This is a genomic window from Paraburkholderia polaris (assembly GCF_012927345.1).
Classification (GTDB): domain Bacteria; phylum Pseudomonadota; class Gammaproteobacteria; order Burkholderiales; family Burkholderiaceae; genus Paraburkholderia; species Paraburkholderia polaris.
In genome coordinates this window covers 1-49,214 of record NZ_JABBGJ010000060.1, presented here as the reverse complement: position 1 = coordinate 49,214, position 49,214 = coordinate 1, and the positions used below count along the sequence as shown (strand labels likewise).

The 49,214-nt window shown below is 61.5% G+C and carries 36 protein-coding genes and 1 pseudogene; 6 read left to right on the top strand and 31 right to left on the bottom strand.

The window, feature by feature from the left end; genetic code table 11:
- The 4 genes from HHL24_RS38650 to HHL24_RS38635 form a co-directional block, all read right to left on the bottom strand.
- A partial coding sequence (locus HHL24_RS38650) for a DUF6444 domain-containing protein (protein ID WP_230417753.1) occupies positions 1–181 on the bottom strand: 181 nt, incomplete at its 3' end.
- Positions 182–307: 126 nt separating this feature from the next.
- On the bottom strand, positions 308–1,051 hold the full coding sequence (locus HHL24_RS38645) for a response regulator transcription factor (protein ID WP_329606808.1): 744 nt from the start codon (positions 1,049–1,051) through the stop codon (positions 308–310).
- 187 nt (positions 1,052–1,238) lie between these two features.
- Entirely contained in the window at positions 1,239–2,636 is a 1,398-nt protein-coding gene (locus HHL24_RS38640) for a sensor histidine kinase (RefSeq protein ID WP_169490566.1), read from the bottom strand.
- 13 nt (positions 2,637–2,649) lie between these two features.
- Positions 2,650–3,327, bottom strand: a complete 678-nt coding sequence (locus HHL24_RS38635) for a response regulator transcription factor (RefSeq protein ID WP_169490565.1) — start codon at positions 3,325–3,327, stop codon at positions 2,650–2,652.
- Between the two features lie 361 nt (positions 3,328–3,688).
- Between HHL24_RS38635 and HHL24_RS38630 the strand changes: the two genes are divergently transcribed.
- Complete coding sequence (locus HHL24_RS38630; protein WP_169490564.1) at positions 3,689–4,039, top strand: DUF4148 domain-containing protein; 351 nt, start codon at positions 3,689–3,691, stop codon at positions 4,037–4,039.
- Between the two features lie 57 nt (positions 4,040–4,096).
- Here the strand turns inward: HHL24_RS38630 and HHL24_RS38625 are convergent, their stop codons facing one another.
- The 21 genes from HHL24_RS38625 to HHL24_RS38525 all read right to left on the bottom strand — a co-directional run bounded on the left by HHL24_RS38625 (position 4,097) and on the right by HHL24_RS38525 (position 38,511).
- Positions 4,097–7,297 (bottom strand): multidrug efflux RND transporter permease subunit, encoded by a 3,201-nt coding sequence (locus HHL24_RS38625; RefSeq protein WP_169490563.1) that lies wholly within the window; start codon positions 7,295–7,297, stop codon positions 4,097–4,099.
- Positions 7,298–7,310: 13 nt separating this feature from the next.
- Entirely contained in the window at positions 7,311–7,859 is a 549-nt protein-coding gene (locus HHL24_RS38620) for a GNAT family N-acetyltransferase (protein ID WP_169490562.1), read from the bottom strand.
- A gap of 4 nt (positions 7,860–7,863) precedes the next feature.
- On the bottom strand, positions 7,864–8,445 hold the full coding sequence (locus HHL24_RS38615) for a GNAT family N-acetyltransferase (RefSeq protein ID WP_169490561.1): 582 nt from the start codon (positions 8,443–8,445) through the stop codon (positions 7,864–7,866).
- A 4-nt stretch (positions 8,446–8,449) separates the two neighbouring features.
- On the bottom strand, positions 8,450–9,811 hold the full coding sequence (locus HHL24_RS38610; protein ID WP_169490560.1) for a TldD/PmbA family protein: 1,362 nt from the start codon (positions 9,809–9,811) through the stop codon (positions 8,450–8,452).
- Complete coding sequence (locus HHL24_RS38605; RefSeq protein WP_169490559.1) at positions 9,811–11,247, bottom strand: TldD/PmbA family protein; 1,437 nt, start codon at positions 11,245–11,247, stop codon at positions 9,811–9,813. Before HHL24_RS38605 ends, HHL24_RS38610 begins: the two co-directional genes overlap by 1 nt.
- Positions 11,240–12,901: an ABC transporter ATP-binding protein gene (locus tag HHL24_RS38600; protein ID WP_169490558.1), complete on the bottom strand. Its 1,662-nt coding sequence runs from the start codon at positions 12,899–12,901 to the stop codon at positions 11,240–11,242. Before HHL24_RS38600 ends, HHL24_RS38605 begins: the two co-directional genes overlap by 8 nt.
- Positions 12,898–14,013: an ABC transporter permease gene (locus tag HHL24_RS38595; protein ID WP_169490557.1), complete on the bottom strand. Its 1,116-nt coding sequence runs from the start codon at positions 14,011–14,013 to the stop codon at positions 12,898–12,900. The genes HHL24_RS38600 and HHL24_RS38595 overlap by 4 nt, the downstream gene beginning before the upstream one ends.
- On the bottom strand, positions 13,967–15,019 hold the full coding sequence (locus tag HHL24_RS38590) for a microcin C ABC transporter permease YejB (protein WP_169490556.1): 1,053 nt from the start codon (positions 15,017–15,019) through the stop codon (positions 13,967–13,969). Before HHL24_RS38590 ends, HHL24_RS38595 begins: the two co-directional genes overlap by 47 nt.
- 8 nt (positions 15,020–15,027) lie before the next feature.
- On the bottom strand, positions 15,028–16,983 hold the full coding sequence (locus HHL24_RS38585; protein ID WP_407947551.1) for an extracellular solute-binding protein: 1,956 nt from the start codon (positions 16,981–16,983) through the stop codon (positions 15,028–15,030).
- A gap of 225 nt (positions 16,984–17,208) precedes the next feature.
- The gene (locus HHL24_RS38580) at positions 17,209–19,950 is read right to left on the bottom strand and encodes a TonB-dependent receptor (protein ID WP_169490555.1); all 2,742 of its coding nucleotides are present in this window, start codon (positions 19,948–19,950) and stop codon (positions 17,209–17,211) included.
- Positions 19,951–20,333: 383 nt separating this feature from the next.
- A complete protein-coding gene (locus HHL24_RS38575; RefSeq protein WP_169490554.1) occupies positions 20,334–20,909 on the bottom strand; it encodes a helix-turn-helix domain-containing protein in 576 nt (191 codons plus the stop codon).
- A 303-nt stretch (positions 20,910–21,212) separates the two neighbouring features.
- The gene (locus HHL24_RS38570) at positions 21,213–22,418 is read right to left on the bottom strand and encodes a tetratricopeptide repeat protein (RefSeq protein WP_169490553.1); all 1,206 of its coding nucleotides are present in this window, start codon (positions 22,416–22,418) and stop codon (positions 21,213–21,215) included.
- A 9-nt stretch (positions 22,419–22,427) separates the two neighbouring features.
- On the bottom strand, positions 22,428–22,859 hold the full coding sequence (locus tag HHL24_RS38565; protein ID WP_169490552.1) for an ExbD/TolR family protein: 432 nt from the start codon (positions 22,857–22,859) through the stop codon (positions 22,428–22,430).
- Positions 22,860–23,015: 156 nt separating this feature from the next.
- Entirely contained in the window at positions 23,016–23,438 is a 423-nt protein-coding gene (locus tag HHL24_RS38560; RefSeq protein WP_169490551.1) for an ExbD/TolR family protein, read from the bottom strand.
- Positions 23,439–23,450: 12 nt separating this feature from the next.
- A complete protein-coding gene (locus HHL24_RS38555; RefSeq protein ID WP_169490550.1) occupies positions 23,451–24,356 on the bottom strand; it encodes a MotA/TolQ/ExbB proton channel family protein in 906 nt (301 codons plus the stop codon).
- Positions 24,357–24,433: 77 nt separating this feature from the next.
- Positions 24,434–25,096, bottom strand: a complete 663-nt coding sequence (locus HHL24_RS38550; RefSeq protein ID WP_169490568.1) for an energy transducer TonB — start codon at positions 25,094–25,096, stop codon at positions 24,434–24,436.
- A 1,013-nt stretch (positions 25,097–26,109) separates the two neighbouring features.
- Entirely contained in the window at positions 26,110–32,007 is a 5,898-nt protein-coding gene (gene uvrA, locus HHL24_RS38545) for an excinuclease ABC subunit UvrA (protein WP_169490549.1), read from the bottom strand.
- 372 nt (positions 32,008–32,379) lie between these two features.
- Entirely contained in the window at positions 32,380–33,891 is a 1,512-nt protein-coding gene (gene cuyB, locus HHL24_RS38540) for a cysteate racemase (RefSeq protein ID WP_169490548.1), read from the bottom strand.
- Between the two features lie 219 nt (positions 33,892–34,110).
- Positions 34,111–35,424, bottom strand: coding sequence for an MFS transporter (locus tag HHL24_RS38535; RefSeq protein ID WP_169490547.1), 1,314 nt, complete (start codon positions 35,422–35,424; stop codon positions 34,111–34,113).
- Between the two features lie 76 nt (positions 35,425–35,500).
- A complete protein-coding gene (locus tag HHL24_RS38530) occupies positions 35,501–36,748 on the bottom strand; it encodes a CaiB/BaiF CoA transferase family protein (RefSeq protein ID WP_206003202.1) in 1,248 nt (415 codons plus the stop codon).
- On the bottom strand, positions 36,745–38,511 hold the full coding sequence (locus HHL24_RS38525) for an acyl-CoA dehydrogenase family protein (protein WP_169490546.1): 1,767 nt from the start codon (positions 38,509–38,511) through the stop codon (positions 36,745–36,747). The genes HHL24_RS38530 and HHL24_RS38525 overlap by 4 nt, the downstream gene beginning before the upstream one ends.
- A gap of 109 nt (positions 38,512–38,620) precedes the next feature.
- Here HHL24_RS38525 and HHL24_RS38520 point away from each other — a divergent pair, with 109 nt between their 5' ends.
- A complete protein-coding gene (locus tag HHL24_RS38520) occupies positions 38,621–39,511 on the top strand; it encodes a LysR family transcriptional regulator (protein WP_169490545.1) in 891 nt (296 codons plus the stop codon).
- A 12-nt stretch (positions 39,512–39,523) separates the two neighbouring features.
- On the opposite strand, the gene HHL24_RS38515 is transcribed toward HHL24_RS38520, so the two are convergent.
- Both HHL24_RS38515 and HHL24_RS38510 read right to left on the bottom strand, forming a co-directional pair.
- Positions 39,524–39,841, bottom strand: coding sequence for a single-stranded DNA-binding protein (locus HHL24_RS38515; RefSeq protein WP_169490544.1), 318 nt, complete (start codon positions 39,839–39,841; stop codon positions 39,524–39,526).
- A gap of 242 nt (positions 39,842–40,083) precedes the next feature.
- Positions 40,084–40,992, bottom strand: coding sequence for a LysR family transcriptional regulator (locus HHL24_RS38510; RefSeq protein ID WP_169490543.1), 909 nt, complete (start codon positions 40,990–40,992; stop codon positions 40,084–40,086).
- 154 nt (positions 40,993–41,146) lie between these two features.
- Between HHL24_RS38510 and HHL24_RS38505 the strand changes: the two genes are divergently transcribed.
- From HHL24_RS38505 to HHL24_RS38495, 3 genes are all read left to right on the top strand, one after another.
- Entirely contained in the window at positions 41,147–41,890 is a 744-nt protein-coding gene (locus HHL24_RS38505) for an SDR family oxidoreductase (RefSeq protein ID WP_169490542.1), read from the top strand.
- Between the two features lie 79 nt (positions 41,891–41,969).
- Positions 41,970–42,866, top strand: coding sequence for an SDR family oxidoreductase (locus tag HHL24_RS38500; protein WP_169490541.1), 897 nt, complete (start codon positions 41,970–41,972; stop codon positions 42,864–42,866).
- An 85-nt stretch (positions 42,867–42,951) separates the two neighbouring features.
- The gene (locus HHL24_RS38495) at positions 42,952–43,506 is read left to right on the top strand and encodes a cyclic nucleotide-binding domain-containing protein (protein ID WP_169490540.1); all 555 of its coding nucleotides are present in this window, start codon (positions 42,952–42,954) and stop codon (positions 43,504–43,506) included.
- Between the two features lie 51 nt (positions 43,507–43,557).
- Here the strand turns inward: HHL24_RS38495 and HHL24_RS38490 are convergent, their stop codons facing one another.
- The 3 genes from HHL24_RS38490 to HHL24_RS38480 form a co-directional block, all read right to left on the bottom strand.
- Positions 43,558–44,583, bottom strand: coding sequence for an aldo/keto reductase (locus tag HHL24_RS38490; RefSeq protein ID WP_169490539.1), 1,026 nt, complete (start codon positions 44,581–44,583; stop codon positions 43,558–43,560).
- 185 nt (positions 44,584–44,768) lie between these two features.
- Positions 44,769–46,496 (bottom strand): tetratricopeptide repeat protein, encoded by a 1,728-nt coding sequence (locus tag HHL24_RS38485; RefSeq protein ID WP_169490538.1) that lies wholly within the window; start codon positions 46,494–46,496, stop codon positions 44,769–44,771.
- A 308-nt stretch (positions 46,497–46,804) separates the two neighbouring features.
- Complete coding sequence (locus tag HHL24_RS38480; protein WP_169490537.1) at positions 46,805–47,347, bottom strand: DUF4142 domain-containing protein; 543 nt, start codon at positions 47,345–47,347, stop codon at positions 46,805–46,807.
- Positions 47,348–47,749: 402 nt separating this feature from the next.
- Between HHL24_RS38480 and HHL24_RS38475 the strand changes: the two genes are divergently transcribed.
- A complete protein-coding gene (locus HHL24_RS38475) occupies positions 47,750–48,733 on the top strand; it encodes a chemotaxis protein (RefSeq protein ID WP_169490536.1) in 984 nt (327 codons plus the stop codon).
- Between the two features lie 288 nt (positions 48,734–49,021).
- Here the strand turns inward: HHL24_RS38475 and HHL24_RS38470 are convergent.
- Positions 49,022–49,214, bottom strand: a pseudogene (locus HHL24_RS38470) (IS701 family transposase); the annotation flags it as partial.

Here is a 49,214-nt window from a genome sequence, read left to right as displayed (position 1 = left end):
GCTTTGCCCCGCTCGTGCCGCGCAACGACTTCGGCTTGCGCCCGGGCCCATCGCTTGAGGGCGGCTTGCTGGAGTTACGACTGTTCTTCTCGAGTTTCGCTTCGAGCGCGTTCAGACGCTTCACGAGATCAACGATGAGCGCGTCCTTCTGTTCGTGTGTGAGGTCTTTGAAATCAGGCATCTTCGTCATGTCCTTCACTATGCACAGCCTGGCTGCAGTTTACAAGCGCTGAATAGTTACGCGGCAGGCAAAGAAAAGTAGGTGCCTGCCCCGCACAGGGGCGAACGCTAATAGACCACTAACAATTCAAGGAAAGGCCAAAGCCACAGGCAAACAGACAAAGCGCCGCGCAGGCAAACAAATCAAGGAAAGCCCAAAGCCACAAGCAAACAGACAACCAAATCGCCGAGCAGGCAAACAAATCAAGGAAAGCCCAAAGCCACAAGCAAACAGACAACCAAATCGCCGAGCAGGCAAAAAAAAACAATCACAAACCGACACCTGATACCCAAACCGGCTAACCGTCTCAATCCGAACCTCTGGCACATCCTCGGAAAGCTTACGCCGCAACCGGGACACCACAAGATTGACACTAGAAGGATCGACATCCTCCTTCTCCGGCCAGGCATAGCGGATCAGCTGATCCCTCGCCACCGGCGCACTAACCTGCCTCAGCAGGCATTCAAGCAAAAGAAACTCCCGCCGTGTAACGGCAACACGCCGAGCACCACAAACAAGTTCCCGGGTAGCGGCATCCAAAGCAGGCCCACCCGCTACAGGTAAAACCGAAGCAGAGACAGAAGCGGAAGCAGAACCACCCAAAGCCCCCCGAGCCCCCCCGACCCGCTGCAAAGCGGCCATCCTCTCATGCATTTCAATAAACGAATAAGGCTGGCAAAAACACGCGTCCGCGCCGGCGCGCAAAATCCTCGTGCGATCCTGAGCGGTAGCAGCACCGAGCACAACAACGATCGACGCACCACTCCCACCAGAAGCAAACTCCCCAATGAACCCCTGCAGGGAAGAATAAAACCCAACCTCAAGCACCATCAAAACAATCGCATCGAACGGTTCCTGCGAAGCGAGAAAAAAAGCCCATCCCGCAGATCATCGGCCCGTTGCAGACTGTGGGCGCTCTCCTGCAACGCCTTGAACAGCCATGCAGCTTCCGGATGAGAAGGCCCAACGAAGAGGACACGCATTCACCACCCTGCCAGATAAAAGAGAGAGCACAAGTTCATGCGAGCGTCCTCGACCAGCATTCGATGGAAATCCTGGTGCCAGGCTGCGCATTGCCGATCTTCATCGTGAAGTCATGCACCCGCATCACCGCCGAAACGATGCTCAACCCCAGCCCCGATCCCGCCAGGTGCCGGGTTCTCTCCCCACGATAAAAGCGCTGCAGGACCGCGTCGCGTTCATCCGCAGCAATGCCCGGCCCGTTATCGACAATATCCACCTGAGGCCCTGCCGAAGTCTGCCGAAGTTCCATACGCACCACCCCGCCTTCAGGCGTGAACTTGATCGCGTTGTCCACCAGATTGCTCAATGCTTCGAACAGCAACGCACGGTCGCCGTGAATCGCATCGACCGGCTGCGCATGCACCATCAGCTGAATCGAGCGGCTCTCGGCAAGTGGTTCATATAGTTCACCGACTTCCTGCACCAGCGTCTGCAGCTGCATTTCGCCAAATCCACCGCGCCGCTGCAGCGTGCCAATCTCGGAGATACGCAACATCGCGCGAAACCGGTCGAGCAATGCATCGGTCTCGATGCGCGCGCGCTCCACCAGTTGCGACAGCGCGGCGTCGTCGAGCGTATCGGTGCGCTCCGCCGCATACGCGAGCAAGGTTCGCACATGTGCGAGCGGCGTACGCAGATCGTGCGCGATACCATCGCACGCACCCTTCACTTCATTCATGAGGCGTTCGACTTCCGCGAGCATATGGTTCACCAGATGCGCGAGCATATCCACTTCATCACGTCCGCCGATCGGCAAGCGCTGCGCGAGATCGCCCTGCGCAATACGCTGCGTGACCCGCCGGATCGCTTTCAGTCGACGCATCTGCCGCACGCTCAGCGCCAGCCCGCCCGCCACGCCCGCAAGCAGGCACACGATGCCGCCACCCACCAGCGCGTTGATGATGGTCTCGCGAATCCGCAGGATGTGCGTCAGATCACGCGCGATGATGAGCGTCGAGCCGTCCTTGCGCCGCTCGGCCATGGCGCGGACCACCGGCGCCTGGTCGTTGCGCGCCATGGAGAGCACGAGATCGAGCGTCTTGCCGGTGCGATTGGTGGGCAGTTGCGACGGATACGCCAGCACGTCACCGGCCAGCAAACGGCCGTCGGCAGCGAACAGGCCGTAGTAATTGGTATGCATGCGCTCGTGTTCGATACGCCGATGAATCGCGTCGGCAAGGCCGGCGTCAGGCACCGAATCGAAGTAGACCAGTTGCCAGTCCATCACCACGTCAGTCTCGCGCTCCATATCGCCGGTCACGGCCCAGCCGATGTAGCCCAGCAACAGCATCACCGAAAGCGAAAAGATAACCGCGTAGACCGATAGCAGGCGAAAGGTGGTGGAATGCCAGCGCTGCCCGAGCGCAGATTGAGCCGGGAAGGTTGTGTCCATCAAAATGGTCTGCTCATGCGAGGATATAACCCGAGCCCCGCACAGTCTGAATCATTGGCGTGACGCCGGGCGGGTCGACTTTTTTGCGCAGCCGGCCCATGTGCACATCGATCAGATTGGTGCCTGGGTCGAAGTGATAGCCCCACACTGCTTCGAACAACATGGTGCGGGTGATGGTTTGCCCCGCATGCCGCATCATGAATTCGAGCACGCGATATTCAGTGGGCAGCAAAACGATCTCTTCTCCGTCGCGCTGAACCTTGCGGGAAATCAGATCGAGTTCGAGCGCGCCGACTCGCAGATGCGTTTCGAGCGGCGTGGCCGGTGTTTGACTGCGGCGCAACAGCACTTCGAGACGCGCGGTCATTTCTTCGGGGTCGAATGGCTTGGTCAGATAATCGTCGCCACCGGCGCGCAGGCCGCGCACCCTTTCATCCACATCGCCCAGCGCGCTCAACATCAGCACCGGCGTTTGAATGCCGATGCTACGCATGGTAGTGAGGATCGTGAGGCCGTCCACGCCCGGCAGCATGCGGTCGAGCGTGATCACGTCGTAGTCTTCGCTGATCGCGCGCGCCATGCCGTCGCGGCCGTTCGCCACCCAATCCACAGTGAAACCGCGGCTTTTCAGCTCCCCGACAATTTCATTCGCGGTAATTTCATCATCTTCGATCGTCAGTACTCGCGACATGATCATTGCATGCGCCGCCGCCAGCTCTACCGATGCAAGCGGCGGGCGCGACCGGTTATCAGTAGAAGGACATGATGCCATATTCGGCTTGCGCGTTCAGAGCACGGGCGTGCGATTCGACGGGTGTCGCCGCTTTGCCTCAGTGCCTGCCTGCAGGCTACGCGCGGTCGTATAGCGGATGAATGTCCGCTTCATGAAGAAAAATTTAAGTTCGCCGCAGGGCCGCTGAAAACAAACGACGGAACGATAAAACAAATTTCATTTTCCCGACGCCGCTCCGGTAGGCCCCCTCAACTAGCCTACTGCCATCCCGCTGCTTTCCTTGCGGTCCGACTCGAACCCTATCGTGGATGGTATGAAAATGAAGCACGCAACCAAGACTCTCCTCACCACCCTTATGCTAATCGGCAGCGCATCGGCGATGGCCTCGCCAAGCCTCACGCAGCAGCAATGCAACGACTATCCGTTCAAGCAGCAGAAGAGCGAGGTGACACACAAGCAGTTGATGAACGAGCTCGGCGAACTGGAAGCGGTCGGCTACAGCCCCAGCAACGACGACGACGAATACCCGAACGATCTGCAGCAGGCGGAGCAAAAACTGCAAGCCGAATATCGCGCGGACTGTATGCCAATCACGCATGCGTCGGCCACCGCTACGCAGTCGCCGGCCGGAGCAACGTCCACTCAAGCGGCAAATCAGCCGGCTGGCTGAACGCCGCGTTCGCCGCTGACGGCGCAAGCGCCCAGGCGCCACGTGGCCGCCGTCACGTCATCGGCCATTCGTCAACTGGCCGCTTTCGCTCGCTTCCCGCCGCGCGCGCCGCTCGTCACGCTTGCGGCGCAGTTCCGCGAGCCGCCGCCTGCTATATGTTAGCGAGGCGACCGCATGAAACGCGACCGGCGCGAACACGAGGCCGAACAGCGTAGCCGCCAGCACTCCGCCGAACACACCCGTGCCGATCGAGCGGCGACTCTCGGCACCCGCACCGCTCGATACCACCAACGGCACGACGCCGAGCAGGAACGCGGCCGACGTCATCACGATCGGCCGGAAGCGCGCGGCGGCGGCCTCGGTCACGGCGCGCGTCAACGGCAGACCGCGGCGATACAGATCGCGTGCGAACTGCACGATCAGAATCGCGTTTTTCGCCGCGAGGCCGATGACGGTAATCATGCCGACCTTGAAGTACACGTCGTTTGGCATACCGCGCAGCAGCACCGCGGCGACCGCGCCGATCACGCCGAGCGGCACGACCATCAGCACGGCGAGCGGGATCGTCCAGCTTTCGTACAAGGCAGCCAGCGCCATGAACACGGCCAGCAGCGACAAGCCGATTAGCAACGGCGTGAGCTGCGCCGCCGCGGTTTCCTCGCGCGCCGCGTCGACCCAGTCGTACGAGACACCCACCGGCAACGAAGCGGCGAGCCGCTCCATCTCCGCCATCGCCGCGCCCGAACTGTAGCCGGGCGCAGCGTGGCCGCTCACGTCGAGCGACGGATAGCCGTTGTAGCGGCTCAGCATCACCGGACCGATGGACCAATGGCGCGACGCGATCGCCGATAGCGGCACCATGCCCCCCGTCGAGTTCGGCACGGCAAGCGCCATCAGATCGTCGTCGGTCATCCGCGTGGCGGCGTCGGCGGAAATCATCACCCGGCGCATCCGGCCGCCGGCAGGAAAGTCGTCGATATACGTCGAGCCGAAGGTGCTGCCCAGCACATCGGAGATACGGTCGAACGGCACGCCGAGTGCATACGCTTTCGCGCGGTCGATGATGAGTTCGACGCGCGGCGCATCCGGCAGATCCTCCGAATGCACCGAAGCCAGCACCGGGCTCGCCTTGGCCTGCGCGAACAGTTGCTCGCGCGCGGCCTTCAGCGCGTCCAGCCCGACTCCGCCGCGATCTTCGAGCCGGAACACGAAGCCGTCCGAATGCCCGAGCCCCGGCACGGAAGGCGGCAATTGCGCCTCCACGTCACCGTCGAGAATCTTGTCGAACTTCTCGTTGAGCCGGTCGCGCAACGCCATCGCATCGGTGTCGCGCTTGCCCCAGTCTTTCAGTTCGACAAAGCCCATCGCCACGTTCTGCCCGCTGCCGGTAAAACTCCAGCCGATCACACTGGTGACGTGCGCAATCGCGGGTTCAGCGTCCAGGATCTTTTCCATCCGCTGGACCACCGCGAGCGTGCGCGCCTGCGTCGCGCCGGCCGGCAATTGCACCATGACCTGCAACTGGCCTTCGTCTTCGCTCGGCAAAAATCCACCGGGCATTTGCCAGTAGAGCGCGGCGCACACGCCGACCAACGCGGCATAGATTGCCAGCATCGGTCCGATACGGCGCAGCGTTCGCGCGGTAAGCCCACGATAGCCGCTCGCAGCTCGATCGAAACCGGACGTGAACCGGCTCGCGGCTCGCGCCGCGAAGCCGAGTGGGCCGCGGCGGGCATCGCGCTGGCTTACCGGGTGCTTGTGCGCTTTCAGCAGATTGGCGCACAGCGCGGGCGTCAACGACAAAGCCAGGAACGACGACACCAGCATCGACGCGATCATCGCCACCGCGAATTGCCGGTAAATACCACCGACACCGCCCGGAAAGAACGCCATCGGCACGAACACGGCCGTCAGCACCGCGGTCACGCCCACGATCGCGCCGCCGATTTGCGACATCGCTTTACGAGTGGCCTCACGCGGCGGCAGGCCCTCTTCTTCCATCACGCGATGCACGCTTTCCACCACGACGATCGCGTCGTCGACGAGGATACCGATTGCGAGCACCAGGCCGAACATCGTGAACACGTTGATCGACAAGCCGCATGCGTACATCGCGAGAAACGCGCCCATCAGCGTGACCGGAATCACCACCGTCGGCACCAGCGTATAGCGCAGATCGCGCAGGAACAGCCACATCACGAAGAACACCAGCACCACCGCTTCTGCCAGCGTGGTGAGCACTTCACGAATCGCAATCTGCACGAAATGCGCGTTGTCGAAGGGGATTTCGATGGAGACGCCGGATGGCAAGCTCTTCGCTAACTCGGCGAGTCGCGCGCGAATCGCATTCGACGTTTCGAGCGCATTGCCGCGCGGGCCGAGTTGAATGCCGACGGTCGCCGCAGCCTTGCCGTTCAGACGCGAATAGAACGAATAATTGTCGCGTCCGAGTTCGACCCGCGCGACGTCCCGCAAACGCACCGCCGAGCCGTCGGGCTGCGCCTTCAGCACGATCTGTCCGAATTCGGCGGGCGAGATCAGTTGCCCCTTTACGCTCACAGAGGCCGTCAATTGCTGCCCCGGAACGAACGGCGCGTCGCCCAGCGTACCGGCTGTTACCGTGGCGTTCTGCGCGGCGATCGCGGCATTCACTTGCGCGGCGCCGAGGCCGTACTCGCGCAGCTTCATCGGATCGAGCCAGATTCGCAGCGCTTCGTCGGCGTCCCACAATTCCGCCGCGCCCACGCCCGGCGCGCGTTTCAGTTCGCGCAATACGTAGCGGCTCAGGTAGTCGCTCAATTGCACGGAATCGCGCGAACCATCCGTCGATGTCAGCGCGACCAGCATCAGAAACGTGTTGGCCGCCTTGAATACGCTAATGCCCTGTTGCACGACCTGTTGCGGCAACCGCGGCTCGACCTGCTTGAGACGGTTCTGGATGTCGACCAGCGCGAGATCCGGATTGGTCCCCGGCGCAAAGGTCGCGTCGATCTCGAGATCGCCGAGGTTGTCGCTGGTCGTTTCGTAGTACAGCATATTGTCGGCGCCATCGAGACTCTCCTCGATGATGCTGCCGACATTGGCATCGACCACTTCAGTCGCGGCCCCCGGATAAGTGGCGCTGATCACAATGCGCGGCGGTGCAAGACGCGGATACTGCGCCACCGGCAGTTGCGGAATGGCGAGCGCGCCCGCCACGACAATGGCGAGCGCAACAATCCATGCGAAGACCGGGCGGTCGATGAAAAAGAATGGCACGCAAAAAATCCGTTCAGATTGTCTGGAGGCGCGGCGCGTCGACGAGGTGTGCCATATGCAGCACGTCGGCCAGTACGCCGTCGCGCAATGCAAAACCGCGCGAGCGGCCTTCTTCGACAAAACCGAACTTGCGATACAGCGCGATCGCCGGCGCGTTGTCGGAGAACACTGTGAGGTCGATGCGGCGCAAACCGAGCGACGCATCCGCACAGTCGATCAGCCCTTGTAGAAGCGCCGAGCCGACACCGCGCCCATGATACGCGTCATGTACGGCCAATCCTAAATGCGCGCAATGCGCGCGGCCGGGCCGGTGAACGTCTAACCCGGCGTGGCCGACCACGCGCCCGCCGATGGTCGCGCACACGTTCACGCCACCTTTGAGACGCCGCTCATACCATGCCTTGAGCTGTTCAGGGCTGCGATAGCCGACCGACAGCGTGCCGCGCCGCACGCCGGGCAGGCTCATGATATCGGCGAACGCGTCCATGTCGGACGATTCGAGCGCCCGAACCGTAATACGATTGTCGAGTGCGGCCTCGCTTGGCAAGGTTTCTTCTTTCATGGGCTTATTCCGCTGCGAGATTGGCGGCTGTTGGCGTCGACATCCACGGCGCCGCCTCACGCAGCCGCGCCATGAAATAGCAGTCAATTAGCACGCCACGGCGCAACACCGCGCCACGCTGATGCGCTTCGATCTCGAAGCCAAACTTGCGATATAGCGCGAGTGCCGCATGGTTATCGGCGAAGACGTGCAACTCGAGGCGGCGCAGACCGAGCCAGTTGTCGGCCAGATCGAGCAGTTCGGTCATCAGCGCATTGCCGATGCCGCGCCGGTGCCATGCGTCGTGTACGCCAATGCCGAGCGACGCGGCATGCGCGCGGCGCCCTTTAAAAGGCGTGAGTTCCGCTTCACCGACCAGCGTTTCACCGACCATTGCCGCAATCAGAATCTCGGGGGCCTCGCGTTTTTCAAGGTATTCGCGCGTGCTGGCAATCGTCTGAAACGGTACGTGCGGATTGCCGTTCGCCACGACCGGCAACTGCTGCATTGCATGGAATTGTTCCGTGTCGGCCACGCGCAACGCGCGCAGCGTCAGGCCCTCGGGCAAGCTCCCAGATGTGGATTTTATTCTTATGTCTTGATTCATAGGCTCATAACGTCAATTCGAATGACCTCGCCAAAATGCCGGGCAATTGCATGCCGCCCGTGGCGCGCTCGCCCCATGTCGAGTCGCTCAATAGCAATTCCGCTTGCGAGCCGAGTTGTTCGAGTTCGCTGCCGAGCAGACGGTACAAACTGTCGTCGAAACGCATGGCTTCGAGCGGCGCGACGATCTGCCCGTTCTCGACCCAGAAGGTCGCGAAGCGCGTCATGCCGGTCAGGCGGCAATTCATCCGGTCCGAGAAATTCACGTACCAGAGATTGCCGATGTAGAGACCGGTATCGAGTTTCGCCAGCACGTCCTCTTCCAGCAGATCGCCCGCTTGCATCGAGAGCGCCGCCGGCGATTCGTTCGCCAGCGCGCCGTTAGGCGTCAACCCGTACTCGCGCGCGCTGCGTGCATTGGTCAGGCGTTCGGCACTGCGGCCGGCCTGGATCAACGGAACGCTTTCGCGCAAATAGCCGTCGTCGTTGAAGCCGGGTGTAATGCCGAGATTCAGATCTTCGCTGATCGTGACGCGCGGGTCGACTACGATTTCTCCCACATGCAGCTTGTACAACTCGCTGCGCGAGGTCGCCTGGGCGCGTGCGGAGAAACCGCTCCATGCCGCCACGCCGAGCAATTCCGCAAGCGCTTCGGGCGCCAGATACGAGCGATAACGCCCCGGCGCCAAGGTGCGCGGCGTGCGCGCGAGCACGGGCAGGCGCGCTGCGGCCTGCTCGACCTTGCGTGCGAAAACTGCATCGCTCCAGTCGTCGCCGGCGTAAGTGGTTTTGATCGCACGGCCGCTCGGGTCGTATAGCGACCAGCTGAAATTAAAGTTGTCGACTTCGTACCAGCCGCGGCTTCCGCTCGTGGACGCGAAACCGCGCACGATGGTGCCGCCCGCGTAAAAACCCACGAAATCCAGCCCTTGCGCGCATTCGGCAACGGTGCGCAACAAGCTGTCCGGCTCCGGCAGCTTGCCCGAACGTTGCGTGGCGCGTTCCCATTGCGACGTGTCGAATAACAGATGCGGATCGTCCGCGGCACCGCGCAGGCTTTCACGCAAAGTGGCGAGCGCCGCACTCACGTCGTCCAGATCCTGTTGCAGATCGCCGCAGACGGTCAGCGTCGAATAGGCCTGGCGCGCGCCGTTGATCAAACGCAAGGTCAGCTTGCCTTGCGACACGCTGCCGATCTGCCGCACCTTGCCCAAATTGAACCGGATAAAGTCGGACTGCTCGCCGGCAAATGAACTCAGCGTGGTTTCAGCGCCTTGCTGCAAGTCTTCAATGGCATCGGCCAGCGACGTGAAATGCTGCTGCCAGTCGATCGATGTGGCGGAGCGCGAGGACATGAATTGGCTCATCAAGCGCCTCCGAACACGTCGATGTTGCTGAACACGCAAGCCGGCGAGGCATGGCCGACGCGAATGATCTGTGCCGGTTCGCCCTTGCCGCACATGGACGTGCCGTACACCTCGCGCGTCTCCGCGTTCCCCACCGCACTCAGGCTGCGCCAGAAATTCGCCGAGATGCCGCGGTAATTCGGCTGTTTGACGACCTGGGTGAGCTTGCCGTTTTCGATCAGTTGACCAAACTCGCAGCCGAACTGGAATTTGTTGCGATGGTCGTCGATCGACCAGGACGTATTGGTGCGCATCAGAATGCCGTGCTCGATGTTGCCGATCATCTGCTCCAGCGAACTCACGCCGGGCTCGATGTTCAGATTCGCCATCCGGTCGATCGGCGGCCGGTTCCAGTTCGACGCGCGCGAATTCGCCACGCCCGCCATATTCGCGCGTTGCTGCGAAAGTGCGCCGCCGAGCGGACGTTCGAGCACGCCGTCGCGGATCAGATATTGCTTTTTCGCCTCGGTGCCGTCGTCGTCGAATGCGTACGCGGCGGCTTCCTCGCGCAGTTCCGGGTCGAAGGTCACGTTCAGCAATTCCGAACCGTAGCGATACGAGCCGAACATTTCTTTCTTGACGAAACTCCAGCCGGCAAAGTTGCGCTCGTCGCCGAGAATGCGATCGAGTTCGAGCGGATGGCCGATCGATTCGTGAATCTGCAGCATCATCTGATCGGGCATCAGCAGTAAATCGCGCTTGCCGGACGGGCAATTCGGCGCGACCAGCAATTGCAGTGCTTCATTGGCGACGCGTGCCCCCGAGCCGTCGAAGCCGAAGCGCGCCAGCACTTCCATGCCGCCCTGCCCCAGGGTGCCGTAGTTGCCGCCGAGGGTACGCACTTGCGTATCGCCGTCCGCGTGTGCGGCCACGCTCAATTGCGGCATCACGAACTGGAACCGCTGATCGATCCGCGCACCGTCGCTGGTGATGTAGAGCTGATCGGTATGCGTGATCTGTACAGCCGCGACGCGTTCGACAATGCGGGCATCGAGATTCGCGCCCGCGCATTCCGCGCTCAGGCGGTCCAGCCATTCAGCGCGGCTCGGCAATGCAAGCTGCGCGTTCGGCGACACATAGTGGCCGCTCATCGCAGGACGCGCCACCTCGCGATGGTCGATCAACGACAAGGCGGCGCTCGCTTCAGCGCGAGCCGTAGCGAGATCAAGTGCTTCCTGCAGGCCCGCGGCACTCAGATTCGCGGTGGCCGCATAGCCTGCTCCCGCGCCCACCCACGCGATCAGCATCGCGCCACGATCGCGCACGGTACGCATGGGTTGCGCGATGTCGTTGCGGATCTCGTGATCGTCGATCTGTTCGTCGACAATGCGCAGCGACCAGAACGCCGCGCGGCTCGTAAGCGATCGGGCGGCTTGCGCCCAACGTTCGTCAATCATTAGCGGTTCCCGTAGGAGTCTGTGCTGCCCCTGCCGGCGACACGATCAGCGACGACGCCAGCAGCGATTGGGTATAAGGATGCGACGGCGCGAGCAACACATCGAGTGTGTCGCCGGCTTCAACGATGCGCCCTGACTTCATCACGATCACGCGATGCGCCATGGCTCGCATCACCGCCAGATCGTGCGTAATGAACAAATAGCTTAGCTTGTACTTTTTCTGCAGATTTGTCAGCAGATTCAGCACCTGTTTCTGGATGGATACATCGAGTGCACTGGTCGGTTCGTCGAGCACCAGCAATTCCGGCTCGACCGCCAAGGCGCGCGCAATCGCAATACGCTGGCGCTGGCCGCCGGAAAACTCGTGTGGATAGCGCAGCATGGCGTCCGCGGGCATACCCACTTCTTCCAGCAAACCGCCCACGCGTGCGCGCCGCGCCTTTGCGTCCATGTCGGGCTGATGCATGGTCAGGCCTTCACCGATAATCTGCTCCACCGTCATGCGTGGCGACAACGAGCCGAACGGGTCCTGAAACACGACTTGCATGCGCGAATACAACGCCCGGCGGGAACGCGCGGTTTTCAGCGTGGAAAGCGGCAAACCGTCGATATGGATATGACCGGCAGCCGGTCGCTGCAGGCCGAGCACGGTTGCCGCCAGCGTCGACTTGCCCGACCCCGATTCGCCGACGATGCCGAGCGTTTCGCCGCGCCGCACGCTCAGGTCGACATCATGCACTGCGCGGAACGTCGAGCGCCCGAACATGGAACGCCAGCCTTTCGCGGACGTGCTGTAGTCGACGGCGAGTCCCTGCACTTCGAGCAAACGCCGCGCACCCGGCTCGACTGGCTCCACCGCACGCTGCGGTTCGCTGTCCAGCAGGCGTTTCGTGTAGGGGTGCTGCGGGTTGGAGAACAACGCTTCGGTCGTATTGGTTTCGACCAGCACGCCCTTCTCCATCACTGCGACGCGCTGCGCGAAACGCTTCACCAGGTTCAGGTCATGCGTGATCAGCAGCACGGCCATGCCACGCTCGGCCGCTTCCTGCTCCTGCAACGCGATCAATAGATCGACGATCTGCTGGCGCACGGTGACGTCGAGCGCGGTGGTCGGTTCGTCGGCAAGCAAGAGGCGTGGCCGGCACGCCAGCGCCATCGCGATCATCGCGCGCTGCCGCTGGCCGCCGGACAGTTGATGCGGAAAACTGTCGATGCGCCGTTCCGGCTCAGGAATGCCGGTGCGCCTGAGCAACTCGATGCCGCGCTGGCGCGCCGCGTTCGGCCGCAAGCCTTCGTGCAGGCGCAAACTTTCGGCGATCTGCTTGCCGATCGTGAAGAGCGGATTGAGCGCCGTCATCGGCTCCTGGAATACCATCGCCACGTCCGCACCGCGCAGGCCACGCATCTGCTGCTCGGTTTTCTGCAGCAAATCTTCGCCGTCGAGCAGCATACGGCCGCTCAGATCGGCATGCTCAACGAGGCGCAGGATCGACAACGCGGTGACGCTCTTGCCGGAGCCCGATTCGCCGACGAGCGCAACGCGCTCGCCGCGCGCGATCGAGAGGCTGAGTTCATGCACGGCGATCTTGTCGCCGAAACGCACGGAGAAGCGATCGATCTCGAGCAACGGCCGGTTCGGTTTGGTTTCGTTCATCGCGGACCCCCGCCGAATGCCGAGCCGCGCTTGCGCGTGTCGAGCGCATTGCGCAACGCGTCGCCCATAAAGGTCAACAGCAGCAACGTAATCACCAGAGCGGCGAAAGCCGAAATCGAAATCCACCATGCATCGAGGTTGTTCTTGCCTTCCTGAAGCAGTTCGCCGAGGCTGGGCGTGGGCGGCGGTACACCCAGCCCAAGGAAGTCGAGACTGGTAAGCGACAGAATCGCCGCGCTCATGCGGAATGGCAGAAACGTGATGACCGGTGTCAGGCTATTCGGCAGCACATGGCGCCACATGATCTGCCAGTTCGAGAGGCCCATGGTGCGTGCCGCCCTTACGTAATCCAGCGAGCGGTTACGCAGAAATTCGGCGCGCACGTAGTCGGAGAGCACGAGCCAGCCGAACATCGACAGAAGGATAAAGAGCAACCATAGCGCGGGTTCGAAAATCGACGCGAAGATGATCAGCAGGTACAGGTCCGGCATCGAGCTCCATATCTCGATCAGACGCTGCCCAATCAGGTCCGTGCGTCCGCCGTAGAAGCCCTGCACTGCGCCCGTCAATACGCCGATCAGGACGCCGGATACCGTGAGCGCGAGCGCCATTAGCACCGAGAGCCGGAAACCGTACAGCAGCCGTGCAAGCACGTCGCGGCCGTACTGATCCGTGCCGAGCCAGTTGCTTCTGGTGGGCGGTGCCGGGTACGGATGGGCGGCGAAGTAGTCGATCGTGTCGTAATGGAAATGATTCGGCGGATAGATCGCGAAGTTGCCGTTCGATTCGAGCCGCGAACGGATATACGGATCGAGGTAATTCGCTCGCGCCGGAAAATCGCCGCCGAAGATCTTCTCTGAATAGTCCTTTGCGATCGGAAAGTAATAGTGCCCGTCGTAACGGACGATCAACGGACGATCGTTGGACAGCACCTCGCCGAGCAGACTGATAGCAAACAGCGATACGAAGATCACGAGGCTCCAGTAACCGAGCCTCTGCCGCTTGAAGCGCAGCCATGTGCGCCGCCATGGAGATGGCGACGCCGCGTGCGCCGCGCCGGACGCGTCAGCGGTCCAGCCGGTTGAATTGGATGCGGGGGTCGACGAGGACATAGCAGACGTCAGCAATGAGTTTGGTTACGAGGGCGATCAGCGTGAACAGAAACAGCGAGCCGAGCACGACCGGATAGTCACGGCGAATCACCGAGTCATACGAAAGTTGACCCATGCCGTCGAGCGAGAACAGGGTTTCGATCAGCAGATTGCCGTTTAGAAAGGCGCCGACGAAGGCCGCCGGCAAACCGGTCAACAACGGAATCGCGGCATTGCGAAGCACGTGTTTCCACAGCACGTCGCGCTCCGGCGCGCCCTTGGCGCGTGCGGTCAATACGTATTGACGTCCAATCTCCTCGAGGAAGGTGTTCTTGGTCAGGATCGTGACGATCGCGAAGTTGCCCACTACCGAAGCGGTGACCGGCAGCACGATGTGCCACAAATAGTCGAGCAGCTTGCCGAACATGCTGAGATCGTTGAAGTTGTCCGAGGTCAGGCCGCGCATCGGAAACACCTGCCAGAACGTGCCGCCGCCGAACAGCATCAGCAACAACACGCCCAGCACGAAACCAGGAATCGCATAGCCGGCGAGCACCAGCACACTGGTGACGGTATCGAAGCGCGAGCCGTTGCGCACCGCTTTCGCGATGCCCAACGGCACCGATATCAGATACGTGAGCATCACCGTCCATAAGCCAAGCGTGATTGACACCGGCAGCTTCGATTTGATGACGTCCCACACGCTGTCGTGCTGATAGTAGGACTGGCCGAGATCGAAGGTCGCATAACGCTTGAGCATCAGAACGTAGCGTTCGAGCGGTGGTTTGTCGAAGCCGAACTGTTTCTTGATCTGCTCCAGTTGCTGCGGATCGACACCCTGGCTGCCGTGATAGCCTCCGCCCCCCGACCCCGCCTCTCCGCCACGGCCAGCGCCGTGGCGGAGTTGCGTCATCACCTGTTCGACCGGCCCACCCGGCACGAACTGCGTGACGACAAAGGTCAGTGTGACCACGCCGAGCAGCGTCGGCACCATCAACAGCAATCGTCTGAGAATGTAGGCAAGCATGCTGTTCCTCAGTGGGCAAGAGCCGTGGTTGAGCCAGCGGACTGCGCCGCCTGGGTGGTTTGAGCGGCTTGTGCGCCTGGTGCTTTCGCGTACCAGTAGTCGATGACCCAGTCTTCGTATTGATACGACGCGGGCACGATTTTCGGGAAGCCGAGCGTGGTCTTGTAGCCGATGCGCGCGCCCGGTGCGTAGTACTCCGGCACCAGGTAGAACGAATAGATCAACACGCGATCCAGCGCACGGGTCGCGGCTTCCAGATCGTCGAGATTGGTGGCGGAAAGCGCGGAGTGAATCAGCGAGTCGACCGCCTTCGATCGGATGCCCGTATAGTTCTCGGAGCCGACTTCGGAGGCGGCGGCACTGCCGAAGCGGCGCGTCAGTTCGGCGCCGGGAATCGTGACCGGCGGATAGATAAAGGTGGTCATATCGTACTCGAAGTTATCCAGACGCTTCTCGTACAACGCGCTATCGATTTCGCGCATATGAGCCTGAATGCCGAGCATGTCGAGCGCCTGCATATACGGCAGGATCAGACGATCCATGCCGGGCTGATCGTCCATGATCTCGATCGTCATCGGCGTACCGCTGGCGTCGCGCAACGCACCGTCGCGATAGTGCCACCCGGCTTGCGCCAGCAGATCGCGCGCGACGCGCAAATTACCGCGCAAGGAATTCGGTGGGATCGTGTCGGGTTGCTTGAGCATCGGACCGAACACTTCGGGCGGTACGCTGCCGCGCAGCGGTTCGAGCAGCGCCAGCTCCTTCTGGCCCGGCAGGCCGGTCGCGCCGAACGGACTCGCTTCGAAATAGCTGCTGGTGCGCCGGTATTGGCCATAGAACATCATCCGGTTCATCCAGTCGTAGTCGAATGCCAGCGTCAAGGCATGGCGCACGCGTGGGTCCTGGAACATCGGCTTGCGCATGTTCATGAGCATGCCCTGCATCTGCGCGGGACCGTCGGCGAATTCGCCCTTCTTAAGTAGACCGTTGTCGAAGTTCTTGCCGACATATTTGCGCGCCCACTGCGTTGCGCTGTATTCGACGATAACGTCCGCGTCGCCCGCCTTGAAGGCTTCGAGTTGCGTGTAATGGTCGCGGTACAGATTGAAGGTGATGCGCTCGAAACGGAACATGCCGCGTCGCGACGGCAGATTCGCCGCCCAGTAATCAGGGTTGCGGCGATACGTAATCTGCTTGTCGTTTTTGCGGCCCTCGATCAGATAGGCGCCGCTGCTGATCGGTGGCGTGGAAGAGATCTGATCGAATGGCAGACGCTTGCCGTTGGGCTGCATCCCCCACTTCGGCGAAAAGATCGGCAGGTCGCCTGCGATCAGCGGCGCATCGCGTTCGGGATGCTTGAAATCGAAGCGGATCGTGCTCTTGTCGATCACGGTTGCGCTTTTGATGATCGAGAACTGTGCGTTGAAAAGCGGCGATGCCTGCGGACTCGTCAGCGTATCGTACGAATATTTGACGTCGGCGGCAGTGATCGGATCGCCGTTCGAAAAGCGTGCGGCGGGATTGATATGGAACGTCGCCGACGTCAGATCCGGCGCGACGTCGACATCGTCGGCGATGAGCGGATATTCGGAGGCCAGCTCGTCCCAGCTACGCTGCATCAGCGTATCGAACATCAGATTGAGGACGTCGGGCGCGGGCGCGCCACGCACCAGAAACGGATTCAGTGAATCGTAAGTCTGCAGTTCGCTATAGTTTTCAAAACTGAGCGAGCCGTCAGTGGGCGCGTCGGGATTCGCATAGTCGAAGTGCGTGAAATCGGCGGGGTATTTCGGTTGATCGTATTGTGAAATCGATGGCTTCGCCTCTACCGCCATCGGGATCGCTCCGCATACCGCTAATAGGCCAGGCGCAGCGGCAACGGCGAACCCGATGCTCGCGGCGCGGCGCACCGCGCCGAGCAAACATCCCATCGCGTCGTGCAGGCGCAGCAGTCCGGAATTCATCATTCTTTTCATCAGCCCATACAGTGCGCACCGGTTCGTGACCTGCGCGCGATTCGTCCTGCGGCACGCAGTACAGCCTGTTGGCTTTACCGGCGCACGCTGGCCCATTGCAGCGACAGGCAGCCTGCGCCGCCATACGATGAGTCGCCGCTTAAAGCACACCGCTCCGGCTCCTTGCACGAACGGAACCGGAGCGGTGCTTCCATCAGATCAACTGCCGGAACATCAGAACTTATATGTTGCGCCGATCTGCGCGAAACGGCCAATGTACGTGTAGATCGACTGGTCGTAACCATTCTGATCCAACGTGCCATTCGCAAAGATCGGATCGTACGGCGGCGTACGGTTGAAGATGTTGTCGATACCGCCGTAAATCGTCCAGTGCTTGAAGCCCGTGTACGTCATCATCAGGTTGAACTGGCTGTACGATCCCACCTTGTTCGGCCCGGAGGGATTCAGATTCTGCGCGTACGGACCGGTGAACTGCCACGTCAACGCTGCGTCGAACTTGTGGTACGTCCAGTCCAGGGTCGTGTTGCCTTTCCAGCGCGGGAAGCTGCCGCCGAACGGTTGCGTGAGAGTGTAGTCGTTACCCGCGCCGTTCACTGGCGCTATGCCCGGGGAGCCGAGCTTGAAGCTGTTCACGTAAGCCCAGTCACCCGACAAGGTGAACGTCCCGGCCGTCGTCGTCGGCAGCGCCTGACGGAACGTGCCTTCGAAGCCGTTCGTGTCGAGGTAGCCGAGGTTCTGGTACGGAATGACCTTGTAGAGCACGTCGCCCGTGGCCGGGTCGGTGACGACCGACGACGGCGCGCCTTGGCCGATCACGTTATCGACGCGAATTTTGTACCAGTCAAAGCCGACATCGGTTGTGCGGGTCGGTGACAGCTGGAAACCGATGTTCAGGTTACGTGTGTGCTCCGGCGCCAGGTTCGGATTACCCTCGGTGATCGAGGTGTAGTTCAGGCCGGTGTTCTGGTCCACCTGGATACCCAGCGTCTGCGACTTGCTGTCCTCAACGAACGTCGGCGCACGGAAGCCGCGGTCGTACGAGGTATACATCGTAAGCGCCTGAACCGGCTGATAGCGCAGCGCGAAGCGCGGCGAGAACGCACCGCCCACATCGCTGTAGTGGTCGTAACGACCCGACTGGCTGAACGTGAGGTTGCGCACAATCGGAATGTCCACCTGGTAATACACAGCCGCCACGTTGCGCTGGCCGTTCACCGTCTGGAGATTCGGATTGGTGACGAGACCATTTTCGTATGCCCCACCCGGGTTGAGCACTTCGCTCTGGTGCGTAAACTGCGCACCGAACCCGAGACCTACGTCGCCCGCCGGCAGGTGGAACAACTCCGGCGTCGATAACGTCGCGTCAACGGTATCGAGCTTCGAGATGCCCAGGTTGTCCGCATCCATGTACAGCCCGTTGAACGCATTGGGCGTAGCCGACGGATTGGCGAAATTCAGCGTGCCGTTTTGATAAATGTTGGTCAGTGCGGCGGTGTTCAGCTGGTTCGTGTAGGTGTTCGCGACCGTGCTTTGCGAGTGGCTGACCGACGTCGCCCAATCCCATTCACCGTTCGGCAGGTCAAACGAGCCTTTGACGCCTGTGGAGGCGCGCCAGTATGTGGCATAAGTCTTTTCCGCTACCGTGTTCGGGAAAGCATACGTAAGTGGCGTGGCCGCGCCGAACGGGTTGTATGGGTTGCTCGCTGGCACCGACGTGTTGAACGGGGACAGCAGCTTCGTCTGCGGGTTCCACACGAGCGTGGGGACCTGCGGATTGCCGACAACGTTGTTCCATAGACCATCGTTTGTGGTGGTCGTATTGCTGCTGATCAGGAAGTCGCCGAACGCGGTCGTCGTATCGCTGATCTTGAAGTCAGCGTGAAGCTTCGCGTTCTCGCGCTCCGTCAGCGGCGCAATGGACATGCCTTCTGCGGTGTTGAAGCCGCAGACCGTGCCTGCCGATCCCGCCGTCAGCGAGTTGGTGGCTGCAGGGCGGACCGAGCCGCCGAACGGACAATTGTTCAACGCCTGCACACCGCCGCCGGGCATGCTCCAGTACGATGGCGCGAGCAACGAAAGGCCGCCGGGTTGATTGGTGAAATCCTGATTGCGCGTCGAGTCGCGGTCTGCAAGCGTGAAGCCGTTCGACTTGTAGTAGCTCGCCGCAGCCGTCACATTGAAGCGATCGGAGTTGAGATCGCCGAAGCCGCCAAGCACGCCAAATTTGGTCGTGCCGGCACCGCCGCCGCCATTGATCGCGCTACCGTAGCTGCCGTCGAGTTGCAACCCCTGGAAGTCGTGCTTCGTGATGATGTTGACCACGCCTGCGATAGCGTCCGAACCGTATTGCGACACGGCGCCGGTCTTCACGATTTCGATGCGGTCGATGGAGTTCAACGGCAGCGTGTTCAGGTCGAAGAAGGAGTCGACGCTGTTCGAGAAGAACGCGAACGGCGCAACGCGCTGTCCATCCACCAGCACAAGCGTGTATTTTTCGCTGAGGCCACGCAGGGCGATACCCGCAGCGCCTGCGGCAAAGTTGCCGGACTGGCCTTCGCTCCAGCTATTAGCCGAGTTGGCGGAGGTATCGCGCAGAAAATCGGCGACAGTCGTGGCGCCGCTATTCTGAATGTCTTTCTGCGTAACCGTCTGAACCTGGTTGAAGCCGACCTTGTCCGAACTGCGGATCAGTGAGCCGGTCACTTCAAATTTCTTCAGTTGCTGGACGCCTTTGCCTGCCGGTGTCGCGGCGTTGTTGTCCGCGGACGGTGTTGCGGCAGTGCCCGATGCCGGAGCTGCCGCTGCCGGCGCGCTTTCCGTTGTCGTCGCGCCTGCCGCGGCTCCGGTGGCGGCCGGCTGGCTTTGCGCAAACGCCGGTACGGCGATTGCGGCCGACAATGCCAGTTCAGCCCAGATTATTCGTTTGACGGCCAGCGCCAATGCCCTTTGTTTCATTTTTCCCCTTCCCGCTCGTCAATTAAGGCCACAGCTGTGTGTGTGAAGAGAGGTCTTGTGAACCTCCCCACTCGATATACGGCGATCGTGCGCCGCGCTCCGTTAAAGCTGACCCGCCCTCCTAATGCCTCGCAAACCGGTCAACAGCGCACCGGATTGCAAATACAAACAGGAGGACGAGACACTTCAGATACATCAATATCGGACTACTTATTTATTACAAACGAAATGCGCAGCGCTTTCTAATTGTTTTCACTTCTACTACCTTGGACTCTGGTTATCGGGGCAATGCACTCCCAACCAGATCAATTCCGAACTGCACCTTAAGTAATGCTTACAGATACTGAGCGAGTTATTTCAGCGAATGCACCGAGCAAAGACACCTAAAACAATCTTGGCGTGCCCACCCACACGACCACCGCTTCTTCTCGGGCGGTATTGCACCAGGCGTGCGGTACGGTGGACTCATAATGCGCAGTGTCACCAGCCTGCAATACGAATGTCGTACCTTCTAACGTGAGCGATATCTGGCCGCTCATCACGTATAAGAACTCTTCCCCTGCATGCGTCGTGACTTCCGATGGATTCTGTCCCACCGGCATTTTGACGAGAATCACTTCCAGCTTGCTGCCGACCGACAGATTCGTCAGTCGTCCAAAAAGATTCGCGGTTCCGTCGAACCCGAAGTACTTCAGCTCACTCCCCCTGCGTACCGACTTGTCTTCAGTTGGCGTGTCGACGAAGTACTGCACCGTCACACCTAAAGCTCGCGCAATGCCAACTAGCGATGTAATCGAAGGCGTTGCATGACCTCGTTCCACCTGCGACAAAAACGGCTTGGAAATGCCTGCAGTGGTTGCCACTTCATCCAGCGTGCGCTTCAGCCGTTGGCGAAGCGCGCGAATTTTGCTTCCTATCGAAACTGCGACCTGTGCCTTGTTATCGAGTGGCAAAACCATAGCAAGACAGAATCCCGTAGTCAAAATTAGTTTGATAAAACCAAACTATGTTTTATTGAATGCAACATCCTCCCTAAGACATGTGCCATATGCCCGGTTAGTTGCCGCAATGGGTGGCCCAACCAATGCGATCGTCGGGACACTCTCGCACTTGCCGCCAGCCGGGCGATGGTTGAGCACGCAACCACCCCCGTCTATTGGCGAAGGCCGGCGTTCCACCAGGCGAGAATGTGCCGCCCGGCTCGATGCATGGGTACCGCGGCGGCACTTCGCAAGATGGGACATATCGGAAACAGGATGCCGTTACTTCGACGCCACCAGCACCCACAAACGGGCGAGGTCGGCCGAACCGTCAGTACCCTTCACCGCGCGAAAGGTTTGCACTGCACGCGTTTTATCGCCCGCCATGTAGTACGCCTCGCCGAGATGCAGTTGCGCCTGGTCCGGGTGATCGATTCCGCCCTTCGCGATCGCAGCGTCCATTGCCGTAAGACCTTGCTTGGCCTGACCGGCGAAGACCTGGTTGAAGCCGATATCGACCGGCGCAACGGGGTTCGCGGGATCGGCCGGCGCTTGAGCCCGTTTCGCGGCGAGCGCCTGCAGGCGCTTCTCGCGATCTGCTTGCGCATCGTGGCCCAGAACGCCTGATGCAAAGCCTTGATCGATGACCTGTTTGCCTTCGGCTGTCGTGCCGGCCACGATCGCGAGTTGCGTCATCTCCATGTAGTCGTCGGCGGTGCTGAGCGAGCCGGTCGCGCGGCGCAGGCGGTAGGTGTCGATGTCGAGCGCTGACGAATAGCCAGGCTTGCTGCGAATCGCGTTGAACAGATCGTCCCAGTACGACTGCTTCGGATGATAGGCAACCAGCTTTTCGAGCGTGCTGCGGTACGTCCCGTCATCTTTCACGCGTTGCGCGCACGTGCCGAGCAATTGCAGTTGCGACTCGTCGGGTGCGTGACCGGCGCGCACTTGCGCATCGACACCTGGCTTGAGCAGGCTCACCACATTGCCGCAATCGTTTGACAGGTAGTAAGACTGCACAAGCAAAGTGCGCATGTCGGGATCGCTTCCGCCTGCCTTCAGATAGCGCTGCGCGACCTTTGCAGCCTGTGCATAGTTTTTCTCCTGAAAGTAGATGCCTGCGAGCGCCGCGGTAGTGCGTTGCTCGTCAGCACCGGTCAGGCGTCCTGAACTCAGCAAGGTTTCGTAGGCCTGGGCGGCCACACCGGATTCACCGGCCGCTACCGCCGCGGCGCCGCGCATCTCCTGAACCATGTAGCTTTCATAGGGCGTTTTGCCCGGCACGGCGTCGGCCTGATCGATCTTCGTCAGCGCATCCTTGTACTTGTGCGCGCGATACAGATCCTGCGCGGCGTTCAGCGGCTTCGCCACATCCGGCCGCAACGTGTCCGCAGCTTGAGACGTGACCGGCAGCACGACGAGCGCGGACAGCCCTCCGATAGCGGCCGCAATGACGGCGCGCTTGAACCGTTGATGGATCGTTAGCATTGCACTTCCCTATTGCATGTACTGCTCGTTGCCGATCAGGCCGATTTTCGTCGCGCCCAGTCGTTGCGCGGATGCCATCACTGCTGCGACATCCTTGTACGGCACCAGCTTGTTAGGCCGCAGATGGATCTCCGCCTGAACCGGCTCCGCCGCCACCTGGGCAAGCCTGGATTCGAGCGCCGCCCGGTCCGGCACCGGCTGGCCGTTCCAGGTCGTGGTGCCGTCGAAGTCGATATCGATCTGCACCACCTCCGGCTGCGTGATCGGCGGCGGCGGATTGCCGACCGGCAAGTTCATCTTGATGGCATGCGTCTGGATCGGAATCGTGATGATCAACATGATCAGCAACACCAGCATCACGTCGATCAGTGGCGTGGTGTTGATATCGACCATCACATCCGGTTCAGCGCTACCGCCGCCTGAAGATACGTTCATTCCCATGATCACCTCCTGTCGACCACAGTTGGCGCTTTAGCGCTTACTGTGGTCCCATGCAAAGCTGTCGATCGGACTTGGTGCTTCAGCTGTCGGCCAGAGTCGGCGCTTTAGCGCTTACTCTGGTCCCATGCACAGCACTTAGTCCGATCCCATGCAAAGCTAGCCGCCGCGCGCGGGCGGCTCAGTAATAAACGAAACCTTGGCGATACCGGCGCGCTCGCACTCGGTAATGACACGGCCGATGAATTCATAACGCGTGCTCTGGTCGCCGCGCACGTGCACTTCCGGTTGCGGCGTCATGACCGACACGGTTTTCAGCCGTGCCAGCAGCGTAGGCGCATCCACCTGCTTTTCGTTCCAGAAGAAATCGCCGTCGCGGTTGACCGCAATGACGATACTTTTGGGCGTGGTCTGCAGCGGCTGGATCGTCTCCTTCGGCAGCTGCACCGGCACCGTATGCGTCACCACCGGAATCGTGATCAGAAAGATGATCAGCAGGACCAGCATCACATCGACGAGCGGCGTGGTGTTGATACTGGAGATGACCTCGTCGTTGTCTTCCTGCCCAACGCTCATAGCCATGACGGACTCCGCTTATTGGACCAGCGATGCTTCACGAGCCGAAGCGCGTGCCGAACGCCGGCTGCCGGCGAGCAGGACGGTGTGCAGTTGCGCGCCGAATGCACGAACACGCTCCATCACCGACTTGTTGCGGCGAACCAGGAAGTTGTAGCCGAGCACGGCCGGCACGGCCACAGCCAGACCGATCGCGGTCATGATCAGCGCCTCGCCCACCGGGCCCGCGACCTTATCGATCGAAGCCTGGCCGGCGATACCGATTGCCGTCAGCGCGTGATAAATCCCCCACACCGTACCGAACAGACCGACGAACGGCGCTGTCGAACCGACCGTACCGAGGAAAGCCAGGCCGTCTTGCAGACGATTCGACACGTTGGTGATAGCACGATCGACCGACGTATCGATCCACGTGTTGCGGTCGACGGCTTCGAGCAGTGCTTCGTCATGATGCTCGCCTGCCTCGATGGCCGTTTCGGCGATGAAGCGGAACGGCGACGCTTCGTCGAGCAGCTTCGCGCCTTCGACCAGCGACGGCGCGGTCCACAGTTGTTCGTCAGCGCTCTTTGCACGACGGTTCGCACGGAATTGCTCGAAGAATTTGGTGATCATGATGTACCAGCTGCCCATCGACATGAGCACCAGCAGAATCAGCACGAAGCGTGCAACGAAATCGCCGTTCTTCCAGAGCGCGCCCAGCCCGTACGGGTTGTTGACGGTTTCGGACGTGGCCGGCTGCGGCGGCGGCACGGCTTCGTCAGCGGCCGAGCCGGCCGTTTGCGGTGCGGCGGTGGCGGGCGCCGCAGCCGACGCGGTAGCGTCGCTAGCTTGCGCGTGGGCCATATGCGGTGCCACAAAGGTATCCACCGTGGTTACGGCGAACAACATGGTTGCCGCCAATGCGGCGAGAGTACGCTTCTTCATGCCTGCTCCAAGTTCATTAGTACAACTTCTAAACCAAGACTGATAAATCGCTACCGGTACCGAACAGCCTGTGGGTTTCAGTTCAGGTTAAACGAGAACGGAACTTGCACACGGACAGCCTGGCCTTGGGAAACGCACGTGAACTGCTTGACCGCGTTGAAGGCAGCGCGATCGAGTGACGAATCGTCCGCCGACTTGGCAACACGTTCATTCGTAATATGGCCCTGCGGGTCGACTACGAATTCAATGAGCACATCACCCGTCACGTTGTTTTCCTGCGCTTCCTTCGGATAGCGGATCGACGAACGAACCTGATCCGAGTTCGGGCACACAACGCCTACTTCGGCGCTCACAGGCTTGCTCGGCGCGGGCGGTGCCGGCGGTGCGGGCGCTACGGCGGGTGCCGAAACGACCGGTGCGGCCTGGTGCGTGATAGTCGGCTGAGGCGGCGTTTGCACCTGCACTTCCGGCGGCGGCACGAACGGCGGCGGCGGCGGTGCGAACTTCGGCGGCGGCAATTGCACGGTGGGCAACGGCGGCGGAGGCGGCGGCTTGACCGGCTCGATGATTTTCGTTTCGATAGGATGCTGAATGACCTGCACGACCTTGGTGGCAAGGCCATTGATGAGTGCGTAGATCAGCACGACGTGCAGGAGCAAAACAACTGCGATACCGCCGAAGCGGCGTACTGGGTTTTGCTGCTTGCGCCCAAACTCACGCGGGCGTCCTGGCCTCTGCATACGGGCCGTTGCTGCCGGAAATTGCCCTTCGACTTTCGTACCCACCTTTACTCCTCCGGCGTGAACCGTCCATTTCTGTAACTGCAGCGCGCTTACATACGTCAAACAACATTCACTTCAGACAATCACATCCATCGCTCATGCCTTTTATTTGCAGTCCAAAATTTATGCTGCATGGCCCAACCCTGGTGCGATGGCACAGATACGGCTGTGAGACGCCGCGGCAGCACTTCACACGAGCCGAACGCGCATCTAAGTAGAACTACTAATAGATTAATTTCGACCCGCTCAATTCCGTCTGGCACGAACAGCTGGAGACAATTTGATCGGAGCGCGCTGCGGCTCCTGAACTTTTTGCGCGATTGTCACCTGCGTTTCATGGGAGGCAACAATAGCAGGACAAAAAATGCACGGTCAAACTTTTTTTGATGGGAGCATACTAAGTTTAGAGAGAGCACTCTAACTAATGCCGTATTCGCGTCGCTTTAAAAGAATAAGCGTGTCTCGAACAGATGCGAGCACGCCTTTTGCGGCTCAAAAATTGGGACGCAGCCGCTATTGCGGGCTTCCGGGGCAGGGCATGAACTGTCGACGAATCACCGGCAGTACGTGGCGCAAAAGCCCGACGGGCGGCCTTTCGCGATGGTTGCACGGCGAGCGGAGCGGATCGCGAACGGGTCGTCTAACGTTATGATCGAGCGCCGGCTCGGGGCCAACGTCGACGGCGAGAAGATAGCAGAAGGAAAACAACGTTTGAAACTCTTTTTCGCGGTATTTACGACACTCTAGATACGCATTTCAATTACGCCATTTATACAATTACAAAAACATTCTTAATAATTACATATAGCCGACGATATCGGTAATGCCCGGCTTTGACATGCCGGGCACCTCGACAACACGTTGATGGCATTCAAGTGGCAGTTGGTTGCGAGTAACTCGGGCGCGTGCGACTCACCGGCCTGGACGACCAGAGCGGCGCAGCGCAAAGTCCGCTGCGCCGCTCCACTGCCTCAACCGTTGGTTCCTTCGCCCGCGATCACCGTCGTGTCGCTCTGCGTTCGCGCGAGTACGGAACGCAATGCTGCACCGGTGTGGCTGGCGGCGACGCGGGACAGTCCTTCGGGGTCCGTAGCGGCGACAATTGTGCCGCCACCCGCGCCACCTTCCGGACCGAGATCGATGATCCAGTCCGCCTCGGCAATCACGTCGAGATCATGCTCGATGACAACGACGCTGTGGCCGCCGTCCGCGAGACGATGCAGCACGCGAATCAGCTTGGCGACGTCCGCCATATGCAAACCGACAGTCGGTTCGTCCAGCACGTACAGCGTGTGAGGCGGCTTCTGACCACGCCGTGTGATGTCGTCACGCACCTTGCTCAACTCGGTGACGAGCTTGATACGCTGCGCTTCGCCGCCCGACAACGTAGGCGACGGTTGCCCAAGCGTGAGATAACCGAGCCCGACATCTTTCATCAATTGCAATGGATGTGCGATGTTCGAAATCGGCGCGAAGAACTCGACGGCTTCATCGATTTCCATGGTCAGCACGTCGCCGATATTCTTGCCGCGCCACGTGACCGCCAGTGTCTCCGGGTTGAAGCGTTGCCCGTGACAAACGTCGCACGGCACCTTTACGTCGGGCAGGAAGCTCATGCCGATGGTGCGCACGCCCTGCCCTTCACAAGCAGGACAACGTCCTTCGCCCGTGTTGAACGAGAAACGCGATGCCGTATAGCCACGCGCGCGCGCTTCGAGCGTGCCGGCAAACAGCTTGCGGATCGCATCCCACACACCGATGTAGGTTGCCGGACAAGACCGCGGTGTTTTGCCGATCGGTGTCTGATCGACTTCGAGCACACGGTCGATGGTTTCCCAACCGGTGATCGCATCGCACCCCTGCCATGCATGCGTGACGTTCAGCGGTGCACGCGGCGCCGTGCGCGCCAACACGCTCGAGCGCCGGTTCGCCGCCGGCTGGGTCTCGGCCGCCGCACGCGCACGCCGCGTGGCCGGCGACGACAGCACCGAGCGCCCCACCGCATCCAGCAAATTGGCCATCAGCACGTCGCGGGCGAGCGTCGACTTGCCCGAACCGCTCACACCCGTCACCGCCACCAGCCGTGAAAGCGGAATGCCGACGGTGACGTTCTGCAGGTTGTGCAGCTTGCCACCATGCACCGTCAGCCAGTTCTCCGGCACCGCGGCTGCGCGTTTGGTCGGCGCAACCACTTCGCGGCGCGGCTGCAACGGATGCACGATCGGATGGGCGAGGAACTGCCCGGTCAGCGAATCGGGCTGCGCCGACAGATCGGCCACGCTGCCCTGCGCGACCAACGTGCCGCCGCGCTTGCCCGCGCCCGGCCCGATATCGATGATGTGATCAGCACGCCGAATCGTGTCCTCGTCATGCTCGACCACCACCAGCGTATTGCCCTTTTCCCCCAGCTTGCGCAAGGCGTTGAGCAGAATCTGGTTGTCGCGCGGATGCAGACCGATGGTCGGCTCGTCGAGCACGTAGCACACGCCTTGCAGGTTGCTGCCCAGTTGTGCGGCGAGCCGGATGCGCTGGGCTTCGCCGCCCGACAGGCTCGGCGCCGCGCGATCGAGGCTCAGATAGCCGAGCCCGACTTCTTCCAGGAATTGCAGGCGGCTGCCGATTTCGCTGACCACGTCCCGCGCGATTTCCGCGTCCCGACCGCTCATCTCCAAGGTGTCGATCCACGCGCGCGTGTCTGACACCGTCCATTGCGCGACGTCGACGATGGCCTGCTCGCCGAACGTGACCGCACGCGCGGTTGGGTTCAGACGCGTACCGGCGCAATCCGCACACGGCTCGTCGACGAGCCCATCCGGCTCCTGCTCCTCGGAAGGCAAGCTCTGCTCGCGGCCGCGATTGTCGTCGACGATCACCGTATCGTCGTACGCCGCGCGTTGTTCACGCGTCAACGCGAGGCCCGTGCCGACGCATGTCGTACACCAGCCATGCTTGCTGTTGTACGAGAACATGCGTGGGTCGAGTTCGGGATAGCTCGTGCCGCATACCGGGCAGGCGCGCTTGGTAGACAGTACCTTCACCATGCCGAGTTTGGCCGTGGGACGGCCGCCGCTGATCGCGTCGTGCAAACCGTCGAGCGGCGCCAGCAGATGCATGACGCCCTTGCCGATTTCCAGCGTCTGGCCGAGCGCCTGACGCAGTTCCGCTTCGTTGTTCGGCGACACGACGAGGTCGGTCACCGGCAGCTCGATGGTGTGCTCGCGGAACCGATCGAGCTTCGGCCACGGGTCCACCGGCACGAACTCGCCGTCCACACGCAGATGCGTATTGCCACGCGCTTTCGCCCACTTGGCGAGATCGGTATAGACGCCCTTGCGGTTCACGACCAGTGGCGCGAGGAAGCCGACGTGCTGCCCTTTGTGATCGCGCAGCAATTGCGCCGCAATCGATTCGACGCTTTGCGACGTGACCGGCGTGCCGTCGTGAATGCAATGTTGCAGACCGAGCTTCACATACAGCAGGCGCAGGAAGTGCCACACTTCGGACGTGGTCGCCACGGTACTCTTGCGACCGCCGCGCGACAAACGCTGTTCGATCGCGACGGTGGGCGGAATGCCATACACCGCGTCAACCTCGGGCCGCCCGGCCGGCTGCACGATGGAACGTGCATACGCGTTTAGCGATTCGAGGTAACGGCGCTGCCCTTCGTGGAACAGAATGTCGAACGCCAGCGTGGACTTGCCCGAACCGGACACGCCGGTAATCACGTTGAATTTGCCGTGCGGGATGTCCACGTCCAACGCTTTCAGATTGTGTTCGCGCGCATTGACGATGCGCACCACGTCCTCGCCTTCAATTGCCCGCCGTGCACGCGCCGCGCTCAACGCCTTTTGCAGCGGAATGCCCTGCGACGCCGGTTCGGCCGCCGCGTTCATGGCGCGGTCGTATTGCAGCAGCGCCTCGCCGGTATGCGATTCCGGGCACAGCTTGACGTCTTCCGGCGTGCCCGCGCACAGCACCCTGCCGCCGCCGTCGCCGCCTTCAGGACCGAGGTCGATCAGCCAATCGGCCGCACGGATCACGTCGAGATTGTGTTCGATCACGATCAGCGAATGTCCGCTCGCCAGCAGTTTGCCGAACGCCTGCATCAACTTGGCGATGTCGTCAAAATGCAGGCCGGTGGTCGGTTCGTCGAACATGAACAGGCGTTTTGCGACCGGCTGCTTCGCGCTGCGCGCGGTGCGCGCCTGCGCCGATTCCGCGAGGAAGCCGGCCAGCTTGAGCCGCTGCGCTTCGCCGCCGGATAGCGTGGGCACCGGCTGGCCCAGCTTCACGTATTCGAGGCCCACGTCGACGATTGGCTGCAACACGCGCAATACTTCGGCATCCTTTTCGAAGTAGGCAGTGGCTTCGCTCACCGTCAATTCCAGCACGTCGGCAATGCTCAAGGCACGCGCCGGCTCGCCGCGCTCGATTTTCACTTCTAATAGTTCTGCGCGATAACGGCGCCCATCGCAGTCCGGGCAGCGCAGATAGACGTCGCTCAGGAACTGCATTTCGATGTGTTCGAAGCCCGAGCCGCCGCAGGTCGGGCAGCGCCCGTCGCCGGAGTTGAAGCTGAACATGCCAGGGCCGTAGCCGCGTTGCTGCGCGAGCGGCGCCTTGGCGAAAAGCTTGCGGATTTCGTCGAATGCGCCAACGTAGCTGGCCGGATTCGAGCGCGCGGTCTTGCCGATTGGCGACTGGTCGACGAATACCACGTCAGTGACCTGGTCGGCGCCCGTCAGGCTCCTGAATGCGCCGGGCGATTCGGTGGCCAGACCGAAGTGCCGCGCCATGGCCGGATACAAAACGTCCTGCAGCAACGTGGACTTGCCGGAGCCCGACACGCCTGTCACGCAGACGAGCCGCTGCAGCGGAATCTCGACCGTGACGTCGCGCAGATTATGTTCGGTTGCGCCTTCGAGCACGATGCGCGGCGTGCTGTCATCCACCGGACGTTGCGACCAGTGCGCCGCGTCCGCCACATGCCGGCGACCACCCAGGTACTCGCCGGTCAGCGTGCCGGACGAGCGGATTGCCTCAGGCGCGCCGTCGTAAATGATCGAGCCGCCCCGCTCGCCCGGCCCCGGGCCCATGTCGATCAGACGATCAGCCGCGAGCATCACCGAGGGATCGTGTTCGACCACCACCAGCGTATTACCCGCGTCGCGCAGCCGATGCATCGCCTCGACGATCCGGTTCAGATCACGCGGATGCAGGCCGATGCTCGGCTCGTCGAGCACGAACAGGGTTTTGGTCAGCGACGTGCCGAGCGCCGTGGTCAGGTTGATCCGCTGCACCTCGCCACCCGACAACGTGCGGCTTTGCCGGTCGAGCGTCAGATAGCCGAGGCCGACATCGCATAGATATTTGAGCCGCGTGCGCACTTCGGCAAGCAACAGCTTGAGTGCGTCGTCAAGCAGTGCGCTCGGCAGGCTGATCTCGTCGAAGAAACGCCGGATGAGCTCGATCGGCATCAGCATCAGATCGTGCACGGTCAGACCCGCCAAGGACTCGAGTTGCGTGCGCGTCCATTCGACACCGCGCGGCATGAAGCGCTTTTCGGGCGCCAGCACCTCGTCCGCATTCTGCTTGCTGCCGAGGCGCCACAACAGCGATTCTGTTTTCAGACGCGCGCCGCCACAGGTTTCGCACGGCGTATAGCTGCGGTACTTCGACAGCAGCACGCGGATGTGCATCTTGTACGCTTTCGATTCGAGGTATTCGAAGAAGCGTTTGACGCCGTACCAATGGCTTTGCCACTTGCCGTTCCAGTCCGGCGAACCGTTGATGACCCAGTCGCGCTCGGCGTCCGTCAACTCGCCCCAAGGCGTGCCGCGGCGGATATCGGCTTTCGCCGCGTAGCGCATCAGGTCGTCCTGGCACTCCTTCCAGGCCGGCGTTTGCATCGGCTTGATCGCGCCGTCGCGCAGCGTCTTGCGCGCGTCGGGAATCACCAGACCGAGGTCGACGCCGATCACACGGCCGAAACCGCGGCAGACCTCGCACGCGCCGTAAGCCGAGTTGAACGAGAACAGTGCCGGCTGCGGATCCGCATAGCGCAGATCGCTCTCCGGACTGTGCAGGCCGGTGGAGAAGCGCCAGATTTGCGGTTCGGCGGGATTCGTATCAAGCGTTACTTCCGGCGCGTCCGGCGTGGCAGGCAGCACGTAGATGTTGACGCGGCCGCCACCGCGCTTGAGCGATGCCTCGATGGCTTCGACCACGCGCTGCTTGTCGACCGAGCGCAAGCGGAAGCGGTCGGCCACCACGTCGAGCAGCTTGCGCTTGCCGGTGGGCGAATCGACTTCGCGCTGCGCCTGTACACGCGTGTAGCCGCTCGCGGACAGCCATTGCTCCACTTCCTGCTCGGACGCCGTCTCCGGCAACTCGACCGGAAACGTGACGACCAGCCGCGGCTCGTGCTCCGCCGTACGCTCGAGCAGTTCCGCATAGATCGTTTCGGGCGTGTCGTGGCGCACCTGCAGCGCGGTCTTGCGATCGAACAGTTCGGCCGCGCGCGCGTAGAGCAGCTTCAGGTGATCGTTGAGTTCCGTCATGGTGCCGACGGTGGAGCGCGAGCTGCGCACCGGGTTGGTCTGGTCGATCGCAATAGCGGGCGGTACGCCGTCGACCCGGTCGACTTGCGGCCGGTCCATGCGGTCGAGAAACTGCCGGGCATAGGCGCTGAAGGTTTCGACGTAGCGCCGCTGCCCTTCCGCGTACAACGTATCGAACACGAGGCTCGATTTGCCGGAACCGGACGGCCCGGTGACGACTGTCATTTCGCCGGTTCGTACGTCGAGATCGACGTTCTTCAGGTTGTGCTGGCGCGCGCCACGAATGCGGATAATTCCGTTAGATGCCAATTTTTCCGACCGTCTGAATGAGTGGACCACCTCTCACGGACGCCTCGCGACCGCGCAAGTTCGGGACACCCGGCTAGCGGAAGGACACGCCAAAGGCCGGGTTGTAAGGGGATACTATACTGTATATTTATACAGTTTTCCATGACACGGCACGGTTGCGCTTGCGCAGCGCTGCGAGCCGTGAATAGCGACGCTGAGCGCGCCCCGATCGGCTGATCAGCAAGCGTTGTGCCGTATCAGGAGGAAGCGCGCAGCAGTCAGAAAATGGCGACGGAGGGTGGAAATTGCAAGGCTTCGCGGTGGAGTGCAGCGGAAAGCGCTGGGTCGGCCGGATCTAGCCAGGTCGCCCGGTCTAACCCGGGCCGGCCAGGGCTAGCCGTAGACGCTTTCCACGCTAAGCCGGCCTGTCGCCGGCGCCGCCGGTTCCGAAGCGGCCTGCGTCGCTGCGTGTTCGCCCAGCGCATAAGCCACGCAACGTCTCGCCAACACCTCGGTCGGATCGACCAGCCGCACCACCAGACCACCTGGCCGTGCCAGCGTGGAACCGTGCAGCAGCAGCGGCAACTCGGTGCAGCCCAGCACGATCACCTGCGCGCCTTGCGCGACCAGGTCGTCGACCGCCGCGGCGACGTCGTCGCAGCACTCGCCCGACGTGTAACCCGCCTTGGCGCCGCGCGGTCCGTAAATCGCATTCATGAGCCGGGCCTGAGCAGCCTCGGCCGGCGCGATCTGCACGAAGCCGCACGCTTCGAGCGCCTTCTCGTAGACCCGGCTGGCAAGCGTACCCGAGGTGGCCAGCACACCGACTTCACGCAGGCTCGGGAAGGCCTCGCGCAGATAATCCGCGGTACAGGTCAGCATATTGACGATCGGAATGGTCAACGACGGCTGAATCCGTTCCACGAACGCATGCGCCGTATTGCACGGAATCGCGATGAGGTCGGCGCCGCCCTCTTCGAGCGTTTTGCAGGCGGCGTAGAGCGCGAGCGTCGGATCGTCGCCACGGCCGAGCAGCGCTTCAGTGCGGTCCGGAATCTGCGGATTCTGCTCGACCATCACTTTGATATGGTCCTGATCACGCGCGGCCGGCGTGTTGCGCACCAGTTTCGCCATGAAATCGACAGTCGCCGCCGGGCCGACACCACCCAGCACGCCTACCTTGAAACGCCGCTCCGGCTGCGCATAGTGCGCCGCCGCGACGTAGCGCGCGTAGACCAGATTGGTATCGACGAACGGCACTTCCAGCGTGCCGATCACGCGCGCCACCAAGGGGATTTCGGCGAGCCCGGGCACGATGATCTCCGCGCCTTGCGCAATGAGGTCCGCGCAAGCCGCGCGCAACAACTCGACTGGCCGGCCGGACAGATGGCCGCTTTTGATGCCTTCGTCGCCATACACGGCGCTCGTTACGCGATCGACGCCCGCTTCGTTACGCGGATGCAACACGTCGAACTGCGCACTGTCGAAATGGCGTTCGAAAAGGCCGTTAGCGCGGATCGCGTCGGAAGTCAGCACACCGATGCGGCGGACCGACGGAAACGCTTGGCGCACATGCGCGACGAGCGCAGCCATGATGTTGGCGATCGGCAGAGTCACGTTCGCCGAGAGTTCGTCGATGAAGGTGTGACTGAGGAAGCACGGCAAGACGATCGCGTCGACGCCGCGCTTCTCGAAGGTGCGAATCGTGTCGAACACGTGGATCTTGAATGACGCACTCGCTGCGCTTAGGGAAGCCGGCCCTTGCCACGATTGCTGCTCGAGGACGAAATCGAACGGCTTAGCCGCACCGGGACGGCGCCAGGCTGTGGTCATCCTGCTCAACACGTCGACGCCGGCGAGCGGCGACGCGCCTGTCACTACACCCAGCGAACGATGACGATACATGATGGCTTCCCCTGTCGTTTTTCATTTCGCCTCGATATTAGGACGCTTTTAGGGATTCAGGATGTTGTTAACCATGAAATAGCGGGTTTATGCCTGGCAGGACGCTTACTGAATGTTTGCCTACGACGATGCCTATCCCCGTTTTGTTATGGGTTGATTGGCGCTGCCCTTGTTCGCGGCAGTCGGACAAACAGGCATCGCACGGCAAAGTACTTAAACCTAGGCCACTTCGACGACACCTCGCGCCGCGCCTCGCTTGCGGCGCTCCAACGTGCTGATACACGCCAGCGAGACGCCAGCCAGGCAACTATAAAACACCGCCAACGGCCACCATGCTCCCGGATATCGATGCGCGAGCAACGTTCCGATCAAAGGCGTCAAGCCGCCGGCCAGTGCGGCGCACACCTGGTAAGACAATGAAATAGCCGAGTACCTGACTCTCACCGCGAACGCGGTCGACATAAACCCGGCCATCACCGCATAAGAACTCGACATGCACATCACCGCCAGCGCGATGCCGACCACAATCGCCACCGGCCGCCCGGTCGAGACCAGCGCGAACATCGGATAAGGCGAAAGCATCGCCAACGCCGCCGCGCCCTTCAAAAACCTTCCGGTACCGATCCGTTGCGCGAACCACCCGGAACCCAGTTGCGTGAACAACTGAATAAACGCCACCACGAACAGGCAATCGAGAATCAGCGAACGATCGAGCCCAAGCGTCTGCGTCGTGTAATTCAGCATGAATGTATTGACGAACCACGCACCGGCGACGCCGATCACATTCGCGCCAAGACACAACAACACCGTGCGCCACGCGTCGCGCACCACCTCGGCGACCGGTAATGACGCCACTCGCCGTTGCGCTTTGAGTGCCTTGAATTCGGGCGATTCGTCGACGCCTGCGCGGATCAGCAAACCCACCACCAGCAACACCGCACTTGCGAGAAACGGCAGACGCCAGCCCCAGCTGAGAAACGCGTCCTTATCCATCGACGCCACCGCGCGAAACGCGAGCAGCGACAGGATCAGCCCCGCCGGACTGCCCAGTTGCGCAAACGAGGCGAAGAAAGTACGCCGTCCCTGCGGCGCATGTTCGCTTGCCATCAGCACCGCGCCACCCCACTCGCCGCCGATCGCGATACCCTGCGCGACGCGCAGCAGCACCAGCAACACCGGCGCCCATACCCCGGCACTCGCATACGTCGGCAGGAAACCAATGCCGACCGTGCCGACGCCCATGATCGCCAGCGTCGCCACAAGCGCCTTCTTGCGGCCGATGCGGTCGCCGAGGTGGCCGAACACAAGGCCGCCGAACGGCCGCGCGAAAAAGCCCACCGCGAAAGTACCGAACGAAGCCAGCGTAGCGAAGAACGGGTCGCTACCCGGAAAGAACAGCTTGCCGAAAATCAGCGCGGACGCTGTGGCGTAGATATAAAAGTCGTACCACTCAATCGTAGTACCGACAAATGCCGCTGCTGCGGCGCGGGTGGGTTGCCGCCCTGCGGCGAGGTCGTCTGGCTCGCGATTCATGTCTTTCGTCTCCAAGGTCATTCTTCTGGATGGCGCGGCTTCTTCGTGCCGTCACCGGAAAACTGCCTGCTTACGCTTAGGCTTTCAGCACGCCCGCTTCGAGCAAACGTTGCTGGGTTGCAGCGTCGATGCCCAGTGCGTCGAGTACGTTGCGTGTGTCACCGCCGAGCGTCGGCGGTGCGCTGCGATAAGTGGCTGGCGTGCGCGACAATTTGATCGGCGACGCTGTGCCGCGATACTCGCCCATCTCGATCACCATGCCGCGATGCAGCGTATGCGGATGACGCGCGACAACGTCGACGGTTTGCACCGGCCCACACGGCACGCCTGCATTGATCAATGCCTGAGCGAGCGGCTCGCAATCGTGTGAGGCAAGCAAAGCTTCGAGCGCGGCCTTGAGCGGCTCGCGATGCGCGCAGCGGCTGCGGTTGTCCACGTAGCGTGGATCGTCCGCGAGTTCCGGCGCGCCGAGATGCGCGCACAGCCGAGCAAACTGCCGGTCATTGCCGACGGCAAGAAAGATCGGCGCAGTCGAGGTGCGATAGCTGTCGTAAGGGGTGATGTTCGGATGCGCGTTGCCGCTGCGCTGAGGCGTGCGGCCCGAGCCGAAATAGTTCGGCAGATGCGGATGCAAGAGCGACACGCCGCAGTCGTACAGCGCAATATCGATCGATTGGCCTCGCCCGCTTTTCGTGCGCTCGGCGAGCGCCAGCAGAATGCCGGCCAGCGCATTCAAACCGGTCACCATGTCGACGACCGGCAAGCCGACGCGCGTGGCCGGACCGTCGCGTTCACCGTTCACGCTCATCAAGCCGGTCATCGCCTGAATCGCCGCGTCGTAGCCGGGCAAGCCGCCGAGCGGGCCGTCGGGACCGAAGCCCGATACCGCGCAATGAATCAGCTTCGGGAAACGCTCGCGCAAATCGCGCTCATAGTCCATGCCCCAGCGTGCGAGAGTGCCGGGCTTGAAGTTTTCGACCAGCACGTCGGCGTCTTCGAGCAGCTTCCACAGAATGTCCCGGCCCTCTTCACACGACAGATCGACCGCGATGCCCTGCTTGTTACGGTTGACGCCGGCGAAGTACCACGCGGTGTCACCGTAAAAGGGCGGCCCCCAGCCGCGCGTTTCGTCGCCGCCGGGCGGTTCCAGTTTGATGACCTGGGCGCCGTGATCGGCCAGCGCTTGCGTGCAGTAAGGGCCGCCGAGCACGCGGCTGAGGTCGATGACCTTGATGCCTTGTAAAGCGCCTTGCGTTGCTTGCGTTGCTTGCGTTGCCTGTGTTGCCTGCGTTGCCTGCGTGCCGTTGTTCACATGTTCGGTCATTGCGCGCTCCCTGCCGACAGCACTCGCAGCGCCTGGTCGAGCGTAACGCCGCGGGCGTTAACCAGCGCATCAATGACGTCGCTGTCATCCGAAGACGTCTGCACGTCGAGCGGATCGTACGGCAGCAACTTGTGCCGCAACACCAGATGACTCAACGCGAGACGCCGGAAATCCGGCGCGAGGCGCACGCCTTCGCAGGCCATGAGTACAGCCGTGCTCGCGTGATACAAAGCCGTACCCGCTTGCCTGACCGATTCATCGCGGTCGGAATCGGCGACGCTCGCAAGCGCATCGCAAGCGCGCGTCAAGGTCGAACGCAGCACCGTGAGACTCTCGGCAGGCAAACCGGACGCGCCGAGCAGATCGTGCAGATACGTGCGCAGCGGTTCGAGCGCGCCGTCGCGTTTGGCCGCGCGCGCGACATCGAGCGCGACGATGTTGCTGGTGCCTTCCCAGATCGACCCGAGATGTGCGTCGCGCACGAGACGCGCGTCGCTCCACTCTTCGATGTAGCCCGTGCCGCCGCGCACTTCCATCGCGTCGCCGGTCACTCGGCGGGCATCGCGGCACGCGCGGAATTTGATCAACGGCGTGAGGATGCGCACGCATTTCGCCGCCTGCCGATCGCCGGCGTCGGCCTTTTCGAGCAGCAAAGCGATCTGCATGAACATCGAGCGAGCTTGCTCCGCGGGCAGCATCATTTTGAGCAATTGCCGCTGCATCAACGGCATATCGATCAGCTTGCGGCCGAACGCTTCGCGATTGCGCGCGATGTGCAGCGCCTCGGTCAGCGCGCGGCGCATCAAGCCCGCCGCACGCACGCCGTTCGACAGACGCGACATGTTGATCATGTCGGCCATCTGGTGAAAGCCGCGCCCCACTTCGCCGATCAGATATGCCACGGCGCCTTCCAGCACGATCTCGCCGCTCGCCATCGAACGGCTGCCGAGCTTGTCCTTCAAACGCACGATCCGATAGCTGTTGCGCGAGCCGTCCGGCAAGGTCTTCGGCAGCAGGAACAGCCCAAGGCCGTTGATGCCGGCCGGCGCATTGTCCACGTGCGCGAGCACCATCGCGAGATCCGCGTCGGCATTCGAGCAGAACCATTTGTCGCCGTACAGACGCCACGCTTCCTCACCGTTCACACCGGTTTCGAGCGCTGCACGCGTCGCGATACGGGCAACATCCGAGCCCGCCGCCTGCTCGGTCATGAACATCGCGCCCTGAAAAAGCGTGTCGAAATCGCGCGAAGCCAGCATCGGCAGAAAGCGCGCGACCAGTTCGGGCGCACCGAATTTGCGCAGCGTACGTGTGAGCGAATCGGTCATGCTGACGGGGCAGCACAGGCCGAATTCCGCCTGCACGAACAGGAACGTCAACGCATATTTAACCAGCGGCGGCGGCGCTTTCTTACCTTCGCGGGTGGCGTGGCTCATCGACGCCAGACCCAATTCGGCGTAGGCCACCCGTTCGAGCGCCACGTAATCGGGATGTTTGTCGATGCTTTGCAGCGCTTCTCCGCGCCGCGTGCGATGCCGCAATTGCGGCGGATTCTTGTCGGCGGACAGCGCCCAGACGTCAAGTTCGTCGGACGCCCGCTGGCCTAGCGAAACGAGTTGGCTTTCGAGTTCCTGATACAGCGCGTCGCCGAGATGCAGTTTGAGCAAGCCGGCCAGGTCGGGGTCGCTATGGAAGAAGTTGATGCCCCGGCTGTCGGGGATGTTGGACGAGCCGTGTGCCGACTGCGCGGTGATTTCGCTCATGCTTGTCTCCTTTGTGGAAGGAGCATAGAAGCGGCTTCGATAATCGTCTAATACAACTTATATCCGGTACGATAGACGTAGCTTATCGATAAAAGAACCGGAGACTGCCGTGGACCTGAAGCAATTACGCTATTTCGTGGCGGTCGCCGAGGAATTGCATTTCGGCCGCGCGGCCAAGCGGCTGTTCATTTCGCAACCGGCGCTCAGTTTCGACATCCGCAAATTCGAGGACCAGTTGGGGGTGCAACTGCTCGCGCGCACCAACAAGACGGTTGCGCTGACGAACGCGGGGCAGGTGCTGCTGGGCGAGGCGCGCCGTTTGCTGCTGCAGGCCGGCGAGGCCGAACGCATCACGGTTCGGTCGGCGCACGGGTTGGCGGGCCGTTTGCGGATCGGCTTCGTGAATTCGATGTTGTACCGCGGTATGCCGCAGGCGGTGAGCCGCTTCGAGGCTGACTACCCGGGTGTCGAAATCGTCCTGAAGGAGATGAACACCAGCGAACAGGTATATGCGATCCAGCGGATGCAGATCGACATGGGCTGCGCGCATTGGGGCAATTTTCCGTCGGATGTGGTTTCGACGCCGATCTTTTCCGAGCCGTTTCTGTGTTGCTTACCGGTCGATCATCCGCTGGCGCGAAAGCGCAAGGTCGATCTGCGGGCGTTGGCGCAGGAGCCGTTTATTCTGTTTCCGCGCACGGTGTCGCCGCATTATCACGACCTGATCATTGCGCAATGTGTTGGGGCCGGGTTCAGTCCTTTGATTCGCCATGAGGCGCGGTTGTGGCAGACCGTGGTGACGATGGTCGGGTTTGGGATGGGCGTGGCGTTGGTGCCGTTCACCTTGCGGCAGGTACAGGATCCACGGGTTTGCTTTTTGCCCTTGCAGGGCGAGACGCTTCTGTCGCAGGTTTTGCTATTGCGAAGGGGCGGCGACTCGGAGCCTGTCGCGGATCGGTTCGTTGAGTATCTTGGCGAGGCCGGGAGTGGGCCCCGGTAAGGCAAACACACCTCAATCGCCGCCCTCGCGGCGCCCCTCGTAAGCCGTCAGAAGCCTGTGGGCGACCATATCCATAGCCGGTTTGATCAAGCCATTCTTGTCGGTCCAAACCTTGGGCGTCAACGTCCCGCTAAGCGCGACGCTATCCGCGTCAGCCAGAGCAAGCAGCGCCGTCTGCACGTCATCATCAAACGCAATTACATTGACGAAAATCGTATCGCCATCATTGGTGGTTGCCCGTACCTTGCAGGTCACAAAGCGCTTGCCATTCTGCCCCGTGCGAATTTGCGCCTCGCCGTACAAGCGCCCGCCCACCAGTCCATCAATCATCGTCCTGCTCCTGTTATTCCGTACCGTGCAAGAAGCAATATCGCTCAGCACGACACGTATGATCCCACGATACGCAGCGCGACTTACACGAAAGCACGAACCGCTCGCGCATTACGCGCCAATTGCCCTATCCACGTCGCACACCAGACGCTTCGCCAATCGCGGTTACCGCAATTGTTCAAGCCACCATTGCAGCACGCGCCATGTGCGATGCGCCGCACGCCTGCCGCGGACTCACGCGTTCACCGCGAACCCGTCTGTGCCCCGGCCGCCTCGAAAATATCGCGCAACCACTGCGCAAACACCCGCACACGCGACGACAACTGGCGATTCTGCGGATAGAGCACCGAAACCGGCATCGGCGGCGGCGGGAAGTCCGCGAGAATGATCTTCAGTTGCCCCGCCGCCAGTTCTCGCGCCACGCGATAGTGCGGCACCTGCACGATGCCGAGCCCGGCCACCGCCGAGCCTGTGTAGAGATCGGCGCCGGTCACCGATACCGCCGACGGCAGATACGTCGCCGTCTCGCGGCCGTCGACGCTGAATTCGAGCGGCACCGGCTTGCCGGTCGCGCTGGACAGGTAATTGACCGCACGATGCGTGGATAAGGCCGCCGGATCGGCCGGCTCGCCATACGCCTCCAGATAAGCCGGACTCGCCACCGTCACTTGCGGCAACTGCGCAACGCGCCGCCCCACCATCGACGAATCCTGCAGATTTCCCGCCCGCAACACGCAATCGATCCCCTCCCGCACCAGATCGACCAGGCGATCATCGTCGCCGATCGTCAATTCAATGTCGGGAAACTGCGAGAGAAACGCTGGCAGCGCCGGCACGACGAAGTGGCGCGCCAAGGTGCCCTGCAGATTTACGCGCAATAGGCCCTTCGGCGCGAGGTTGGAAAACGAGCCCTCCGCCTCCTCCATATCGGCGATCAGCCGCACGCAGCGACGGTAATACGCCTCGCCGTCGTGCGTAAGCCGGACCGTGCGCGTGGTGCGCTCGAGAAGCCGCGCACCGAGCCGCTTCTCCATGCGTTTCATCAGGTTGGTGACCGTGGCACGCGGAATCTGCAGATCGTCCGAAGCGCGCGTGAAGCTTTGCCGCTCGGCGATCCGTATGAACACCCGCATTTCCTCGAAACGATCCATGGTTGATGCCTTTGTGCCGGGCCGGCGATTCGGCGGCTCGCCGGCCAATTGTTAAAGCAAATGGAATGATGATGGCAAGTCTAACCTGATTATCTCAGCGACGAAAGCGACCATGATTCATCTCACCAACCCACCACACAGAAGGAAACGAATCATGAACACGATCAAGAACGCTCAAGTCGCCATCGTTACCGGCGCATCCCGTGGCATCGGCGCAGCGGTTGCGCAACGCCTCGCCAAGGACGGTTTCGCGGTCGCCGTCAACTACGCGTCGAGTTCGACGGAGGCCGATGCGCTCGTCGCCGAACTCACGGCGGCAGGCACCAAGGCCATCGCAGTGAAGGCCGACGTTTCGAAAGCCGACGACGTGCGTCGCATGTTCGAGACCACCGAACAGCAACTCGGCAAAGTGGACGCGCTGATCAACAACGCCGGCGTGCTCAAGACGGTGCCGCTCGCCGACACCAGCGACGCCCTGTACGACCAGACCTTCGATATCAACGTGCGCGGCACCTTCAACACCCTGCGCGAAGCGGCCGCACGGATGAACAACGGCGGACGCATCGTCAACTTCTCGAGCACGACGCTGGCGTTGAACATGCCGGGCTATGCGATCTACAACGGCACCAAGGCCGCCGTCGAAGCCTTCACACACGTGTTCGCCAAGGAATTGCGCGGTCGCAACATCACCGTCAACGCGGTTGCGCCGGGTCCGATCGCGACGTCGCTGTTCCTCGACGGCAAGACCGAAGAACAGATCCAGACCTTCGCCAAGATGCCGCCGCTGCAACGCCTCGGCCAGCCGGATGACATCGCTTCGGTGGTGTCCTTCCTCGCCGGCCCGGATGCAGGCTGGGTCAATGGCCAGATCCTGCGCGCCAACGGCGGCGTCGCTTAACCCAGCTTGAAAACGCGTACAGAGCCTTTCTCACAGCACGTTTAAACGTCGTATTACTTTCACGAATCGGAGAAGAAAAATGCAGAAGAACGTCATCCTGGTTACGGGCGCAGGTACGGGCATCGGCAAGCTCACCGCGCAATCCTTGGCCGAGGCCGGCCATATCGTCTACGCGACGATGCGCGATGTCGAAGGACGCAACAAGCCGCGCGCCGACGAAATGCGGGCGCTCGCCAAAGCGAAGGACATCCAGTTGCATCCGCTCGAACTCGACGTGTTGTCGCAAGAGTCCGCCGATGCCGCCGCCGCGACAATCCAACGCGAGCAAGGACGGCTCGACGTGGTGATGCAGAACGCGGGCCATCTGGTGGTCGGTCCAACTGAAGCGTTCACGCCCGAGGAAATGGTGAAGGTGTTCGACACCAACCTGTTCGGTGCGCAGCGGGTGAATCGTGCGGTGTTGCCGTATCTGCGCCAGCAGGAAGCCGGCCTGATGTTGTGGATCAGCAGCACGACAACCAAGGGCGGCTTTCCTCCCTTCCTCGGCCCCTACGGTGCGGCAAAGGCCGCGATGGATTCCCTGGCGGTCACCCTCGCCTACGAAATCGCGCGCTTCGGTATCGAAACCTCGATCGTGGTGCCGGGCGCGTTCACTCGCGGCACCGCACATTTTCCGAGCGCCGGCAAACCTGCCGATGCGGAACGCGCCGCCGCGTATGCACGCTATGACGGCGTGATGGATCAGATCGGCGAGCGTCTGTCCGAACTCACACCGGACGACGCCGAGCCGCAGGCGGTGGCCGATGAAATCGTGCGGATCATCGCGTTGCCTTCGGGTGAGCGGCCGATGCGCTCGGTGATCGACTTCGTCGGTGACGGCGCGCGTGAAGTGCTCGAAGTCTCGGAGCGCGTGCGCATCGAGTTCGCCAAGCGGATCGGCATGGGCGATCTGCTCGAAGCGAAGATCAAGCGTTGATCAAGCATGACCGTGAGGACCGCCAAGGGTCATTGATGAACCTTGACGTCCCGCCGTTCCTTTCCCGCTTTGAACCCACACGCTCATGAAACCCTCAATCCTGGTCGCCTGCGCCGTGCTGCTGCCGTTTCTGATCGCCGCTTGCGATGCAAAGCCACAGTCGCCGGACGCGTCCGTCACCACGCGGAGTACAGAAATGAAACCCTCTGTGACTTACCTTCATTTGTTAAAGCACACGCCCTTTTTCACGAGCCTGACGACCGAACAACTGCGTTGGGTGATTGGCCATTCGCATGAATGGGAAGCGCAACCCGCCACGGTGGTCACGCAATGCGACAGCAGCGCACGCGGCACCGCGAGCGATCAAGGCATATGGATTCTTCTGGACGGCGGTTGGCAAATCGAATACGGCCAACAGTCGTATCCGGCGGGCCATGCGAGTGCGGGAAAATGGTTTAGCGTGGCTGTGACCGATCGGCCATGCAGCCTTGTCACGACCGAACACAGCTATGTGATGAAGATCGAACGCGCCGACTTTGACGCGATGCTCGAACAAGGTTTCGCATTCGACCCACATCTCGATGCGGGTCGCCGCTATTACAGCGAACTGTTCGCCGCTCCGGCCGAACTCGTCAAATAGCAGTCGAGCCGGAGCGGGTTGTTACTCTGTGCAAACGCCAAAGAAGCGCGCTTAAACCGCCTTCGGATTACGCTCCGTAAATCCTTCCTGATGCCAGTACGGATACGCGGGCCGCACAGCGCTGGCAGCGTCGAGTTTCGCGACCTGTTCGGGCGTCAGATTCCAGCCCACTGCGCCGAGGTTCTGTCGTAACTGCTCTTCGTTGCGCGCGCCGATCAGCACTGTCGATACGGTAGGCCGCTGCAGCAGCCAGTTCAGCGCGATTTGCGGCACGGTCTTGCCGGTTTCGGCTGCGACCTCGTCGATGGCGTCGAGTACGCGGAACAGATACTCGTCCGGCACCGGCGGCCCCATGTCGGAGGTTTTATGCAGACGGCTCGTTTCCGGCAACGGCTGACCGCGCTTGATCTTGCCGGTGAGACGCCCCCAGCCGAGCGGACTCCACACCACCGCACCCACGCCTTGATCGACGCCGAGTGGCATCAATTCCCACTCGTAATCGCGGCCGATCAACGAGTAGTACGTCTGATTCGCGACATAGCGCGGATAGCCGTAACGATCCGCGGTGTCCTGCGATTTCATCAGATGCCAGCCGGAGAAATTCGACACGCCGGTGTAGCGGATCTTGCCGGCACGCACCAGATCGTCGAGCGTCGACATGACTTCGACGACAGGCGTCTTCGCGTCGAAGCCGTGCAACTGAAACAGGTCGATGTAATCGGTTTGCAGACGTTTGAGCGCCGCGTCCACCGCCTGGATCAGATGAAAGCGCGACGAGCCGACATTGTTCGGACCGTCGTCGAAACGGAAGGTCGCCTTGGTCGAGATGATCGCTTTGTCGCGTTTGCCCTTGAGCGCTTCACCGAGCACCGACTCGGAAGCGCCGCTTGAATAGATGTCCGCGCTGTCGAACATCGTGACACCCGCATCGAAACAGATGTCGATCAGGCGACGCGCTTCGGCCACGTCGGTGGCGCCCCACGCTTGAAAAAATTCGCCCTTGCCGCCGAATGTGCCCGTACCGAAACTCAGTACCGGCACCTTGAAACCGGATGCACCCAGATGTCTGTATTCCATTGATGAATCTCCGTGGCCTAGCCGTCGATAAAACGGACATTCAGTCTACGCGCGTCTGGGCAAACGTGCCGAGTGGCTCGCATAGTGCTGAAGGATGTCGCGCCGGTCAAAGAGCGCCGTCATGGCAACGAAGTGAAGCTTGCAGCGCCGACCTATCCAGCTAACGTACAGCCAGGGCTTTATCTTCAGTGCGCCGGAGGTTTTCCCGCGGCGCTCAATGCGGCCAGCGCGTCACGTGCATTTCGAATCACGGTGTCCCAATCACCCAATGCCGGCTGCCGGAACAATCTCGCTTGCGCATACCAGGGTGTATCGGTGCGTCCCAGCATCCAGCGCCAGCACGTGTCGAAGCGGTTCAGAATCCATACCGGCTTGTCCAGCGCACCAGCCAGATGCGCGGTGGATGTATCCACCGATATCACCAGATCAAGGTTTGCCACCAGCGCAGCCGTGTCGGCGAAGTCCTCGAGTTCTTCCGTGTAGTCGACGACGTTGGGGCACGAATCGCTGTGCGGTAATTGCCGCGCAGCCGCTCCCTTTTGCAGGCTGAAGAACTGCACGTTCGGCACATCGAGAATCGGTGCGAGCCGCTCGAATGTCATTGAACGGCGCGCGTCGTTCTTGCGGAGCTCAGCGACATGCGGCCGATTTCCGCCAGCCCAGACGAGCCCGACCTTCAAGCGCCCTTCCGCTTGTGCCGCGATACGCTCGTGCCACTCACGCGTTGCTTGCGGATCGGTGAACAGATAAGGCGTCTTTGACGGAATACTGGCGAGGTCGGTCTTGAACGCGAGCGGCAGACTCAACAGTGGGCAGTGACAATCGAACGGCGGCAGTGCGTGCCCCGCTTCGACCAATTGATCCACACCGTCGAGCGTGGACATTAGCCGCATCAATTCGGGTGGTACTTCGAGCACGACTTTTGCGCCAAGCTTCGACACCATCACGGCATAGCGGCAAAACTGCAGCGTGTCGCCGAGACCCTGCTCAGCGTGTAGCAGAATCGTTCTGCCATCGATTGAAAAATCGCCCAGCCAAAGCGGTTGCGCAAAGGTGCGTCTGCCTGCTTTGATCCGGCTACGCTCCCAGCGCCATTCGTATTCCTTCCATCCCGCTTCCAGCTGTCCCAGTTGCAACAGACACAACGACTGGTTCCAATGCGTCTCGGCAGCGGTGGGGTTCACGGCCAGCGCGCGCTCGTAGCTCTGCAACGCTTGCGCGTGCTCATCGAGATCGATCTGGGTCAGACCGAGGTTGTTCCAGGCATCGGCAAACGCAGGGGCGAGTTCGAGCGCGCGCTGATAGCTTTGCCGCGCTTCGTGCGGCTGGTTCAGATCGCTAAGCGCATTGCCGCGATTGCTCCATGCGTCAGGATAGTTCGGCTGCAATGCGAGCGCGTGATCGCAGCTTGTGAGCGCTTCGGCGGGACGGCCCAGATCGCGCAGCACGCAGGCGCGATTGTTCCAGGCTTGCGCGAAATCCGGCATCGAGGCGATGGCGCGATCAAAGCTGCCGAGCGCTTCCAGCGGCAAGTCAAGGCCGGCTTGCGCGTTGCCGCGATTGTTCAGTGCGTCAGGGAATTTTGGCTGCAATGCGAGCGCACGATTAGCGCTAACGAGCGCTTCCTCGAAACGTTGCAAGGCATTGAGCGCATAGGCGAGATTCGAATGGATCGGCGCCTGTTTCGCATTGATGGCGAGCGCCTTTTTGAGCAGTTCGATGCCCTCTTGCACACGACCCGCCTGCAGCGCGAGCGCGCCCAACAATTGCAGTGCCTCGAAATGGCGTGGCTTGAGTTCGAGAATCTCTCGGTAGAGTTCTTCAGCCCCGGTGAATGCGCCGTTCTGCTGAAGCGCGACGGCCTGCCGAAGCATATGGTCCAACTGTTGCGGGAGATTGGCAGGCTTGCTCATGAGGTGAGCTTTGATTGAATGCGAGTGAAATCGGGAAACGGCTTTCGAGCTGCCTGAGTCGTGCCGGAGGCCGCGCAGGCCAAGCCTGAAAGAAAGAAGCCGATTATCGCCGAAAAGAACGGTTTCGGTCTGCTGTGTGCAAGCGGCCTTGAATGTCCGCGAGCGAAGGGATTGCTGCTGGTTTTGGCGGCGCGCTTAGAAAGCGCCTCTTTCAAAGGCGTTTATATCCCGCCTGGAGGTGCGCGTCACACCGCAACGTGACGCGCACTTGATGCTCAGACTGCGCCAGCCTGTACCTGGTGTGCGGCTTACTGGGCTGTCAGATGCTTACGCTTGGCAAGATCCTGAGCCATCGCGTAATGTTCCTGGATAGTCGGCAGTGCCTTCTTCGCTGCGTCCTTCAATTGTTCGTCGCGGCCCGAGGCGATTTCCGCCTGGAAGGCCGACAGTGCTTTCTGGTCGCCGGCAAGCGCGACCTGCACGATATAGGCCTTATCGAAGTCGGCGCCACGCAGGTTATTGATGCTCGCGAGCACCGCTGCGTCCGGATCGTTCTTCGGCACGTCGACGCCACGCGGGCTTGCGGCGCGCAGCGCGTCCGAGATTTTCGCGTTGTCGTTCGACACGCGCTCGGCGAATGCCTTCACGTCCCGGTCGGTGGAGCGCGAAGTGGCGATGCGTGCGGCGTCGCGCTGCGTGGCGACAGCTTGGGTGGCGTCGGTGATGAAAGCCTGGTCGGCGGCATGAATACGAGCAGCGGCCGGCGCGGTCTGGGCGCTGGCTGCGGTAGCGACGACCATAAGGCTCGCCATGCAGGCACTGGTGATGGTGGCGAGAGGCAAGCGGTTCATACGTTCTCCTTGGAGTGGAAGCGAAACGATTGCGATGCGCGTGCGCCTTGGCCACTGCATGCGATTGCACTGATACGTTGCAAGTTGCTTGCGACTGGCTAACGGCGCCGCGCTCTTATCGCTGTGCATTCTAGGAGGCGCATTACCTGGCATGTGAAACCATGCTGTCGCTTCTGTAACGTTAGGTAACCTTCATACGAATTACCTTCTTTTGCTGTAAGGCTGCGTCCTCTTCCTGCCTCGAATAGCGGCTGGGTGTTAACCAGAAAGCCTCAGTAAACCGCCTGAATTCACTGAACTTTCCGGCTGTTGCGCCGATAACAAAAAGGTAGGGCACGCGCCAGGGCCGAACGAACGGTATGCATGGCGCACCACTCGCACCGCAATCCCTGGAGAGTTTCGATGGCAGTAGACCACCGCGCGAACGACGAACGCAGCAACCTGACGAGCTCCAACAAATTCGAGTTGTTGCTATATCGGCTGGGATCCGTTCCTGGCAGCGACGCGCACGAGCTTTACGGCATCAACGTCTTCAAGGTGCGTGAAATCTCGACGATGCCGCCGGTGACGCCGATTGCCGGTTCTTCGCCGTACGTCATGGGGGCTGTAGACATTCGCGGGCAGATCATTCCCGTGATCGATTTGCCGCGCCTGATGGGTTGCGAGCCGACGCGTGGCTTGAACATATTGCTGGTGACGGAATTCGCGCGCTCGACGCAGGCTTTTGCGGTCGAGGAAGTCGATGACATCGTGCGGCTCGAATGGAATCAGGTCCTATCCGCCGAAGGCGCGGCCGGGGGCAATCTGGTGACGAGCATCGCGCGTATCGACGGCAACACGGGCGACTCGCGGCTCGCCCAGGTGATCGACGTGGAGCAGGTGTTGCGCGACGTGTTTCCGTCACAGCATCCGAGCGTCGACCCGACCTCCGTGGGTGAAGCGCTTGGCATCCGCCGCGGCGCGAAGATTCTCGCCGCTGACGATTCCGGTTTTGCGCGCAAGCTGATTGAGCAGGCGTTGAGCGCGATTGGCGCGGACTACGTGATGACCAAGACCGGCGAGGAGGCGTGGAATACATTGCAGCAGGCCGCGCGTGAAGCGCAGTCGACCGGCACGCGGGTGAGGGACCGTATTGCGCTGGTGTTGACCGATCTCGAGATGCCGGAGATGGATGGGTTCATGTTGACCCGGCAGATCAAGGCTGACGAGCGGACCCGGGATATTCCGGTGATCATTCATTCGTCTTTGACCGGCGCCGCTAATGAGGCGCATGTGAAGAATGCTGGGGCGAATGGATATGTGGCGAAGTTTGCAGCCGCTGAGCTGGCTGAGGCTATTCGCAATGCATTGGGGGGGGTGCCTGCGGCGGAGGGGGTTGTTGTTTGAGGTGGGGGTTTTTGCCTGTTCGGCGGTTGTTCGTTTGTTTGCCCTGCGGCGGTGGGCTTGCCTTGATCTGGTTGCCTGCGCGGCGCTTGTTCGTCTGTGTGCCTGTGGCGGTGGCCTTTCCTTGATTTGGTTGCCAGCGCGGCGCTTTGTCTGTTTGCCTGGGGCGTTGGCCTTTCCTTGAATTGTTAGTCTTACTGTGTCACATAGTTTTCGTGCCATCGCTGCGATGAATGGTGCAGACGTTGCGTGAGTCGTAGTCCGAGCAGGATACGCAACGTCGTGATGGAGTCAGGAACGTGGCGTTGTGCGCGCTGGACTGCCGCGTGCGATGTAATCCGCGGGAAGCGCAGGCAGCGCGCGTTCGATGAAGTTTTTTTTATCGCCGCTGCCTGATCCCATCCTGAGTCGCTGGGCCATCAGAAACCCATATGCGGCAATACTCAGCGTGGCGTGGTGGTGAAAGCCCCGCCAGCCGCGACCT

Coding starts and splice junctions, on each gene's coding strand:
- HHL24_RS38505 (WP_169490542.1), top strand. CDS start 41,147: ATGAACACGATCAAGAACGCTCAAGTCGCCATCGTTACCGGCGCATCC.
- HHL24_RS38570 (WP_169490553.1), bottom strand. CDS start 22,418: ATGCTAACGATCCATCAACGGTTCAAGCGCGCCGTCATTGCGGCCGCT.
- HHL24_RS38475 (WP_169490536.1), top strand. CDS start 47,750: ATGGCAGTAGACCACCGCGCGAACGACGAACGCAGCAACCTGACGAGC.
- HHL24_RS38550 (WP_169490568.1), bottom strand. CDS start 25,096: ATGCAGAGGCCAGGACGCCCGCGTGAGTTTGGGCGCAAGCAGCAAAAC.
- HHL24_RS38525 (WP_169490546.1), bottom strand. CDS start 38,511: ATGAGCGAAATCACCGCGCAGTCGGCACACGGCTCGTCCAACATCCCC.
- HHL24_RS38565 (WP_169490552.1), bottom strand. CDS start 22,859: ATGGGAATGAACGTATCTTCAGGCGGCGGTAGCGCTGAACCGGATGTG.
- HHL24_RS38610 (WP_169490560.1), bottom strand. CDS start 9,811: ATGAGCCAATTCATGTCCTCGCGCTCCGCCACATCGATCGACTGGCAG.
- HHL24_RS38490 (WP_169490539.1), bottom strand. CDS start 44,583: ATGGAATACAGACATCTGGGTGCATCCGGTTTCAAGGTGCCGGTACTG.
- HHL24_RS38645 (WP_329606808.1), bottom strand. CDS start 1,051: ATGGTGCTTGAGGTTGGGTTTTATTCTTCCCTGCAGGGGTTCATTGGG.
- HHL24_RS38515 (WP_169490544.1), bottom strand. CDS start 39,841: ATGATTGATGGACTGGTGGGCGGGCGCTTGTACGGCGAGGCGCAAATT.
- HHL24_RS38555 (WP_169490550.1), bottom strand. CDS start 24,356: ATGAAGAAGCGTACTCTCGCCGCATTGGCGGCAACCATGTTGTTCGCC.
- HHL24_RS38485 (WP_169490538.1), bottom strand. CDS start 46,496: ATGAGCAAGCCTGCCAATCTCCCGCAACAGTTGGACCATATGCTTCGG.
- HHL24_RS38480 (WP_169490537.1), bottom strand. CDS start 47,347: ATGAACCGCTTGCCTCTCGCCACCATCACCAGTGCCTGCATGGCGAGC.
- cuyB (WP_169490548.1), bottom strand. CDS start 33,891: ATGTATCGTCATCGTTCGCTGGGTGTAGTGACAGGCGCGTCGCCGCTC.
- HHL24_RS38635 (WP_169490565.1), bottom strand. CDS start 3,327: ATGTCGCGAGTACTGACGATCGAAGATGATGAAATTACCGCGAATGAA.
- HHL24_RS38600 (WP_169490558.1), bottom strand. CDS start 12,901: ATGAACGAAACCAAACCGAACCGGCCGTTGCTCGAGATCGATCGCTTC.
- HHL24_RS38595 (WP_169490557.1), bottom strand. CDS start 14,013: ATGTCCTCGTCGACCCCCGCATCCAATTCAACCGGCTGGACCGCTGAC.
- HHL24_RS38590 (WP_169490556.1), bottom strand. CDS start 15,019: ATGCTTGCCTACATTCTCAGACGATTGCTGTTGATGGTGCCGACGCTG.
- HHL24_RS38615 (WP_169490561.1), bottom strand. CDS start 8,445: ATGAATCAAGACATAAGAATAAAATCCACATCTGGGAGCTTGCCCGAG.
- HHL24_RS38575 (WP_169490554.1), bottom strand. CDS start 20,909: ATGGTTTTGCCACTCGATAACAAGGCACAGGTCGCAGTTTCGATAGGA.
- HHL24_RS38530 (WP_206003202.1), bottom strand. CDS start 36,748: ATGACCGAACATGTGAACAACGGCACGCAGGCAACGCAGGCAACACAG.
- HHL24_RS38580 (WP_169490555.1), bottom strand. CDS start 19,950: ATGAAACAAAGGGCATTGGCGCTGGCCGTCAAACGAATAATCTGGGCT.
- HHL24_RS38605 (WP_169490559.1), bottom strand. CDS start 11,247: ATGATTGACGAACGTTGGGCGCAAGCCGCCCGATCGCTTACGAGCCGC.
- HHL24_RS38640 (WP_169490566.1), bottom strand. CDS start 2,636: ATGGACACAACCTTCCCGGCTCAATCTGCGCTCGGGCAGCGCTGGCAT.
- HHL24_RS38510 (WP_169490543.1), bottom strand. CDS start 40,992: ATGGATCGTTTCGAGGAAATGCGGGTGTTCATACGGATCGCCGAGCGG.
- HHL24_RS38495 (WP_169490540.1), top strand. CDS start 42,952: ATGAAACCCTCAATCCTGGTCGCCTGCGCCGTGCTGCTGCCGTTTCTG.
- HHL24_RS38585 (WP_407947551.1), bottom strand. CDS start 16,983: ATGAATTCCGGACTGCTGCGCCTGCACGACGCGATGGGATGTTTGCTC.
- HHL24_RS38535 (WP_169490547.1), bottom strand. CDS start 35,424: ATGAATCGCGAGCCAGACGACCTCGCCGCAGGGCGGCAACCCACCCGC.
- HHL24_RS38630 (WP_169490564.1), top strand. CDS start 3,689: ATGAAGCACGCAACCAAGACTCTCCTCACCACCCTTATGCTAATCGGC.
- HHL24_RS38560 (WP_169490551.1), bottom strand. CDS start 23,438: ATGGCTATGAGCGTTGGGCAGGAAGACAACGACGAGGTCATCTCCAGT.
- HHL24_RS38620 (WP_169490562.1), bottom strand. CDS start 7,859: ATGAAAGAAGAAACCTTGCCAAGCGAGGCCGCACTCGACAATCGTATT.
- HHL24_RS38500 (WP_169490541.1), top strand. CDS start 41,970: ATGCAGAAGAACGTCATCCTGGTTACGGGCGCAGGTACGGGCATCGGC.